Origin of the sequence: Paraburkholderia sp. LEh10 (genome assembly GCF_017814945.1) — a bacterium.
GTDB lineage: Bacteria > Pseudomonadota > Gammaproteobacteria > Burkholderiales > Burkholderiaceae > Paraburkholderia.
In genome coordinates, this window is record NZ_JAGIPX010000063.1 from 1 (window position 1) to 45,427 (window position 45,427).

The window sequence follows — 45,427 nt, forward strand, 5'->3', positions numbered from 1 at the left end:
CTTTGCGGCGGCAAAGAAAGTAAGTGCCGCCCCGCACAGGGGCGACGCCCGCGCCGCGAGGCGCTATCGCGGATGCCAGCGACAGCGGCAAAACACAAGCCGCATCGCGGATGCCAGCGATAGCGGCAAATCGAACCGCCAGCGACAGCGGCAAAACAAACCGCATCGCGCCCCCGGAAGGTCCTCTTTAAGGGTTAAACATATGTTGCAATTAATTTTTTCATGGCAACATCTGTGTACACGCTCAGGACCACGCGTAACGCGCAGGCTCACTCAAAGGGGACACGTAATGAACCGACCGACTTCGCTTGCACTCGCCTTGTGCGTCGCGGCGTCATGCTTCACGTCGATGGCCAGCGCCGTCGCGCAGGAGTCACAGCCGACGCTCGCCAAGATCGAAGCGGCCAACCTGATCGCCATCGGCCATCGCGAAACGTCGGTGCCGTTCTCGTACGTCGATTCGAACAATCAGGTGATCGGCTTCTCGCAGGACCTGTGCAACAGGATCATCGACGCGGTGAAGGTCGCGACGCACAAACCGAACCTGCAGGTGCGCTACGTTCCCGTCACGTCCCAGAACCGCATTCCGCTGGTGCAGAACGGCACCGTCGATCTGGAATGCGGTGTCACGACGAACCTGACGTCACGGCAGAATCAGGTTGCATTCGGCGATACGTTCTTTGTTGCGACCACGCGGCTGCTCACGCGCAAGGATTCGGGCATCAAGGACTTTCCCGACCTCGCCGGCAAGACGGTCGTGACGAACCAGGGGACGACGTCCGAACGCATTCTGCGCAAGATGAATGAAGACAAGAAGATGAACATGCAGATCATCAGCGCGAAGGACTACGGCGAAGGCCGCATGACGCTCGAGACGGGCCGCGCCGTCGCGTACATGATGGACGACGTGCTGCTCGCGGGCACGCGTACGCTCACCGCGAAGCCGTCGGACTGGGTGATCGTCGGCACGCCGCAGTCGTCGGAAGCGTACGGCTTCATGCTGCGCAAGGGCGACCCGGCATTCCTCAAAGTAGTCGACGACACGCTCGCGCAGGTGATGAAGAGCGGCCAGATCGACGCGATGTACGACAAATGGTTCATGAAGCCCGTGCCGCCGAAGAACATGAACTTCGATTTCCCGATGAGCGAGAACCTGCGCACGCTCTACAAGAATCCGAACGACAAGGCGTTCGAGTAACCCGCTCTACCTATATGGGCGGCCGCGCGACCGTGTAGCAGCCCTTGCAGATCGCTTTCGGACCCACTCGCCGCGCGACGGAGATCGAGCCGCGTGTTGAGCCGCGGATCGAGCCGCGCATGGAGCCGATCCCACGCTGCCGGAGTAGAATCGAACGAATGAAAACCCGTGACGATCTGCTTTCGGAGCTGCAATGAATACGCCTTCGCCAAAAGAGGAACGAAAGCGCTGGCGGCCATCGCCGACGATGCTGAACGTGCTGACCGCGCTCATCGGCATCGCTACGTTGTGCGCGGGAATTGGCTGGCTCGTCTATAGCTGGTTCGTCGATCTCGAAGTGCCTTACTTCGCCATCCCGCTCGTGATGTGCGTGCCCGTCATCGTGGCCGTTGCGTTCAGGAACATGTTCGACTGACGCTGTTCGAACACCTTGCTGGCTATGTCGGCGGGGCTTGCGCTCAAGCCGCCTTCACGGCGGCCATGCCTTCATCGAGCTCGCCGCCGAGCGCATCGATCACCCCTTCCAGCATCTTCGCCAGCTCACCCGTCATCAACGTGAAGTCGGAGTCGAACTGCTCGTCGTCGTTCACTGCGGTCGGATCGGACGCTTCCTTGATCACGTCGAGCGGCGTCACGCGCTTGATCGTCAGCGACGGCGTCAGCACGAACGACACACGGTCATTCCATGTCATCGCAAGACGCATGCACTGCTTGCCCGCTTCGATATGACGACGCATGTCGTCGGCTTCGAGTGCGTGCCCGACATAGCGCACCGTCGCGTTGCCTTCGGCGGGCGAGCGCAGCTCGGTATCCTGGTCGAGCGTGAAATTGACGGGGCCTTCGCCTGCGAGCAGCCAGTTCGTCATCGCGGCAACGGGCGCCTGCGCGACGCGCACGCCCGAGATCGGCAAGCGATCGACGGATTTGACGAGCAGCCCGAGCACATCGTCGCCGAGCGCCTGCGACGCGGCATCGATCACGAGCCAGCCGTTGACGGTGTCGATCCACACACGCGTATCGCGCTGGATGCTGAATGCGCGCGGCAGCAGTTCGTCGGTGACCTGCTCCTTCAGATCGCGCATCTGCTTGCGGCCCGGCTTGAACCCTTGCTGCTCTTCGAGTTCCAGCGCGCGCGCCTTCGTCACCTGCGTCACCACGGATGCGGGCAGCAATTTCTTTTCCGCGCGGAACGTGAGCAGCATCTGCTTGTTGATCGAGTAGACGAGCGGGCCGTCGTTGCGCGGCGACGCCCAACCCTGGCGCTGCGTCTCGACGCTATTGGCGGGCTCGAACGCATGCGGCGAGAGCCATTTTTCCATTTGCTCGACGCTCACATTCCACGGAGCGGGAAGACGGTGAAGCTGTAGATTCTTGAACCACATGGCGGGGACGGGCAAAGCGCGTCATTTTATATGACGGCGGCGACATCGCGGAAATTCGCGTCGCCGCCGTCGCAAACGGCAAGCGCTTGCTCAAGGCATCACTTGACCGCCGTTGACTTCGATGATTTGCCCCGTCACATAGCTGCTCGCTTCGTCACTCGCGAGAAACAGAAACGCGCCCGTGCATTCTTCAGCGGTGCCCAGGCGCCCCATCGGAATGGCCGCTGAAAAACGCTTGAGGATCTCCGGGCTGAAGTGTCCGTCGTGAAACGGCGTTTCGATCACGCCCGGCGCCACCGCATTGATGCGGATCTTTTCGCCGACCAGTTCTTTTGCCATCGTACGGGTAATCGTCGACACGAAGCCCTTGCATGCCGCGTAGAGCCCGGCGCCCGGACCGCCGCCTGTGCGCGCGGCCTGGGTCGTCACGTTGATGATGTTTCCGCCGCCCGCCGCGGCCATCAGCGCAATGACGCGCCGGCTCACCGCGACCACGGAGCGCGCGTTGAGCCGGAACACTTCGTCGATGTAGTCGTCGTCGGCTTCGACGATGGGCGCGCGTCGCACGAACCCGCCCGCGTTGTTCACCAGCACGTCGATGCGTCCATAGTGCGCGTGCACTTTCGCCACCATGTCATCGACCTGCGCGGACTGGGTGACGTCCGCCTGCACCGCAATCGCGTCGCCGCCCGCCTCCCTGATCTGCGACACGACCGACTGCGCCGCCGACGCGCCGCTTCGATAGTGCACGGCAACTTTCGATCCGCATGCACCGAACGCGCGGGCCAGCGCCGCGCCGATGCCAGAGCTTGCACCTGTAATCAACACCACCTTGTTCTTCAGATCTCGCATGGATGCTCCGGATAATCGGGTAATCAGACTTCGCGCAACGACAGTTCGACATGCTTCAGACGTCTGACCATGCGGTCGACGAACTGCAGCGTCACATGAGCCAGCGCGCGTTGATTCGGCGCAATGACGCCGACGGTCAACGCATTCACGTTCGCATCGTCGAACGGCCGCCACACCACCTCGCCGCGCGCCAGTTCGTCGAGGAAGGCCAGCTTGGAGAAAAACGAAATGCCTCGCCCCGATGCGATCAGGCGTTTGAGCAGCGTCGTCGAGTTGCATGTGACGCTCGGCTTCAGCGATTCCCAATACTCGTGAAAGTCGTTCGCGACGACGCCCTGAATCGGCGAGCGTCCTTCGAGCCTGAGAAACGCATGATTGCGGCATTCGTCGAAGCTGATGCGCTCTTTCTTGGCCAGCGGATGCGACGAGGCCATCACGACGCCGGGCGGCAGCGACACCTCCGTCACGACGTCGAGACCGGCGGGCAGCTTCGTGATGTACGAGATGCCGAGGTCATACTCGCCGCTCACGAGCCGCGCGGGGACATCGTGAGGCGGCACGGCCGCAATCGAATAGGTCACGGCCGGGTAAGAGTCGGAGAACTCCTCCACCGTGGCAGGCAGAAAATCGACGAACAGCGAGTCCATCGCCGCCACCGACACGTGCCCTTTGCGCTCGCCCTTCAACGCGTCGAGTTCGCTGCGCATCAGATGGAAATCGTTCAGCGTCGAACGGATATGCTGAAGGACACGCTCTCCCGCAGCGTTCAGGCGAATGCCGTTGGGCAGCCGGTCGAACAGTTCCGCGCCCATCTCCGACTCGAGCTTGAGGATCTGCCGGTTGACCGCGCTCGACGCGACATACAGGTTCTGCGCGGCCTTGCGGATCGATCCGCAACGCACCACTTCGACAAAGTACTTCAGGACATTCGCATGCATCGTGTCATCTCAGTTCGCTGCGCGCGCCGGCCACCCGGCAACCACGGGATGATCGCAGGGTATCCTGCCGACGTCGCATGCGCCACCAGGCGAACCCAGAGCGCTCACAGGGGCATCGAAGAAATCACGGTTCACACAGGTGAATTGAGCCTCTGCCTGCGGAACCTCGTCTTCATGAAAGATCGCTTCTGTCGGACATACGGACACGCACACGCCGCAACTGATGCATTCATCGGGATGAATGTAGAGCGTGCGCTCGCCTTCATAGATGCAATCGACAGGACAGCACTGCACGCAGGCGCCGTCCTTGACGTCGATGCACGGTGAGGTGATCACGTAGGCCATCAGCGTCCGCTCCAGCGCGGCTTGCGCTTCTCCTGGAAGGCGCGCACGCCTTCGTGCGCGTCTTCCGATTGCAGCGCCGCGACCAGCGCGGGCAGCCGCAGCGCCTGCGCCTCCGCCGCCGACAGCGTCGAGGTCCGCCGGACCACCTGCTTGATCGCCTGCAGCGACAGCGGCGCGCAGGCGAGCAAGGCTTCGACCAAGCGTTCGACGGCCTGATCCAGTTCCGCGCGCGGCACCACCTCGTTGACGAGGCCCATGTCGAGCGCTTCGCGCGCGGACACGCGGCGGCCCGTCAACAGCATCGCCATCGCTTGCCGATAAGGGATCTGACGCTGCAGCAGCGTCATGCCGCCGTCAAGCGGCATGCGTCCCACCAGCGCCTCGGGCAAACCGAAGCTGGCCTCCTCGCACGCGACGACAAGATCGCATCCGAGCACCATTTCAAAGCCGCCGCCGAGCGCGTAGCCGTTCACTCGCGCGATCACGGGGACGTTCAGCGTTTCGCGCAGCGCGATGCCGCCGAAGCCGCCCGGACGCGGCGCAGCCCAGTATTCGAGGCCGCTCATCGACGGGTTCTTCAGGTCGGCCCCGACACAGAACGCGCGCTCGCCCTCGCCCGTCAGCACGACGACGCGGATGTCGCGGTTGCGCTCCAGCTCGCTCCAGACGCGCTGCAGTTCGCTCTCGGTCTCGAGGTCCACGGCATTGAGCGCTTCCGGGCGCGCCAGCGTCACGGTGGCGACATGTTGATCGATCACCAGTCTCACGCTCATACGACCTCCTGGGCAACCGTGCCGCGCAACTGCTTGAGAATTTCGTCGGTATGCTGTCCGAGCCTCGGCGGTGCGCGCCGCAACTCGACGCGTGCGCGCGACAGCTCGATCGGGCTGCCGATGAAGCGCACCGGCTGGCCTTCGCCTTCCCCTTCGATGATGAGCTGGTTGTGCAGTGTCTGCGGATCGACGAGCGCTTCGCGCAGCTCGCGCACGGGCGCGCACAGCAGGTCCTGCTGTTCGAGGCGATCGAGCCAGAAGTCACGCGTGTTGCTCGCAAAGCGCTCGCGGAAGATCCGCTGCAACTCGCTCTTATGCTCGAACTGCTGGTTCAGATTGCAAAAGCGCGGATCGAGCGACAGGTCGTCGATCTGCAGCGCGGCGCAGATGTCGCGCAGCGGATTCGGCTTGAATGCGCCGACGAGCACGAGCGCACCGTCCTGAGTATCGAACACGCCCGACAGCGGCATCGCTGCCCAGTTCACTTCGGAGTCGGCCATCATGATCATCGCCGCTTCCTGCATCTGCATCGCGAGCATCGAGTTGTACAGCGATACGTTGACCTTCTGCCCCTCCCCCGTGCGCTCGCGATGCAACAACGCAAGCAGGATGCCCTGCACCAGATGCATGCCCGCCGAGTAATCGGCGAGGGCCGTCGGATACACGGAAACCGGCAGCGACTCGTCCGCGCGGCGCGCCATCACGCCGCTCATCGCCTGCGCGAGCACGTCCTGGCCGCCTTTGTGCGCGTACGGACCCGTTTCGCCAAAGCCCGTGCCCACCGCGAAGATGATTCTGGGGTTCAGGCTGCGGCACGCTTCGTAGCCGATCCCCATGCGATCCATCACGCCCGCGCGAAAGTTGCTGACGACCACGTCGGCATCGGCGATCAGCTTTTTCAGTGCGTCCATCTGCCCCGCGTCGCGCAGATCGAGTTCGAGGCTGCGCTTGTTGCGGTTGAGGCTGCAGAAGATCGGGTTGTCGGCGCCCGCGACGGGCTCGAACGTCGAGCGGCTCAAGTCACCCGCGCCGATCCGCTCGACCTTGATGACGTCCGCGCCGTAGTCGGCGAGCATCTGCGTGCAAACGGGGCCCATCATCACTTGCGTCAGATCGATCACGCGCACGCCTTCGAGCGGCAGCGTTTGCTTGTCCACTGCGTTGTAGCCGTTCTTCATGCTGCGGCCCTCGCATCGACGTGAACGGCAAGCGGCGGCACATCGGCGTTGCGGCCCGTCTGATCGCCCGGGTCCGCGCCCTGCGCGCGCAGCGTCTTCTGCAGGCTGCGCACGTCCACGTCGCGCACGCTTACACCCGCATTGAGCGCGAGCGCCGCGGCAACGCCGGCGGCTTCACCCATCGCCATGCACGGTGGGATTTCGCGCGACATCTTTTGCGCCTGCGACGTCGCCGAATAGTGACGTCCCGCGACGAGCAGATTGTCGATCTGCTTGGGCAGCAGCACGCGATACGGCATGTAGTAGTCACGTCCCCGCGCGATGCTGTCTTCGAAGCGGGTGCGTTGCGCGAGGTCGTCCTTGGTCATCACATATTCGCCTTCGAGCAGACGCGTCTGACGCACGCCCGTTTGCGGCGCGACATCGATCACGTGGCAGTTCTCGAACCCCGGCAGCTTTTCGCGCACGAAGTCGACGACGGCATGAATGTGCTTGCGGCCCTGCACTTCGGCGCGCGTCAGGTCTTCCGGCTTCAGGCCGTCGAGGCCCGCCATGTGCGGACAGTTGCACCACACGACGCCGGGCAGCGGCGTCTTCAGCCACCAGTAGCCCCACGAGCCGCCGAGAATGCGCTTGATCTGGCGGTCGATCTGCGCGAACGCCTCGGGCTCTTGCGCCTCGAAACGCTCGGCCGCGTCGGTATCGACGCCCGCCAGACGGAACACCGTGGTCGTGATGTACGTGCCGCCGACATGCGGCACGCCCGCCGACGCAGCCACGTCCAGGTCGCCCGTCGCGTCGATCACGACGTCGGCGAGAATCGCTTCGCGTCCGCCCTTCGTCTCGCAGATCACGCCCTTCACCTGGCCGTCTTCGACGAGGGTTTGGGAGAACCACGAATGCAGGCGCAGCTTGATGCGGAGTTCTTCGACCATTTCGAGCGCGACGCGCTTCATCGCATCGGGGTCGAACGCAGCCGCGAAGCACACGGGATGAGGCGTCTTCTGGCTGTGAAAGTCGAAGGTGCCCCACCGGCCCCACTGCCGATACGCCGCGGGATCTTCGCCCCATTCGTGCGAGCGCGGAAACATCGCCATCTTGCGCGCCGCCATGCGTTCGATGAACGTCATGCAGGTGCCGCGCACGGAGATTTCCTTCAGGTGGTTGTCCCACATGTCGTCGAGAACGAGCACCATGCCGCCCGATGCAAGCCCGCCGAGATGGTTGTAGCGCTCAAGCAGAATCACTTCCGCGCCGTTTCGCGCCGCGCCGATCGCCGCCGACAATCCGGCAGGGCCGCCGCCGACCACGACGACGTTAGCCTTTGCGACCACGCGCACATCGCGCGCGGGTTCCTGAATCCATTCGCTGATCATGTTCATTTCGTCTCCTTTCAGAATTGGCTGTGTCGCTCAGGCTCAATGTGCGTTCTCGGGCTGCCATTTGACGAGACAGCGCTCGAGTGCTGCGATGACCATAAAGAACGCGCCGGCCAGGATCGCGCTCATGATGATGGCGGTGTACAGCAGCGCGGAATCGAAGTTGTAAGTCGCCTGGATGATCATTGCGCCGATGCCTTGCGTCGCCCCGATCCATTCGCCCACGACGGCGCCGATCACCGACATCGATGCGGCGATGCGCAGTGCGGAGAACAGATACGGCAGCGATGAGAAGACGCGCAGCTTGAAGAAGATCTCGCGTTTGCTTGCCGACAGAATCTGCATCAGCTCCATCGCTTGCGGATTGACGGCGTTCAGTCCGCGCACCATGTTCACCAGCGTCGGAAAGAAGCAGACGATCGCGGCAATGGTGATCTTGGGTTCGAGCCCGTTGCCCATGATGAGCACGAGAATCGGCGCCTTCGCGACGACAGGAATCGAATTGATCAGCACGGCGACGGGATAGAAGATGTCCTGCAGCGTCTTGTTATGGACAAACACGGTCGCCAGCAAAATCGCCGCGAGGTTCCCCAGCACAAAGCCGAGCGACGCCTCGATCGCCGTCGGCAGCAGGTTTTGCAGCAGCACGTCGCTCTTGCTAACGAAGGTCTGCAGCACGAGCAGCGGCGAAGGCGCGATGAACGGCTTGACGTGAAAGCCGGCAACGACTGCCCACCAGGTGAAGAGAAGACCCGCGACGCCCAATGCCGGCAACATGCGCGCGCGCCACATCTGCTGGCGGCGGCGTGCGGCCCAGGCCTGTGCTTCGTCGTCGGCGGCCGGGGAGGACATATTCAGTTGAATTTCAGACGTAGCCATCAGCAGGTCTCCAATACACGTCGCAGATAGGCGGCGAGTTCGACGAATTCCCGCGTTTCGCGGATATCGAGGGTGCGATCTTCGGGCAGGCTGACGGGCACGATCTCCTTCACCCGGCCAGGGTTGGCCGCCAGCATCAGCACGCGCTGCCCGAGAAACGCCGCTTCGTAGATGCTGTGCGTGACGAACAGCGTCGTGAGCCCCATCTCTTTCCAGACGCGGCGCAATTCCTCGTTGAGCCGGTCACGCGTGATTTCGTCGAGCGCGCCGAATGGCTCGTCCATCAACAGCACTTTTGGATCGCTGACCAGCGCGCGGGCAATCGCGACCCGCTGGCGCATGCCGCCCGACATCTCATGCGGGAACGCGTCTTCACGCCCCTTGAGGCCGACCAGTTCGAGCAGTTCGCGCGGTGTCGCGCGGCCGGCGCGATTCTTCCCGTTGGCAACCTCCAGCGGCAGTTCGACGTTCTGAAGCGCGGTGCGCCAGGGCAACAGCGCCGCATCCTGAAACACGAAGCCGATATCGCGCCGCTCACGTGCAACATGGGGCGCGGAACCGAGCACGCTGATCTCGCCGCGGCTCGGCTTGACGAGATCGGCGACGACCCGCAGGAACGTCGACTTTCCACAGCCGGACGGTCCCAGCAGAGTGAGAAATTCACCCGCGGCGACATCCAGGCTCAGACCTTCGATCGCGGTGACGCTACGCCGGTCGGTGAAGAAGCGGACGTTGATGTTGCGGCAGCTGATCGACATGGCGCCGTCATGCGGCACCCCAATGGGCGAGTTGACCCGCTCCGCGCGCGGCGGAGTGGACGTGGCAGCATGCATGGGTTACACCAGGAGTCGAGAGGAACGGGTGGCGTTGAGCACGTCCATCGTCATGACGTCCTCCACCTTGGGTTGATGCGCCCTGAACTGGCCGAGCTGTCCATAGGTCGAGATCTGTTCTTCCCAGACCTTCGGGTCCATCGCGCCCCAGCCCTGCGTCTGCGTGGTCTGGTTGAACGCGTAGCTCATCAGCGAATCGATCGCGATGCGCTCGTCCGCGCGGTTCAGATTCGGGTATTCCTTGATCAGCAGATCGATGGCCTGATCGCGGTGCGCATTCGCGTAGATCCAGCCTCGCGCAGTCGCGCGCATGAAGCGCGTGACGGTGTCGGGATGTTCGTGCAGCGTCGCCGTGGTCGCGTAGTAAGGCAACGCATAGAGACGCACGCCCGTGTCCCACAGGCGCAGATCGACGCGGTCCGCACCGAGCGGCTTGAGCGCAGTGGTGTTGGTTTGCCAGCCCGTTACGGCATCGACCTGCCCGCTCAGAAGCGGCATCATGTCGGCGCCGATGGGGACGATGTTGACCTGGCTCTCGGCAATCTTGTTCTTCGCCAGCAATGCCTTGAGCAGCACCATCCCCGTCGCCTGAATGCCGATGCGCTTGCCGATCATGTCGTGTGGCGTGCGGATCGGGTTCTTCTTCAGCGAGAAGAAGGTGTACGGATGCTGCTGCAGCCCGGCTGCTATGCATTTGATGGGCAGGCCTTCGGAGACGGCCAGCATGATGGAAGGGCTCGATGAGATCTCACCCGTCTCGAAGCGCCCCGAGGCGACGATCGCCACCCCGTCGATATTCGGTCCGCCCGGCTGGATATGGAAATCGATCCCTTCCTGTTCGTAAAAGCCGAGTCGCTTGGCGACCACTTCTCCAACCTGGTTGCCGCCCGGAACCCACCCCAGCTGCATATTGACAGTGGTTTTTTCGCCTGCTAGCGCGCGCACCGAAAGCAGTGCGCCGGTTGCCGCCATGCCGCCCGCCGCTAGCGTCATCCGCAGCATACGTCTGCGCCCTGCGTTCTCGATTACTGACATCTTTTACTCCTCCGATGGGCATTCATGGATTGAAGGGGCCGGTCTTTTTTCGTCTCGCGGTGCTGCCGGTTAAGTGCATTCTCAGCAGCCAAAAGTGTCCCCGCAAGCATCAATTTTGAAGACGAGTGATGCCGAAATTAGCTCACCCCCTGCTGCGCACCGAAGCGGTGCGACGTCTGAGGCTGCGCACATGACGCACGCATTGCCCGATGAGGTGCTCTGAAAATTCGCTCACTGCTAGTCAAATTCGGTGCTAGGCGACGAGATTTTTGTTCCGCAAGAATCGGTCGCTGGTGAGGCACGGGAGATGGCCTCACTCACGCAGTCGGGTATCGGGTCCCACCATCGGCACGTCAAAGTCCGGCTACGCAAACCATCTGTTTTGCTTTCCTAACTAAATTGGGTTGCACTTCCTACTTCAACAATTTGCCCAGCACACTCAAGGAAATCATGATTCGACGCGCTATCGTAATTGCGGCAACCGCTCTCGCCTGTCAGTCGGCATTCGCGCAAAGCAGCGTAACGCTTTATGGCCTGATCTCCAGCGGCATCGTGTATGCGAACAACCAGAAGGGGGCCGACAAGCAGGGACATTCGACCTGGCAATTCGCGAGCGGACCGATGCAGACGCCGCGTTGGGGCATGAGAGGCGTCGAGGACCTCGGCGGAGGACTGAAGACGGTCTTTACACTGGAAGGCGGCTATAGCATAGGCACCGGCGCGCTGTCACAAGGCGGACGGCTGTTCGGACGGCAGGCTTTCGTGGGTCTGTCGTCGAACAGCCTGGGCACGGTCACGTTCGGCCGCCAGTATGACGAGGCGGTGACGCTGTGCATCTTCTCGTCCGCATGCCAGTTCGCCGCGTATGGCGCGCACATCGGCGACAGCGACAACGTGTTCGATACCTTCCGCATCAACAATGCGGTGCAGTACAAGAGCATCGACTACCACGGATTGCAGTTCGAAGGGCTCTATGGCTTCTCGAACAAGGCCGGCGCGTTCTCGGACAACAACGCGGTGAGCGCCGCCGTGCAGTATCGCCGGGGAGCGTTCTCGTTCGGCGCTGCGTACCTTCAGGTCAAGATGCCGAACGATCCCGCCAATCCGAACGGCGCGGTGGTCGGCGACTACGGTTTCACTTCGCCTTTCATCACCAATCCGGCGACCAATGCGGGCGTGAGCAAGCAGCGGATGTACGGTGCGGGCGGCGCGTACGCGTTCGGCAATGCGAATGTGTCGCTGCTCTACACGAATGCGCGCTTCGACTATCTCGATCAATCGAGGCTCACGCTGCAAAACGTCGAAGTCTCGCTGACGGACTACGTGCGCCCCGACCTGCTGCTCGGCGCGGCCTATGTCTTTACCACGGGGCAATACCGACCGCAGGATGCGAGCCCCAAATGGCATCAGGTGAACGCGGGCGCGATCTATTTTCTGAGCAAGCGCACGGACGTGTTCCTCGTCGGCATTTACCAGAAAGCCGCGGGCGACGCACAATTCGCGCAGATCTATACGTTGTCGCCATCCACGACGAAGACGCAGGTCTCGGCCGTCATCGGCTTGCGGCATCGCTGGTAAGAGCCGCCTGCCCATCAACGAAGGCGCCTGCGCGCGACGGCGCCTTCCCGCAGCGATCGATGCGCGCTCAGGCCGGTTCGGGCGCGGCGCGGTGCGCCGCCATGCCATGCCCGCTGCTGGCGGGATGCCGGCTGAACAGCGCCGCGAAATCCTCCGCCGCGAGGGGCCGCGAAAACAGGTAGCCCTGCCCGCTGTCGCATGACCACTCGCGCAGCAGGCTCGCCTGCTCCGGCGTTTCGATGCCTTCCGCCGTGACCGACAAGCCGAGCGACTGCGCGAGCGTGACGATGGCCCGCACGATCGCGTCGTCCTCGGTGTTCTGGCCGATGCCCTGGACGAAGGAACGGTCGATCTTGAGCACATCGAGCGGCAACCGGCGCAGATAGCTCAGCGATGAATAGCCGGTGCCGAAGTCGTCAATGGCGATCGTCACGCCGAATTCCTTCAGCCGGCGCAGCGTCTCGATGCTCTTTTCCGTGTTGCGCATGATCAACCCCTCGGTGACTTCGAGCTTCAGCGAAGCGGGGCCGATCGATGCCGCGCGCAATGCCGACGCCACATCATCGATGAGATGGGGGTCGTCGAACTGCCCCGGCGAAAGATTGACGCTGACCTGCAACGGCGGGTGAACCGGAAAATCCTTTTGCCATTTCGCGACCTGCTGACAGGACTGCTCGAGCACGTAGCGGCCCAACGGAATGATCAGCCCGCTTTCCTCTGCGATACCGATGAATTCGGCCGGCGGCAACAGCCCGCGCACGGGATGCTGCCAGCGCACCAGCGCCTCCATCTGATGAAAGCCCCCCGCCTGCAGATGCATGATCGGCTGGAAATGCACGCGCAACTCATGCCTGTCGATCGCATGGCGCAAGTCGGTTTCGATTTCGAGCCGCCGCACCGCTTCGGCATGCATGTTCTCCTCGAAGATCACATAGCGGCTCCTGCCGCTGTTCTTCGCGCGGTACATCGCGACGTCGGCGTCGCGCAGCAGCACATCCGTTTCGCCTTGCAGATCGTTCGCGTGCTCGAAAGCGAGTCCGAGACTCGCGCCGACCCTGTACTGCTTGCCGTCGAGATCGAACGGCTGATTGAGCTGCTCGAGAATCCGCTCCGCGACGGCGATACCCTCGTTCACCGCCTCCGAGCCGAGGTGTTCGAGCAGCATCACGAATTCGTCGCCGCCGAGCCGCGCGACGGTGTCGGTGGGACGCAGGCATTGCTGAAGCCGCTCGGACGCGGCGATCAGCAGCCGGTCGCCGGCATGATGGCCGAGGCTGTCGTTGACGCGCTTGAAGTGATCGAGATCGACGAAGATCAGGCCCACCATCGCGTTGCGCCGGCGCGCCCGCACGGCGGCCTGGCCGATCCGGTCGAGCAGCAACGCGCGGTTCGGCAGCCCCGTGAGCGAGTCATAGAACGCGCGCCTCGTCAGTTGCGCCTCGAAGTGCTTGCGCTCGGTGATGTCGCTCGCCGTCGCGACGATCGCGCCCACTGCGGGTTCGTCCAGCAGATTCGTGAGCGTCATTTCGACGTGGCGCCATGCGTCCCCTTCGCCCTGCGTACGGATCTCGATCGATTTGGTCGAACGCGGCGCGGACGAAACGGCACGCAGCACGCCTTGCAGGCTCGGACGATCGGCGGGATGAATGGGATCGGCGACGTTGGTCCCCGCGAGGCGTCCCATGTTCTTGCGCGGATCGGGCCGGCGCGTGGGCGCTTCGTATGTGACGACGCCGTCCGTATTGCACACGAGGATCGCATCCGTTGTGTTCGCAACCAGCGCCCGCAGGCGCTGCTCGCTCTTCTTCAGCACTTCCTGGGCGGCTGCATCGGCGCTGCGGCGGATGCGCCGCAGCATCTGCAGGAACAGCAGCGCGAGCGCCACGCCGATCAGCAGCACGACGGGCGTCGAGATCAGCACGATCCGCTGCACCTTCACGAGCCGGTCGAGCTGGATGGTCGCGTCGAGGCGGTGCTGCGCGGCGGCGGCGATCACTTTGTCGCCGATGTCGTCGAACAGCGGATCGGCGAGCTTCTCGTCGATCTCGTTGGCGAGCGCAATGTCGTGCTGGTCGACGGCCTCGAACATGTCGCGCGCGAACGCCCGATACTTCGCGTGCTTGTCGAGCAGGCCGCGCAACATCTGCGCGCTTTGCGGCTCGAGCGTGATGGCCTTCGTGAGCGCAGCGTCGAGCGCCTCGCCCGCCTCGACGTGCTGGCGGCGAACCTCGGGACGCGGATCGAGGAAGTACTTGCGCTCGGCGGACTCCTCCCAGGCGACGCTATAGCGCGCCTCTTCGAAAATCATGTCGGCCTCGTTTCCTGAACGGGCCGCCGAGCCCGCGCTCAGGCTCTCATACGCGCCCCAGAACGCGAGCAAAGGCACGCTCAGCAGCACGAGCGTCAGACCGGCAACGGCCGTGCGGCGGGCCGGCGGGACGTCGTGCGATGCCGCTCCGGCCTCGGATTGATAGAAGCGGCCGCGCCACAGCCGGCGCCTTTCGGGGTTGCCTCGCTGACTCGTCACAGTTGCTCCGCTAAAGGTGAACGCAGGACGCCTTGTTTACGACAGCGGATCGCAGCTACTTGAATTGGGGATAACGCCTGGTGCCGGGTTACAGCCCGGCTTATAGCCCGGCTTATAACCCGGCTTGCAGCCTCTGAAGCGCGACAGCGCGGCATCGCATACGATCGCGATGCCGCGCCGCCTTTCACGCCCTGCCGGGCGCGGCGGGATCAGCTCGTCAGGCCCGCCTGCACTTTCGCCGCGACATCGGCGGGCACCCACGTCTTCCACATCTCAGGATGCGTGCGCAGGAACTGCGCCGCCATCGTCTGTGCGTCGAGCTTCTTCACGCTCATGTCGAGGATGGTCGCGTTCAGGAAGTCCATCGGGAACTTGACCTTCGCGAACATCGTCATCAGTTGCGGCTCGGCGTTGTAGAACGGCGTCGATGTGCCCACCGTCACATGCGACACCATGTATGACGACGCGCACTGCTGCGTGCTGCTTTCGTTGCGCAGCGTCTGCCAGCAGCCATCGTTGAACGCGGGCATTTTCAGCTCGGTCAGCTTGTACTTCGCCATCAACGCGGCGGGGCCCCAGTAGTAGAACAGAATCGGCGCGCCGCGCGCATATGCCGACGCGATCGCGGCATCGAGCGCCGCCCCCGTGCCCGGACGGAAGTTCGTATACGACTGGTCGAGCTTCAGCACCTTGAGCAGGCGCGTATTCACGCGCTCGCAGTCCCAGCCGCTCGGGCAGTTCAGGAAACGGCCCTTGTTCGGTTCTTCGTCGTCGGTGAACACGTTCTTGTACTTCGGCAGATCCGCCACCGACGCGAGCCCAGGCGCCGAAGCCTTGATGCCGCGCGCGGGATCGCCCTTCACCACGTAGTCCGGCACGAACCAGCCTTCCTTCGTGCCGCCCGGCAGCGTATCGCCGACCAGCTTCACGCTGCCCGTTTCGACGGCCTTCGCGGTGATCTCGCTGCGGCCCGTCCACTGCTCGGCCCAGATCTGCACGTCGTTGTGCGCGAGCGCCGTTTCCGTCGCGGCCGTGCTGCCCGGCACGACGTCCGTCTTGCAGCCGTAGCCCTTTTCCAGAATCTGCCGCAGCACTTCTGTCGCGAACGCGCCGCTCTCCCATGTGATGCCCGCGAAGTGCACGGTCTTGCCGGTGCTGCACCAGCTTCCCGATTGCGCGGCGCCGCTGTCGGCAGCATGCGCGCTGCCCGCGCCGAGCAGGGTTGTGGCGGCCGTTGCGGCGGCAAGCATGGCCGCGCGCAGCTTGATGGATCGCTTCATCGAATGTCTCCAGTCCGAAGGTCTCGAATCTTGTAGTGATCGGTCGCGCGGATCGCGCTAACCGCCGGGCCATCGCAGGGCGTGACATGGCATCGCGATTGTGCGGCGCGTTTTTTCCGGCGATGAAGCGATGTTTCTTGATGCCGGGTATGAGTCGGGCTCAACTTCGGGTTTCTACGGTGGGGTTTGCGCGGAGCGAGCGCCGCGTGCGGCATTCAGCCCGGCGGATAGCAGAATGCGTAGTCTTCGCAGCCGGGGCAGCCCGGCGCGGGTGCGGGCGCGCGGCCCTCGGCGAACGCCAGCTCGCGCGCGAGGAATTTCTTCCAGCGCGTGCCGTCGACATTGCGCGCGACGAGTTGCGGATAGTGGCGCGTGAGGATCGCGGTGACGTCGTCGCGGCCATCGAGGCCGAGATCGCGCCACAGATGATCGGGCCGCAGACAGGCCGTCGCGATGATCGTCGCGAGGCACTGCGCGTCGGCGTCCTGCGCGGCGAGCGAGGTTTCGTCGCGCAGCAGGAAAGCGCGCAGCGCCTGAACGAACGGTTGGTGCGCCGCTGCGGCAATGTGTTCGGGCGCCGCATGCGGCGTGGCCGCGCTCGGGAAATGACGCGAGCGCAACGCGTCGAGCGCATCGCGCGTCAAGCCGAGATGCAGCAGTTCGCCGCTCGCGCATTTCGCGCCGATCAACCGCGCGAACATCACGGTATCAGCCGCGTCGCGGTGCGTGGCATGAGCGAGCAGGCGTGTGACTTCGGCGTTGCGGGCATCGGCGGCGCGTTCAAGACTGGACATGTCGTTCCTTTCGGCATGCAAGCACACGGCGCAGCGTGCCTGACGCGGTGGATACCGCGGTGGATACCGCCGTGCCTACCGCCGTGCCTACTCTACACCCGCTGCGCCGAACTTCTTCCGGTATGCGCCCGGACTCGTCGATGCAATGCGCCTGAAATGCCGCCGCAGCGACTCCTCCGAGCCGAAGCCCGCCAGTTCCGCGACGCGCGACATCGGCAGATGGGCGGGCGACTCCAGCAGATCGCGCGCAATCGCGACGCGCTCGCGAATCAGCCATTCGTATGGCGCCATGCCCGTCGCGTCGCGAAACTGCCGCTGCAGCGTGCGCGGACTCATCGCCGCCTGTCCAGCAAGCGACTTCAGCGTATGCGCATGCGCGGGGTTGGCCCGCACGTAGTCCATCAGGCGCGCGAGGCGGCCGCTGTCGTCGTGCGGCATCGGCCGCGGCACGAACTGCGCCTGCCCGCCTTCGCGATGCGGCGGCACGACGAGCCGCTGTGCGACGCGGTTCGCAATCGCGCTGCCGTAGTCGCGCCGCACGAGATGCAGCAGCATGTCGAGCCCCGCCGCCGATCCCGCCGACGTGATCACCTGCCCTTCGTCGACATAGAGCGCGTCGGGCTTCACGCACAGTTGAGGATAGCGCTGCTGAAGCTTGTCGGCGTAGCGCCAGTGCGTCGTGACCGTCTTGCCGTCGAGCACGCCCGCCGCAGCAAGCACGAAGACGCCCGAACAGATCGAGCAGACGCGCGCACCGCGCGCCACAGCCGCGCGAATCTTTTTCAGCAGCGGCTCGGGCGGCCGCTCGTCGGGATCGCGCCAGCCGGGCACGACGATGGTCGCCGCCCGGTCGAGCATCTTCAGCGTGTATGGCGCGGCCATCTTGATGCCGCCTGCCGCCCGGATCGGTCCCGGTTCGACGGAGCACACGGCGAAGCGATACCACTCGACGCCGAGTTCCGGTCGATCGAGTGCGAACAGCTCCGTCACGCAGCCGAATTCGAAGGTGCACAGGCGGTCGTAGACGAGCGCCGCAACGAGATGATCACGCATGGCGCGATGTTACCGGAGATTGACGATCGCGCCACTTACCATGTCGGCGTCCGCTGCCGATAATCGACGCACACCCACTCTTCGAACGAGTATCCACATGGCCTCGATCGCCCCTTCATCCGTCAGCGCCGTGCCCGCCGCCGACAGCGCGAGCGCGCTCGCTCACTTCCAGTCATCGCTGCGCTTCGAGACCGATTGCTGGGACGTCTCGGACAGTCTCGCTTCAGGCAACGCCGACTTCGTGCTGCTCGACGTGCGCAGCCCGGCGCTGTTCGCGCGCGGCCACGTGCCAGGCGCCGTCAACCTGCCGCACGGCAAGATCGTCGCGTCGAAGCTCGCTGGATACCCGCCCGGCACGCTCTTCATCACCTATTGCGCGGGCCCGCATTGCAATGGCGCGACGCGCGGCGCGATTCGGCTCGCGCAGCTTGGCCGCCCCGTGAAGGTGATGATCGGCGGCGTGACGGGCTGGCTCGACGAAGGTTTCGAACTCGCGACGAGCGATGCCGATGCCGATGCCGATGCCGATGCCGATGCCGATGCCGATGCCGATGCCAATGCCAATGCCAATGCCAATGCCAATGCCAATGCCGCAGATCCGCAGCCCGCGCGATAGGTTCGCCTTATGACGGCCACATGAAACTGGTATTTCCGCGCGGCACGGCGTTCACCTAGAGTCTTCGTACCGGAAACGAATGCGCTGGCCCAGCCGGCGACGGAGACAAGCATGAGCCAACCGATCAGTGAAGCCGGCGTGCGCACCGAGCACGCCGACGACATCCTCGCCGAAACGTCTGCCGCCGCCCTGAGCGCAACGCTCGACTACGAGAGCGCGCCTCGCGCCGGCGACGCGCTTCCTCACCTGTGGCACTGGATTTTCTTCCGCCCGACGGTTCCTCACCATCTGATCGCCGAGGACGGGCATCCGCGCAAAGGCGGCTTTCTGCCCGACCTCGGACTGCCGCGACGCATGTGGGCGGGCGGGCGCCTGCGCTTTCTGTCGCCGCTCATTGTCGGCAGCGCGATCAGCCGCGAATCGAAAGTCATGAACGTCAGCGAAAAACAAGGCCGAAGCGGCAAGCTCGGCTTCGTGACCGTCAGCCACCAGATCCGCTGCGCGGGCACGCTCGCCATCGACGAAGAACACGACATCGTGTACCGCGAGCCCGCCGTTCCCGGCGCACGGGCGCCCGCGCCCACCGCCGCGCCCGAAGGCGCGCAGTGGCAAAGGCAAATCGTCCCGGACGAGGTGCTGATGTTCCGCTACTCGGCGCTGACCTTCAATGCGCACCGCATCCATTACGACAAGCAGTACGTCACGCAGACGGAAGGCTATCCGAACCTCGTCGTGCACGGGCCGTTGATCGCCACGCTACTGATGGATCTCGTGCGCCGGCACCGGCCCGACGCGACGGTGCTGGCGTTTTCGTTCAAGGCGATACGTCCGTGCTTCATGGGCAATGCGCTCCATCTGTGCGGCAAGCCATCGCCCGATGGCAAGACGGTCGAGCTCTGGTCACACGACCACGAAGGATGGCTGACCATGTCCGCACGCGCAACTCTCGCCTGACCTACCGACGGAATTTTCCCCATGTTCAACACTACGAGCGATTCACATCAGGACATCCGCGAAGCCGTGCGCGATCTGTGCGAACAGTTTTCGGGCGAGTACTTCCGCAAGATCGACGAGGAGCGCGGCTACCCAGAGGCGTTCGTCAACGCATTGACGCAGGCGGGCTGGCTCGCGGCGCTCATTCCACAGGAGTACGGCGGCTCGGGGCTCGGCCTGACGGAAGCGTCCGTCATCATGGAGGAGATCAATCGCTGCGGCGGCAACTCGGGCGCGTGCCACGGGCAGATGTACAACATGGGCACGCTGCTGCGTCATGGTTCTGCGCAGCAGAAGAAGCGCTACCTGCCGAGTATCGCGTCGGGCGAATTGCGATTGCAGTCGATGGGCGTGACGGAACCGACCACGGGCACCGATACGACAAAGATCAAGACGACGGCCGAGCGCAAGGGCGACCGGTATGTGATCAACGGTCAAAAGGTCTGGATTTCCCGTGTCCAGCACTCGGACCTGATGATCCTGCTCGCCCGCACGACGCCCCTATGCGACGTGAAGAAGAAGAGCGAAGGGATGTCCATCTTCATGGTCGATCTGCGCGAAGCGATCGGCCACGGCATGACGGTTCGCCCGATTCCGAACATGGTGAACCACGAGACCAACGAACTCTTCTTCGACAACCTCGAAATCCCCGCCGAAAACCTGATTGGCGAAGAAGGCATGGGCTTCACGTACATTCTCGACGGCCTGAATGCCGAGCGCACGCTGATTGCGGCGGAATGTATCGGCGATGGCTACTGGTTCATCGACAAGGTCTCGCAATACGTAAAGGACCGCGTCGTGTTCGGCCGCCCGATCGGCCAGAACCAGGGCGTGCAGTTTCCGATCGCGCGCGCCTTCGTCAATCTCGAAGCGGCGAACCTGATGCGCTACAAGGCATGCGCGTTGTTCGACGCGAACAGGCACTGCGGCGCGCAGGCGAACATGGCCAAGCTGCTCGCAGCGGATGCATCGTGGGAAGCGGCCAATGCATGCCTTCAGTTTCACGGCGGCTTCGGATTCGCAGCGGAATACGACGTCGAGCGCAAGTTCCGCGAGACGCGCCTTTACCAGGTGGCGCCCATCTCGACCAACCTGATCCTTTCGTATGTCGCCGAGCACATCCTCGGCCTGCCCCGCTCCTTCTGACGGGCCGCCGATCATGCGTCCGCTTCAAGGCATCAAGGTCGTCACGTTCGAGCACGCGATCGCCGCGCCGTTCTGCACCCGCCAGCTCGCCGATCTCGGCGCACGCGTGATCAAGGTGGAGCGTCCTGGCACGGGCGACTTCGCGCGCAATTACGACGAGCGCGTGTCGGGCCTTGCGTCACACTTCGTATGGACCAACCGCTCGAAGGAAAGCATCACGCTCGACGTCAAGCAGCCGCAAGCACTCGACATCGTGCACAAGCTGCTCGCCGACGCCGACGTGTTCGTGCAAAACCTCGCCCCCGGCGCGACGCAGCGGCTCGGCCTCGATTACGGATCGCTCAGCGGGAAGTATCCACGGCTGATCGTTTGCGACATTTCCGGCTATGGTCTCGACGGCCCGTTTCGCGACAAGAAGGCCTATGACCTGTTGATCCAGAGCGAATCCGGCTTTCTCAGCATCACCGGCTCGGAAGGCCAACCCGCAAAGGCCGGCTGTTCGATCGCCGACATCGCGGCGGGCATGTACGGCTACACCAACATCCTCGCGGCGCTGATCGAACGCGGCAAGACGGGACGCGGCAAGCACATCGACGTATCGATGCTCGAAAGCATGGCCGAGTGGATGAGCTATCCGCTCTACTACTCGATCGACGGACAGACCGCGCCTTCGCAGGCGGGCGCGTCGCACGCGACCATCTTCCCGTATGGACCGTTCATCGCGGGCGACGGCAAGACAGTCATGCTGGGCCTGCAGAACGAGCGCGAATGGAAGAGCTTCTGCGAAACCGTTTTATGCCAGCCCGCGCTCGCCGCCGACGACCGGTTCAGTTCGAACAGCCGGCGGGTCGCGAGCCGCGACGCACTCACGCGCATCATCGTCGATACGTTTTCCACGCTGACGGCGGCTCAGGTGATCGAGCGGCTCGAACGGGCGAGCATTGCAAACGCACGAATGAACGATATGCATGACGTGTGGCGCCATGAACAGCTCGCGGCACGCCATCGATGGACCTCGGTGCGCACGTCGGCGGGAGAGGTTCCGGCGCTGTACCCGCCCGGCCAGACAGCCGCCGACGAGCCCCGCATGGACGCAGTTCCCGCGTTGGGCGAAAACACCGGCGCGATCTTGCGCGAGCTCGGCTTCGACGCGTCCGCCATCGACGCGATGCGAGCGTCGACCATGATCTAGAGGCATCAATTCATAACTACAAACACAACCTACATCGGCGACCGGCTTGGGCGGCGCTACTCGTACCAGCTCAATCTCGGCATCTTCGGTCTTGCTTCGATTGCCGCATGCTTTGCACCGAACATCGAATGGCTCATCGTGCTGCGCTTCATCATGGGCGTCGGGCTCGGCGCCGAACTCGTGGTGGCCGCGGGCACGCTCGCCGAATTCGTGCCGCCCGCGACGCGAGGCAAGTGGGTATCGCTGCTCGCCATCATCATCAACAGCGGTTTATTCGCGGCGCTCGCGGCGGGCTACTGGATCATCCCGAACCTCGGCTGGCGCTATATGTTCGCGATCGCGGGCGTCGGTGCGCTGGTCGTCTGGTTCCTGCGTCACCGGATGCCGGAATCGCCGCGCTGGCTCGAATCGACGGGCAAACTGGAAGAAGCGGAAGCGACGCTTTCGGCCATCGAGCGCGAAGTGCAAGCGCGTGTGGGCTCGTTGCCCGCCGTGCAGCGCGTCGTCGATCTGAACGTCGGCAACGTGCCGCTGCGCACGCTTTTCGCGCCCGGCATGCGCGGCCGCACGTGCGTCGCGGCGTTGACGGCCATCGGTGTCAACATCGGCCTGTATGGGTTCATCGCGTGGCTGCCGACGTTCTTCGTCAGCGAAGGGCTGTCGATCGTCAAGTCGCTCGGCTTCGTTCTCTTGATGTCGATCGGCTCGCCCGTCGGCGGGCTGGTCGGGTATCTGATCGCGGACCGCGTCGGGCGCGCGAAAGGCATCGTGTACGCGGCGCTCATCAGCATCGTGCTCGGCTGGATCTATGTGACGCTGCGTGATCCTGTGCATATCGTGATCGTCGGCTTCTGCCTCGTCACCTCGATCTACACAATCACGACACTCGGCCTTTTCGGCTACATTCCGGAGCTTTTCCCGACGGAAGTCCGCTTGCGCGGAACGGGAGTCGCGGGAACCTGCGGACGCGCCGCCTCCATCGCGACACCTTATCTCGCGCTGGTGCTCTATCAGCATGTCGGCGTATCGGGCGTGATTGCGATGGTCAGCGTCGTGTTCGCGCTGTTGTGCGTGGCTATTCTGATTCTGCGCGTCGAAACGAGCCGCCATGCTCTCGAAGACGTCGCGCCCGGCACGAGCGACATCGCGGCGCTGGGCGAGACGATACACACGACGAAGCAACCGGCGCAAAGCGCTTGAGCGAGGGCTTTCAGTGCGACGCCGCGCGCAGCGAAGGGTTCAGGTATCGCTCTTACGTTCGCGCAGCGTCACGCCCTTCCACGTGTCCTGCCGCACCTGTTCCTCGATCAGCCCGAGCAGCGTGTCCCGCACGGCGACGGTCGCCGAATGAACGGGTGCGTCGTTCGGCCAGCAGATGCTCGCAGGACGCCTGATCACGGGATCGACGATCTTGCGCATTCTCGGCAGCCGAGCCGGGTCCCATTGGGCGACGGCTGAGCCGGGCAAAATCGTGCAGGCTCTTCCCGAATGCGCGATCAACAGCAGCGACGGCAGCGAGTCGATATCGGCGACGATGTTGAGATCGACCTTCTCGCTGAGAAACGTGCGTTCGAGCAGAAGACGCAGACCGTTCGATGCGCCGGGCGCAACCAGCCTGACTCCGCCGAGCTTGGCCAGCGAGCACGTCGATGCGCGCGGCGAGATGTCGCCGCCGGGCTCGCCGAGCAGATAGAGCGTCTCGTCGAGCACGGGTATTGCCGTGATTCCCGGCGTATCCGACTCGCGAAAGAGAATGCCGAGATCCAGCCGCCCATTGGCCAGCAGTTCGTTCAGGTATCCGCTCATCGTCTCGAAGAATTGCAGCCGGATTCCGGGGTACCTGTCCTGCACCCGCTCGAATAGCGGCACCGCGAGCACGGAAGCCATGGTGGTCGGCAGCCCGACGGCGACGGTGCCGGACTCGGCCCCAGCGCCTTTGGTGACCTCCTGCTTCAACTGCTCCATCTGCCGCAGAACCATGCGCGCATGCCGATAAAGGGCATCGCCCTCGGCCGTCGGCGTCACGCCGTGATTGCTTCGCAAGAGCAGCGACACGCCCAGCTCTTCTTCGAGCCGCGCCATTTGCTGACTGAGAGACGGCTGCGCGACGAAGAGTTTCTCCGCGGCCTTACCAAGACTGCCGTAATCAACGATGCTGACGAAGTAGCGGAGCTGGCGAACGTCCATGAGAGGTCGAATGACGCGTTGATGTGTTGCGGCGCGGATTGCATCGTCGATACGGCCATGCAGCGCTGCATGAGGCGACGATCCATTCTATACCGCGACGGCAGGCTCGAAACGCGATGGCTTGCCGTGCGATCCGATGCAAGCTGTGATCGCGATTACGTACGCGCAGCATCCACGATGCTCTGCGCCCTGCTGACCACAGGCCGGTCGACCATCTTTCCATCGACTGCCACTGCCGCCCCGTTCGCGTTTGCGAATGCAACGAGCACGCGCCTCGCCCACGCCAATTCCGTGTCGCTCGGCGCATAGCAGCCGTTGACGGTCGCAACCTGTCTCGGGTGTATGCAAAGCTTTCCAGCAAATCCCCATCGTTTTCCTTTTATGGTCTCGGCCTTCAACAGAGCTTCGTCATCGATTGACGGGGTGACGCCATCGATGGGCGCGCGGATGCCCGCGACCCTCGATATCATCGTCAGGCGGCCCCGGAACGGATTCAGTTCCTCACCATCGGGCTCCATCCCCATGTCGGCGCAAAAGTCCAACGTGCCGAACATCAGTTGATGCACGGACGGCGCGCTCGCAATGTCGAGTGCGTTCCACATGCCCTTCGCGGTTTCGATCAGCGGATAGACAGGCATCCCGCTCTTCGTGCGCGAAACGAGATCGCTCACGTCAGCGGCACTCCCGGCCTTCGGCAGCACGATCCCCGCCACGCCGCGCAGTGTTCCCAGTTGCGCGTCCTGCTCGTACCACGGCGTTCCGGCGGCGTTCACGCGGACGAGGACGGGGCGTTGCGGCGAAAGCCACGCTGCAATGGCCTGCCTTGCCGCGTCCTTGTCTTCGGGAGCGACGGCGTCCTCCAGATCGAGGATGACGGCATCGGCGCCGCTGCTCATGGCTTTGTCGAACCGCTCCCGCCGATTGCCGGGAACGAACAGGTACGATCGGAGCGGTTTATTCGCGATGTCGGACATTTCAGGCTCTCAGGTGCCAATGCAGGTCGATCACTATGCAACTGAACATACGGCCACGATCTTGAACAGAACCGAGGCTTCGTGCAGCCCCTATTTGAAGGCCAGTCCGACAGCGGCGCAAATACGAGTTGGCTCTGCCCGCCATAGGCATTGCCTAGGACCGCGGCTACATGCGGCCACATGCGGCAAAAAATTGGACAAGAACCCTGCAATGCATCAACTGGTTTTACAGAACCGATTTGATGCCGTTAAGGCTTAAAGAAAAGGGTTCAATAAACGCCTTCAAAATCAAGCCGATAATTTTTCTGAATCTTTTAAATTAACGCTCAATGATTTAAAAAGTCTGCCGCTTCCGCGAAAGAACTGACATGCAGAGCACTTACAACCTGGGGCCGGTCGCCGTGTCGCTCGCCGTCGCCACGCTTGCGTCGTATACGGCGCTCGATCTGGCCGGGCGCATCTCGACGATGGCGTCGGCATCCCGACCGCCGAGCGCTCCGGGCAAATCGTGCAGATCGGCCATTCGAGCCTCGCGTATCTGCAGCGCTTCCGCGTGAAGCAGCTGAAGATCGACCGGTTCTTCACGAACGGTCTCGATGCCGATGGCCATGAAGGCAGCGCGATCGTGCAGACGATCATCGCGCTCGCACATTCGCTCGAAATGGACGCGGTCACGGAAGGCGTGGAAACGGCCTCGCAACTCGACAAGCTGAAAGACCTGCAATGCGACGAGATGCAGGGCTTCCTGCTCGGCAAGCCGCTTACGGCCGATGCGTTCAGCGAACTGCTTCAGCACCGCATGACGGCCGCGTGAGCGCGCCTCACTGATCGGCCTCGCGCAGCTCGTCCCGTGCTTGAGGCGCGCAGGCCGCCGGCTCGACAGGCGGGCTCGCGACGGCGGGCGTCACTTCGCGGCGCGTGAGCTTGCCGTCCACCGACGCGCCCACATCCATCCGCAGTTGCTGGTAATGGATGTTCCCCGTGACACGCGCGTTCTCCTGCAACTCGACGAAATGATCGGCGATCACATCGCCTGTGATCGTGCCGTTGACGATCACGTCGTAGCCATACACGTTGCCCGTGATCGAGCCGCGATCGCTCAGCACAAGTAGCGTCTCGCAGCCCGGCTTGCCCGTGACGTTTGCTTTCACATGACCGTCCAGCCGCAGGCCGTCGCTGAATTCGAGGTCGCCCGCGATGTACACGTCATGCGCAACGAGCGTCGCCAGCTTGTTCTGGAAGACGACGCCGGGCGACTTCTTCTTGCTGAACATAATCGATACCGGGTTGGAATTGAAAACGTGCCGTGCGCCGCCTCTCAACGGCGCGAGCGGCTCTGGCCCTGCAGGAACAACACTTGCGTCTGAAGCCGCGTGACTTCGACGGTCAGCGCGTCGGCGGATTTCTGCACCGTCGCGCGCGATGCGGCTTCCTGCTTCAGCGCGAGTTGCGCGCGCGCCAGCGCGTCCTGCAAGTCGTCGTGGGCGGCAGGCACTGCGCACGAATCACGCGCCGCCACCGCGCGCGTGCCGTAGCCATGCATCGCCGCCGCGCCCGCCGTCGCGCACGCGATGCCCGCGAGCAGCCACGTTGCGATGCTCGCGGCCCGCGAGCGCACGGGCCGCGGCGCATACGCGCGCCGCGCGATCGCGCGGCCGCTTTGCCGGTTTGCCGAACCACGGCGATCAGCCATGAGACGATCCCATGAAAAGTGCGAGATAGTCGGTCGGATCGACGGGCGCGTCGTTGACGAGCACTTCGAAGTGCAGGTGCGGCCCCGTCGAGCGGCCCGTCGAGCCAATGTCGGCGATATGCTGGCGCGGCAGCACGAGATCGCCTTCCCGCACGACGATCCGCGATGCGTGGCCGTAGCGCGTGATGAGCCCGTTGCCGTGATCGATTTCGACGGTATTGCCGTAGCCGTCCTCCCATCCCGCGCGGATCACGCGGCCGCCCGCTGCGGCGAGAATCGGCGTGCCCGTCATCGCGACGAGATCGACGCCCGGATGGAAGCTGAGGCGATGCGTGATTGGATCGATGCGATTGCCGAACGGCGAGCCGAAGCGCGCGCCGTCGGCGGGCATGCGGCCGGGAAACGACTCCCAGTTCGCGGCGTGCAGCATGGTTTCCTGTTCGAGTGCGGTGAGCGTCGCGGCAACACAGGCGATCTGCTCGTGAATCGCGACGGCGTCGCGCGCGCGACGCACGTCGTCGCAGCGGCGCGGCGGCAGCGACGGGCCGCCCTCGCCGCCTTCGCTGCTTGATGGTAAGGATGACGCTGCGGATGAAGCGGCGGATGAAGCGGCGGAATCGTTGGCCTTGTCCGTGGTTTGACCGGCTGGCTGGCCGAATGACCCGTGAACGCGGGTCTGAGGCTCGGCATCGTGTCCGTCGGCGGCTCGCGCGCCGCCTTTCGCCGACGGCTCGCCCGTCGAGGACTTGTTTTCCGCGCGCTCGACGACATCGTCGCCGGCGTCGCCGCCGCGCACGTCGCTCGCCGACAGCACAGGCGGCGCAAACACGGGGCGCGGCAAGGTTTCGATCGACTTCAGACGCGTTTCGAAATCATGCAGTGTCGCGACCTGCGCGGCGAGCCGTGTCAGGCGCGGCTCCATCTGCTCGACAGCCGCGCTCAGCTTGCCGAGCTCCGCGATCGTGTAGTCGCGCGTCACGCGGCTGTCGCCCGCCGCCGCGGCACGCATCGGATGATCGCGTCCGATCATGATGCCCGCCGTCAGCGCCAGCGCAAAGCTGCCGCACGCGACCAGCGCGCCGATCGTGAACGCCGTGCGCCGCGTGACGAAGCGCACCGCGCCACTCGTCAGATTCTTGCGCGCGCCCCAGATGAACGGCATCAGCAGGCGCCCTTCGTCGTGTCCGAGCGCCAGCGCGGCGCGCGGGCGCGCAACGATGTCGATGCCAGCAACGCAAGCGCCGTGAATGGAGCAGTGAAACGATGAACCAGCATACGCAGGATGTCGAAACGATCTGAGCGGTGACGAAAACGTGGCGCGAATTATCACGCCACCCGCAAGACCCGCATCTCAAATTCGACGACACCGGATTCGTCGCATGCTCACGCGACGCGTGCCGAGTATCCGGCTAGAACCGCGCTGCGGCCCATCGAACGGCCATCACCCGGCGAGCATAGGCCGCAAGCGTTCGCGCAACGATTCGCTCGCACGCGTCATCGGCGCGCGCAAAACGTCTTCGAGCAGGCCTTGCGCGGCGAGCGCCGCCTTCACGGGCGCGGGGTTCGGCTCGGAGGTCAGCGCGCGGATCAACGGCAAGAGCGCATGAAAGAGCGCGCGCCCTTCGTCGAGACGCCCCGCCTTCAGCGCGCGATCGAGCGCGACGAAACGCTCTGGCCACAGATGTGCCGATGCGGCGATCGCGCCGCTGCCGCCGATGCAAAGCGTGTCGAAGATACGGACGTCGTCGCCGGCGAGCACCTGCAGACGGCCGTCGAGTATCAGCGTGTGCGTGGTGTCGAGCGAGCCCGCGCAATCCTTGATCGCCTGAATGCGCGGATGCGCGGCGAGCGCGAGCAGCGTATCGGGCTCGATGCGCACACCCGTGCGCGCGGGAATGTCGTACAGCACGACGGGATGCTCGCTGGCGTCGGCGAGCATCGTGAAATGCGCGGCGATGCCTGCCTGCGACGGCCGCACGTAGTACGGCGCCGAAATCAGCAGACCCGCGAGCGGCAGCGCGTTCAGGCGCGACACGCGCTCGCGCATGCTGCGGGCATGGTTGCCCGACACGCCGGCGATCACGGGCAGCGCGCCGTGCGCGGCATCGAGCGTCGCCGCGAGCACGGCTTCCTGCTCGTCGGCCTCGAGCGACGATGGCTCGCCCGTCGTGCCGAGCGCGACGACACCCGCGACGCCGGCGTCGGCATAGCGCTTCACGAGACGGCGCAGCGCATCGTGATCGACGGCGCCATCTGCGGAAAACGGCGTGACAAGGGGAATCCAGATACCCGAAAAGTTGGACATGACTATCCTCGAACGCGACCGTATCGGAACCGTTCAGCGGCGAGGAAGCAGTATCGGAAGCAGGAGGTTCGAGAACCGGGCTGGACAAGGCTGTTCCGTCGCGCATCTGACGGAACAGCAGCTCCGGTCAGATGAGCGGCTGTTTTTTGGCTTTGGAGACGACGCATGCGTGCGCGATCGCCACGCGTGCAAGCGCGGCACGCCATTGCGCGCCCGTTTCCACACGATCACGAAGCATTGAGCCGTTTTCCATGTCCGGCAGTGTAACCGCAATCGAGCTGAGCGCGCGCGTGAATCCGCCAGCCCGGCGCATTCCCCCCTGCGAATTTTTCTTGACTTCGCCGCGCAGCGAATTAATATACGCACCGCGTATATCCATGATTCACCTGACGAAACAAGAGGATCCTTCATGAGCGTCCCGCAACAAGCTTTTCTCCGTGACGCGATGCGGCGTCTGAACCTCACCCGCGACGGCTTCGCGACCCGTATCGGCGTGTCGAAGCGCGCGCTGGATACGTGGCTGCTGCCCGACGACTCGCAGGAATCGCGCGCGATGCCCGAGATCGTCGAGCGTTTCGTGTCGGAGATCGTCGTCAATGGCGTGCCCACGGAAAAATATACGCAAAGCGTAGAGTCACACGCGCTCAGCAGCCAGATCCTGTTCGAAGGCAAGCCGCAACTGCTTTCCGTCGACCAGTTCTCGCGCGACGCCGTCGAGGCCCTGTTCCGCGTCGCCGACATCATGCAGCCGATCGCGCGCCGCCGGAAAATCTCGCGCGTGCTCGAAGGCGCGGTGCTCGGCAACCTGTTCTTCGAAGCGAGCACGCGTACCCGCGTGAGCTTCGGCGCGGCGTTCTGCCGTCTGGGCGGCTCGGTGTGCGACACGACGGGCTTCACGTTTTCGTCGATGGCCAAGGGCGAGTCGATCTACGACACGAGCCGCGTGATGGCCGGTTATGTCGATGCCCTCGTGATCCGCCATCCGGAGCAAGGCTCCGTCGCGGAATTCGCGCGCGCGACCAACATTCCCGTGATCAACGGCGGCGACGGCCCCGGCGAGCACCCGAGCCAGGCGCTGCTCGACCTGTACACGATCCAGCGCGAGTTCTCGCGCCTTGGCAAGATCGTCGACGGCGCGCATATCGCGCTCGTCGGCGACCTGAAGTACGGGCGCACCGTGCATTCGCTCGTCAAGCTGCTCGCGCTGTATCGCGGCATCAAGTTCACGCTGATCTCGCCGCCCACGTTGGAAATGCCCGCGTACATCGTCGATCAGATCTCGCGCAACGGCCACGTGGTCGAGCAGACGCACGATCTCGCCAATGGCCTGCGCGGCGCGGACGTCGTCTACGCGACGCGCATCCAGAAAGAGCGCTTCGCCGACGAATCGTTCGAAGGCTATACGCCCGACTTCCAGATCAACCAGGCGCTCGTCGATACCGTGTGCGGCCCGGACACGTTGATCATGCATCCGCTCCCGCGCGACAGCCGCCCAGGCGCGAACGATCTGAGCACCGACCTGAACCACGATTCGCGCCTCGCGATCTTCCGGCAGACGGACAACGGCATTCCCGTGCGGATGGCGATTTTCGCGGTGCTGCTCGGCGTCGAGAAGCTCGTCCAGCATTCGATGCGTGACGCAGCATGGCGTCCGCCCGCCTATCTCGGACCCGACGACGCGGTGTTTCACGGGATCGACTGACTGCAAAGACGGATCGATCCGCCCGTTAGTTCGCTGTGAGTTCATCCAACACGCGCCTTGAGATTCAAGGCGCGTTTTGTTTTTGCGCCGCCGTATCGCATGCGCGGATGCAGGCGTCGCAATAGGCACCTGACACCGGCGACAGCGCCGCGCCATGTTCGCGCCATCAATCCGTCACGGCTGCGCCTGGCATTCTGTGCCACGATGAAGATTCGCTTTCGACGCTGCAATGACGCTGCGCAGCCACTTACTTTGCGCTTCGTCAGGTGCAACGTGAAGTCGTGACACGTCGCGCATGCCGTCGGCCGTCGCAAGGCGGCGCGTGTCATCGCTCGTGGAAGCCGGCGCCGCTTTTGCGCATCGTCGCGTCATGTTCTGCGCGAGCGGCATCGAAATTGCTCATTGTCATGGCTTGCCATGCACCGGCCGCAGGCTTCGGGTTCGATGCGGCGCAAGCCTGCATCGAACTCATACGGAGCAAGCAGAACATCATGTCCCGAAACATCGACTGTCAGGGTTCGTGCTCGCATCACGATGCGAACACGCCCCATCATGACGACCACGACGCCTCGCCTTCCAGCACTTCTCGCCGCCGCTTCCTGCAATCGGCGGCGGCCGCGGCCGCGGCAGGCAGCGCGCCCTACGTCCACGCGCAGGCGCAAACACCGCCCGCGCACGCGTCCGTTGCACGCGCAACGGTGCCGCCGCGCGCCGTGAAGCTCGACATCAACGGACGCGCCTACACGCTGCAGATCGAACCGCGTGTGACGCTGCTCGACGCGCTGCGTGAGTACGCGGGCCTCATGGGCACCAAGAAAGGCTGCGGCCGCGGGCAATGCGGCGCGTGCACGGTGCTCGCGAACGGACGCCGCATCAACTCGTGTCTGACGCTTGCCGTGATGCACGAAGGCGACGCGATCACGACGATCGAAGGCCTCGCGAGCAACGGCACGCTGAGCCCCGTGCAACGCGCGTTCATCGAACAGGACGCGTTCCAGTGCGGCTACTGTACGCCGGGGCAAATCTGTTCGGCGACAGCCTTGCTCACGGAATTCGACGCCGGCGCGGCCAGCACGGTCACGGCGGATGTGCGGCGCCGCCCGCCGCAACTGACGCAAGAAGAGATTCGCGAGCGCATGAGCGGCAACATCTGCCGCTGCGGCGCGTACGTGAATATCGTCGCGGCCGTGCAGTCCGTGCATCGCGGCACCGTGGGCAGCGGCACGGGCGACACGTACACCACGTTCGTCATCAAGACGAGCGATGTCGCGTAACGGAGGCCATCATGGATGCGATCTCGTACGAACGCGCAACGGATATATCGAGCGCCGTGCGCGCCGCGCAGCAGCCGGGCACGATGTTCATCGGCGGCGGCACCAATCTGCTCGATCTGATGAAGGGCGGCGTGACGCGCCCGGTCAAACTCGTCGACATCACGCGCATACAGGGACTCGATACCGTCTCGACGCTGCCTGACGGCGGCTTGCGCATCGGCGCGCTCGTGCGCAACAGCGACGCCGCGAATCATGCGCTCGTGCGCGAGCGCTATCCGCTGCTGTCGCAAGCGCTGCTCGCGGGCGCGTCGGCGCAATTGCGCAATATGGCAACCGTCGGCGGCAACCTGATGCAGCGCACGCGCTGCCCATACTTTTACGACACCGCGTTCACCGCCTGCAACAAGCGCGAGCCGGGCAGCGGCTGTGCCGCGATAAACGGCCACAACCGCACGCACGCGATCCTCGGCGCGAGCACGCAATGCATCGCCGTGAATCCGTCGGATATGAGCGTCGCGCTCGCCGCGCTCGACGCGAACGTGCGCGTGAGCGGCCCGCAAGGCGAACGCGTGATCCCGTTCGGCGACTTCCACCGGCTGCCGGGCGAGCGGCCGGATCTCGACACGACGCTGCGCTCCGGCGAGCTGATCACGGCCGTCGAGCTGCCGCCGCCCATCTACAGCGAGCATGCGCACTACCTGAAGGTGCGCGACCGCGCGAGCTATGCGTTCGCGCTCGTGTCCGTCGCCGCCGCGCTGCAGATGGACGGCGGCACGGTGCGCAGCGCGCGCATCGCGCTGGGCGGCGTCGCGCACAAGCCGTGGCGCGCAAACGCTGCCGAACAGATGCTCGCAGGCCATCCGCTCGATAAGGCGACGCTCGACGCCGCGGCCTCCGCTGCGCTCAGCGAAGCCAGGCCGCAACGCGACAACGCGTTCAAGGTGCGGCTCGCGCAGAACGCGATCGTGCGGGCGGTGAACGAGGCAGCGGGACGCACGGGAGGTGTCGCATGAACACGATAATCGGCCACCCACTGGACCGCACCGACGGTCTGTTGAAAGTCACGGGCGAAGCGCGCTATGCGGCTGAGTTTCCGCAGGCGCGTCTCGCGCATGGCGTGCTCGTCACGAGCACGGTTGCGCGCGGCACCATCGCATCGATCGATACGAGCCGCGCGTCGTCGCTGCCCGGCGTGCTGCTCGTGATGACATACCAGAACGCGCCGCGCCTGCCGAACGGCGGCCGCCCGTCGCTCGCGCCGCCGGCGGGGCGGCATCTATCGCTCTTGCAGGACAACGAGGTCCATTACAGCAACGAGCCGATTGCCGTCGTCGTCGCCGATACGCTCGAACATGCAACCGACGCCGCGCGCCAGTTGCGCATCACGTACGCGGCGCAGCCGGCGACGCTCGATTTCGCGCAGGCAAAACCCAATGCGCACGCGCCCGTCAAACCCCAGGGGCGGCAGACGGACACGTCGCGTGGCGACTACGACGCGGGGCTCGCCGCGGGTGCCGTGCGCGTCGACGCCGTCTACACGACGCCGATGGAGCATCACAATCCGATGGAGCCGCACGCGACGATGGCCGTGTGGGACGGCCCGCAGCTGACGCTCTACGATGCGACGCAAGGCGTGACGGGCACGAAAACGGCTGTCGCGCGAACGCTCGGCATCTCGCCCGACGACGTGCACGTGATCTCGCCGTTCGTCGGCGGCGGCTTTGGCTGCAAGGGCTCGGCGTGGTCGCATGTGGTGCTGTGCGCGATGGCCGCGAAGCAGACGGGACGGCCCGTGCGGCTCGCGCTGGAGCGTCCGCAGATGTTCGGCCCCGTCGGCGGACGGCCGTTCACCGAGCAGCGCATGGTGATCGCCGCGAAACATGACGGCACGCTGACGGCGATGCGGCATGACAGCTTTTCGAACACGTCGATGATCGAAGACTGGACGGAGACCTGCTGCATGGTCTCGCGCATGATGTATGCGGTGCCGAACCAGCAAACCACGCATCGCCTCGTGCCGCTGAACGTCGGCACGCCGACCTTCATGCGCGCGCCGGGCGAAACGACGGGCTCGTGGGCGCTCGAAACGGCGATGGACGAGCTGTCGTATCAACTGAAGATGGACCCTGTCGCGCTGCGCCTGAAGAACTATGCGGAAGTCGATCCACAGGAAAACAGGCCGTGGTCGAGCAAGGTCTTGCGCGAGTGCTACAGCGTCGGCGCGCAGCGCTTCGGCTGGTCGCGCCGCAAGCCGCAGCCGCGTTCGATGCGCGACGGCAACACGCTGATCGGCCTTGGGATGGGCACCGCGACGTATCCCGCGAATCGCAGCGAAGCGTCGGCGCTCGCGCGCATCCTGCCTGACGGCACGGCGATGGTCGTGTCCGGCACGCAGGACCTTGGCACGGGCACGTACACGGTGATGACGCAGGTCGCGTCCGACGCGCTCGGCATCGCGCCCGAAAACATCCGCTTCGGGCTCGGTGATTCTTCGCTGCCGAAGGCGCCCGTATCGGGTGGCTCGCAGTCGGTCGCGAGCGTGTCGCCTGCCGTGCGCGACGCGTGCGAAGCGGCGCGCGGCAAGCTCGTTTCGATGGCGCTCGCGGATCAGGGCTCGCCGCTTTTCGGCGTGCCCGAAAGCGACGTGACCGTGCAGAATGGCTGGCTGATGAGCAAATCGGCCCCGACCAGGCGCGATCCCATCGCGGCCGTTCTCGCGCGCGCGGGCGGCCAGCCGCTCGAAGCCGTCTCCGATGCGAAGCCCGGCGATGAGAAGCAGCGCTACTCGTTCCATTCGTGGGGGGCCGTGTTCGCGGAGATGCACGTCGACGCTGACCTCGGCACTGTCCGCGTCGCGAAGATCACGGCGGTGTACAACGTCGGGCGGATGCTGAACGTGAAGACGGCGCGCAGCCAACTGATGGGCGGCCTCGTGTGGGGCATCGGCGCGGCGATTGAAGAGGAGACTGCACTCGATGTGCAATATGGCCGCTTCATCAATGCGAATCTTGCCGAGTATCACGTGCCGGTGAATGCGGATGTGGGGACGCTCGATGTTGTCGTGCTCGACGTGCCCGATCCACATATCAATTCGCTCGGCTCGCGGGGAATTGGGGAGATCGGCATTACGGGTGTAGTGGCTGCGATTGGCAATGCCGTGTATCACGCGACGGGCGTGCGCGTGAGGGATTTGCCGATTACTTTGGATAAAGTGATGAGGGTGTGATTGGTTGTCTGCGACGCCTGGGGGTGGAAACTGGTGTGGGTTTGGGCCTTCGTGAAACCTTTGTCGGGTAAGGCTCAGGGTCCGCCCCGCGTTTCAAGCAGATTTCGCCTCTTTTGCCGGATACCCACGAGACACCTTTTGAGAATGGCGATTACCTTCAGCAGCCCGCCGCGTGCGGGCTTTTTTACGCACGCTTGATGTATTCAGGTTATCTGACGGGTGCTGCTTTCGCCGTTTAATGATATGCGGCGGCGCTGGATGCCGCCTGGATCGAAGGTCGGTTATGACTGTCACGGTCCTTGTCGACGGTCACTTTCACGCCCCCACCCGGGCTGGCTCCTTTCTGAGCTGCAACGATTCCTCGTTTCATCAGCCCAACCAGCCGGCATATTCTTCGATCCTTCAGTCGATTATCGACCTAATCTGATATTAAGCATTGCGAAGATATGTGCAAAATGTCCTGCTTGAAAGCTCGAATTTGCTTTCACATTACTTGGCATGTCGAAGCAAATATGAACAGGGGCTACGAAGTGGAGAACTCGTCATGTTGACATTTCATACAGCGCGGACGTTGACAGTCAGCGGCCCTGCGCTGCCAACTTTGCCTGATGGACAGGTGGCGCTGCAACTGAGCGCGATCAGGGGAGAAGAAACGCTCTCGTCCCTCTACGGCTATGAACTCTTTCTCACCACGCCGCTGGACATGCCCGAGGCAGTCGCCGCATCGATTGATGTCAAGGCATTGCTCGGCACGGAACTGACGGTCGCCATTCAGCTCGACGGCATGGGCACGTTCGTGGCGGGCGCTGCCGGGCTGGGAGGCACGGCGAACATAGGCGCGGGCACGCGCGAGATCAGCGGCCTCGTGATGGAAGCGGGTTTCGTCGAGCAGTTGAACCGGCAGAGCCGCTACCGCGTGCTGCTGCAACCCTGGACAGCCCTGATGGAGCTGCGTTCAGACTTTCGCATTTTCCAGCGCAAGACCGTTGTGGAAATACTTGAAGAGGTATTCGGCAACTACCTGTACTCGTATGACGTGCGCGTGAGCGGCACGTATCCGGTGCTCGACTATCAGGTGCAGTATGGAGAAACGGACTTTCATTTTATCCAGCGCCTGATGGCCGAGCACGGCATCTACTGGTTTATCGAGCATTCCAGCAGTTTTCACCGGATGGTGCTGGTCGATCACGTGGGTGCACACAAACCCGTCGAAAGCGCCGCCTATCAGACACTGTGGTACTACCCGCCCGGACATAAGATCGACCGCGAGAACGTCGATCACTTCGATACGACCGGACGCATCCGGACAGGCATCTGGACCACGAACGACTATCACTTCAAGAAGCCGAAGGCGCAGCTTCAGGCGCAGAACGAACTGCCGCAGGACACCGCGCACAACCAGCTGGAACGCTACGAGTGGCCCGGCGACTATACGGAACAGGACGACGGCGACCAGCTCGCGCGGGTGCGCATGGAAGAGCTTTACGCGCAAGGCGAGCGCGCATCGGGCAGTGGTAACGTGCGCGATATCGTGTGCGGCACAACCTTCACACTTAGCGGTCATCCGCAGGCGGATGCGAACCGTGAATACCTGGTGCTACGCGCAAGCTTCGACGCCGAAGAGATCGGCGAGGTCAGCGGCGGCGCAGCGCAATACCGCATCAACACCACGTTCGACGTGCAGCCCGCCACAACCGTTTTCCGGCCGTCGCGTGAGCGCTACCCGAAGCCGCGCACTACCGGCCCGCAGACGGCAATCGTGACGGGCGCACCAGGCAGCGAAATCTGGACCGACCAGTACGGGCGTGTAAAGCTCGCCTTCCACTGGGACCGCCGCGGTCCGAAAGATCACAGGTCGTCGTGCTGGGTCCGGGTGTCGTACCCGTGGGCGGGCAGCAACTTCGGCGGCATCCACATTCCGCGTGTCGGCACCGAAGTCATCGTGGATTTCGAGAACGGAGACCCGGACCGGCCCATCGTGACCCGACGCGTCTACAACGCGATGACGATGCCGCCGTGGGAACTGCCGGGCAATGCGACGCAAAGTGGCATTCTCACGCGCTCATCGAAGGACGGCGGCTATGGCAACGCGAACGCGATCCGCTTCGAGGACAAGAAAGGCGCGGAAGAACTATGGTTGCAAGCTGAACGCGACATGCGCACAGAGGTCGAGAACGACGAGTCACATGCGGTCCGGCACGACCGTATGAAGACCGTCGAGAACGACGAGAGCACCACCATTGGGCATGACCGTTCAGAGACAGTTGGTAACGACGAAAAGGTGAAGATTGGCCACGACCGGAGCTTTTCTTGACGATGTGGGACGTCAGCAGTTCTGGACCGAGGCACAGGTAAAGAAGGATGGCGTGACTGGTCCAGCCTTGACCCCACTCACTGCACTGACGAATGCGAAGAACTGGCATTTTCATCCGCTCGGGTTTCTGGCACAGATGCGCGAGTGCCTTACCACTGACGTACATCTCTCGGAAGAGGCATTCGAACAGGAAATCTTGACGAGCTGGAATACTGGACTGAAGCTGATCGAAAAGCGCCTGAAACAGCTTGATCCATGGAAGGACGCCACAGCTGTCTTGCCGTCCGCGCCGACGCCAGTACCCGTCGTTGTCCGCGAGTACGCAACGACGCACGACATTCACAATATCCAGCACACTACTTTCTGGGAAAACTTCATCTACTGGTTTGGCGTAGATCCCAATACCATCACTGCGCCCGAAACGCTTCACGGGACACTTGCCCCAGCACCTGCCGGTCACCATGTCTATCTGTACATGAAGGGCATGAAAACCTACTTCCGGCACATTTCGATGCAGCGTGTCATAAAGGGGGCGCTTGGTTTCGAAGCGGGGGCGTGGGTGCATCCGGCTTGCTATCCGGCCCAGCCGCTTCGGCCTGCGCAGGCCGGTTTCCAGATGGAGTACGTCAATATCGGCTGCCAGTACGGACTGTTCTTTCGTCTGTTCCGCAAGACCGACCCCGTGGACCAGAACCGGATGGAGGTCCAGTTGCATGAAGTGGCGCATCTGCAAAACACTGCGCATGCAAAAGACCAGATTATCGCGCTACCGGCTGCGACCAGCGATCCACGCAAATTCAACGGCCGTACGGCCTACGGTTCCGAAGCGGCGCGAGTTCTGGCTGAATTCTCGGCGAACCGTGCGCTTGCCAATGCCGAGAACATCGCTTTCTTTATCGAGAGTGCAAAAGATGAACCAGAACTTGTCGCGTAAGTTTCAACGCGTTCCGTACGCGGTCGCGATATGGGCTACCGCGACCCTGACCGCGTGTTCGCCAATTGCAACGCAACCTTCGACCGCAAAAAACACTATCGGAATAGTCGCCATGAACAGTAACCAGTCTCCTAGTAGCGCCAACCAGACGGGGATTCCTGATAACCGGATTAACTGGGTGAAAAATCCACTAGTTACACAGATCAAGTTTGCAGGGGCATCTGTATATGACGAAGCTGTCGAGGTGCGTTATAACATTTTGGTCAGCAATCCAACTGACAAAGACGTTCGGGCGACCGGCAAACCAACGCCGGACAACGCATTTGAGCGACTCTATTCCGAAGGGAAAGAGATAGAGCCGCATTCTTCACGCGAAGATAACAGCATTATGGCGATCAAGGCGGCGCCACGGGACGAAGATGTCAAGTTCTATCGTTACAACATCAAAGCACACGACAGTTGGAAAAGTCCCATACCTGCCGAGTTTGTGATTATGAGCAGCCAATTGATTTTCGGCACCCATTTCTACGAACTAGTCTACTGGCAAAGCCAGCTTGACTGGATCGACGTGCGCGAAGTCCTTCAGCGGACTGATGCGCAAGGCAAGGGCCGCATGCGTTACCCGATCACCGATAACGCGCCATCGAACCGCCTGTACTTCAAGGTTTATAAACCCACTGATGAGGAAGCGGCCAAGGGTCGCAAGATCGAGTTCCTCGGCGAGGTCGATGCCCGGACGCAGGTGCCTGCGTTTCCTTTTGCACGCCCCGGCGATTTCTCACCACGCTCCGGATACTGGCAGGCGGTAGGCGAAACCATCGACATGATCGGCGGCTACCATGAGGCGTTCGTCAAGGAAGGCGAACAGATGCCGAACCTGCCGGGCGATGTGGGCGTCGATCCGTTCAGCTTCCAGTGGAAGTACGTCGGAGAGCAGTCGAACGCTCAGGCACGATAACAGCGGAGGCTTTCACGTATGCAAAGGACCAGGTTATCGCGCTACCGGCTACAACCAGCGATCCAAAGAACTTCAATGGCCGCACCCCTTATGGTGCACTGGCAGCGCGGGTGCTGGCTGAATTTTCGCCGAACTGGGCACTAGCCAATGCCGAGAGCATCGCTTTTTTTATCCAGAGTGCAAAAGATGAACCAGAAGTTTCTGCGTGAGCGGCGACGCATCCGGCATGCGGTCGCGCTATGGAGTGTCGTGACCCTGACAGCGTGTTCGCCCGTAGCGATGCAACCTTCAATCAACAAGACCAGTTCCATGAATAGTAACCAGACCTCCAGCAGAGCCAACCGGACCGGGATTCCTGACAACCGGATAAACTGGATGAAGAATTCACTGATTACACGGATTGAGTTCGTGGACGGAGTAGTACGTGAAGATAGCGTAAAGATCCGGTACAACCTGTCATTCACTAACCCGACAGGTTCTGACATTAAGGCAACCGGCAAGCCGACACCGGATGGTCCGCTGGTACGGCTCTATTCCGAAGGGAAAGAGATAGAGCCGCGGGCACGGCGTGAAGACAACAGCATCATGGCAATCAAAGCGGCGCCACGTGACGATGAAATCAAGCGGCACAGTTACGTGTTTCATGCAAAGCAGCGGATTGACGGTGGGATCCCCGATGAATTTGTGATCGAGAGCAGCCAGTTCCTTACCGGCACGCATATTTACGAAATGGTCTACTGGCAAAGCCAGCTTGACTGGATCGACGTGCGCGAAGTCCTTCAGCGGACTGATGCGCAAGGCAAGGGCCGCATGCGTTACCCGATCACCGATAACGCGCCATCGAACCGCCTGTACTTCAAGGTTTATAAACCCACTGATGAGGAAGCGGCCAAGGGTCGCAAGATCGAGTTCCTCGGCGAGGTCGATGCCCGGACGCAGGTGCCTGCGTTTCCTTTTGCACGCCCCGGCGATTTCTCACCACGCTCCGGATACTGGCAGGCGGTGGGCGAAACCATCGACATGATCGGCGGCTACCATGAGGCGTTCGTCAAGGAAGGCGAACAGATGCCGAACCTGCCAGGCGACGTGGGCGTCGACCCGTTCAGCTTCCAGTGGAAGTACGTCGGAGAGCAGTCGAACGCTCTGGCACGATAACAGCGGAGGTTTTCATGCGCCCGGTTGTACTTGTGGGTCATCGTCACATGTGTCCAATGCACGGCGTAGGTACTGTAACGACTGGAATAAGCGGAGTGACCGTCAACGGTCGCGCTGTTGCACGCATTGGTGACCTGACGAGTTGCGGCGCCACCATCGTCACCGGCTCGACATCCGCATTCGAAGGCGCTGGCGTTGCCCGAAAAGGCGATCTGACGAGTCACGGTGGGACGCTAGATGAAGGCGACAACGGATGGCTATTTGACTGATCGGCGTGTCGTAGTGCAGAGCGCCTTGATGGTGTTGTTCGCTACGCCGTAGATCGCGAGGGCCACGCACGGCGCTCGCGTTCGCCGCGTGGAAGCGGTCGAACAGCCCGTTTTCCTCGCCGTACCTGCGTTCGGCCCCGAGCTTTTGAAATGCCCCGCACAGGGACAACGCCCGCGCCGCGTGGCGCATCACGGATGCCCAGCGACAGCGGCAAAGCAAACCCCATTCGCGGATTCCAGCGATAGAGCAAAACAAACCACATCGCAAATACTCGCAACAGCAGCAAACCAAACGGCCCCGCGTAGGGAATAATCCATCTTTTCCGCCCGCACGCTTTCGATGGAAACCCTCATCGTTCTGCTCGTCCTGTTCTCCGCGATGCTCCACGCGAGCTGGAACGCATTCCTGCGTCTCGCAGAAGACCGCATCTGGCTGCTCGGCATGATGTCGATTCCGTATATCGCCGTCAGCGCAATCGGCGTCGTCGCGCTGCCGCTGCCCGCGCCAGCCGCGTGGCCCTACATCGCCGCCTCCGTCGTGCTCGAATTCGCCTACTGCCTCGCGCTGATCCGCGCGTATCGCAGCGGCGACTTCGGCCAGATCTATCCGATTGCGCGCGGACTCTCGCCGCTGCTGGTGTTCGCAGGCGCGCTCGTGTTCGCGCATGAGACGCTAAAGCCGCTCGCGGCAACGGGCGTCGCGCTGGTGTCGATCGGCATCGTGTCGCTCGCGTTTCGCCGCAACATGCGCTTTTCCGGCGAAAGCGTGCCCTACGCGCTGCTCACAGGGTTCTTCATCTCAGCCTATTCCATCGTCGACGGAATCGGCGCGCGCGTCGCAGGCAATGGGCTCAGCTACATCATGTGGGTCTATCTGCTGTGGAACGTGCCGCAGTTTCTGCTCGTGTGGCACTGGCGCGGCGGCGCGAAAGGACTTTTCACGTCGCGCGAGACGATGGCCAAAGGCATGCTCTCGGGCGTCATCGCGTTGAGCGCGTACTGCCTGATCATCGAGGCCTATCGCTATCTGCCCATCGCAATGGTCTCCGCGCTGCGCGAACTCAGCTCGATCTTCGCGGTGCTGATCGGCTTCTCGTTCATGCACGAGAAGCTGACCGCGCGGCGCATCTTCGCGTGCACGCTCGTCACGCTCGGCGCGGTGCTGATCCGTCTGTAGCCGCCGCGCCGCCCGCGCCATTCAGGCGAAGAGCGGCAAGGTGGTGTCGATCGCGTCCGCAAGCGTGTCGAACGCGGGCGCGATCTCCTCGTCGGGCACGCACGCATAGCCGATCAACAGCCCCGACTGCGCGCGCGACGGTTGCGCATAGTAGCCGGACAACGGTCGCACGACGATGTTGCGTTCGAGCGCCGCCGCGGCAACGGCACGGTCGTCGGTGCCTTCGGGCAGTTGCATCACCAGATGCAGGCCCGCATCGCCGCCCACTGCGGGAAGCGCATCGCCATAACGCCGCGCGGCGACCTCGAGCAGCGTCGAGCGGCGCTGTCCGTACAGCGTGCGCATCTTGCGGATATGCGACGTGAAATGCCCTTCGGCGATGAACTCCGCGAGCATCGCCTGCTGCAGTAACTGCCCTTCGCGATAGAGCTCGGCGCTCGCCGTCGCGAAACTCTCCGCCAGCGCCTCGGGCACGACGAGGTAACCGATCCGCAAGCCCGGAAACAGCGTCTTGCCGAAGCTGCCGACGTAAATCACCTGCCCCGCCGTATCGAGCCCCTGCAACGATGCGAGCGGCCGGCTGCCGTAGCGGTATTCGCTGTCGTAATCGTCCTCGATGATCCAGCACTGGTTCTGCCGCGCGTATTCGAGCAGCATCCGGCGGCGCGCAAGGCTCATGACCATGCCGAGCGGATATTGGTGCGATGGCGTCACGAGAATCAACTTCGGCGGATGCGCGAGGTCGTCGGGCGACGGGTTGATGCCTTCGTCGTCGACGGCAATCGGGCGCGACTTCAGGCCGGATACGTGCATCACGCTGCGCACGCCCCAATAACAGGGGTCTTCCGTCCAGATCACGTCGCCGGGATCGGAGAGCAGACGCACGGCGAGATCGACCGACTGGTGAATGCCCGTCGTGATGATGATCTGCTCGGGCGTGCAGCGCACCGAGCGCGACGTGCGCAAATAGTCGGCAAGCGCGTGACGCAGCAGCGACAGGCCGCCGCCCGGCGCATAGGTCAGCAGATCGGGCCGCAGGCGCCGCCAGTACTTGTTGTGCAGGCGGCTCCATACGCGCGCCGGAAAACGGGTGACGTCCGGCACGCCCGGCATGAACGCGCCCCACTGACGCTTCGACACCCCCGCGCCCGCGATCAGCCGCGCGCCGCGCTGCGACAGCGCGCGCGCGGCGTGCTGCGGAGCGTTGGGCTGCGAAGGCGGCGGCGCCTGCCGCAACTGCCGCAACGCGGCGGCGGACGGCAGCCAGGAAGCCTGCGCCTCGGGCGAGCCGACGATTTCATCCGGCGACGTATCGGCGACGAACGTGCCGCGCCCCGTCGCCGACGAAACGTAGCCCTCCAGCGCGAGCTGCTCGTAGACTTGCGTGACGGTGTTGCGCGCGATGCCGAGCTCGTTGGCGAGCAGCCGCGACGACGGCACCTTGGTGCCCGGCGGCAACTCGCGCGTCAGAATGGCCTGCTGCAGCAGCCGATGAAGCTGCCGGTAGATCGGCTGCCCATTGCCGCGATCCAGACGCTGGGCCAGCCAGTCGGACAAGACGCTCGCGCGCATAAATTGGCTCCTGTTTTTTTACTGAAATGGCTCTGAAACCTAGAGCCAAATTTAATTATAGTCGCAGCATGTGCCGCGATGAACGCGAGCGCCTGAACGAACCCCAAACAGGAGATCTCCGTGAAGAATGCTGAACTGAAGAGCCGCAAGGACGCCGCCACGCCGCGCGGCGTGGGCGTGATGTGCGATTTCTACGCTGCGCGCGCTGAGAATGCGGAGCTGTGGGACGTCGAGGGCCGCCGCTTCATCGATTTCGCGGCGGGCATCGCGGTGTGCAACACGGGGCATCGTCATCCGAAGATCGTCGAGGCCGTGCGCGCGCAACTGGACAACTTCACGCACACCGCCTATCAGATCGTGCCGTACGCGTCGTATGTCGAACTGGCGGAGAAGATCAACCAGCGCGCCCCGGGTGATTATCCGAAGAAGACGGCGTTCTTCACGACGGGCGCCGAGGCTGTCGAAAACGCGATCAAGATCGCGCGCGCGGCGACGGGCCGGTCGGGTGTGATCGCGTTCACGGGCGGCTTCCATGGCCGCACGATGATGGGCATGGCGCTGACGGGGAAGGTCGCGCCGTACAAGCTGAACTTCGGTCCGTTCCCGGCCGACGTGTTCCATGCGCCGTTCCCGAACCCACTGCATGGCGTGACGACGGCGGATTCGCTGAAGGCGATCGACTATCTGTTCAAGGCCGATATCGATCCGAAGCGCGTCGCGGCGATCATTTTCGAGCCGGTGCAAGGGGAAGGCGGCTTCTATCCGGCGCCCGCCGAGTTCGTGCGCGCGCTGCGCAAGCTGTGCAACGAGCACGGCATTCTGCTGATCGCAGATGAAGTGCAAACGGGTTTTGCGCGCACGGGCAAGCTGTTTGCGATGAACCACTATGACGTCGTGCCCGATCTGATGACGATGGCGAAGAGCCTGGCGGGCGGCATGCCGCTGTCGGGTGTGGTCGGGCGCGCCGACGTGATGGATGCGGCGGCGCCGGGCGGGCTGGGCGGCACGTATGCCGGCAATCCTCTCGCGGTTGCTTCGGCGCATGCCGTGCTCGACATCATCGACGAAGAGAACCTTTGTGAGCGGGCGGTGACGCTGGGCGACCGCTTGAAGGGACGGCTGACCGCGCTGCAGTCGGAAGTGCCGCAGATCGCGGATGTGCGCGGGCCGGGAGGCATGGTGGCCGTCGAGTTCTGCAAGCCGGGCACGTCGGAGCCGGACGCGGATTTCACGAAGCGCGTGCAGACGCGGGCGCTCGAGCGCGGGCTGTTGCTGCTGGTGTGCGGGGTTTATTCGAACGTCGTTCGATTCCTGTTCCCGCTGACGATTCAGGATTCTGTATTTGATGAGGCTCTTTCTATTCTTGAAGACGTAGTGAAAGAGACTGTCGGCGTGGCTGCCTAAGTTTTTTTGCCTGCGGCGGCTTTTTGTAGTCGCCGTTTTTTTTGGTTTATTTGTCTGCGACGCCGCTGTTTGGTTTGCTTTGCCCTGCGCGGGCATTCGCGATGCGATTTGTTTTGCCACTATCGCTGGCATCCGCGATGCAGTTTGTTTTGCCTTTGCGCTGGCATCCGCGATGCGTTTTGTTTTGCCGCTATCGCTGGCATCCGCGATTGCGGTCTGTTCTGCCGCTATCGCTGGCATCCGCGATAGCGCCTCGCGGCGCTGGCGTTGCCCCTGTGCGGGGCGGCACTTACTTTCTTTGCCGCCGCAAAG

At 63.4% G+C, this 45,427-nt stretch carries 39 protein-coding genes and 3 pseudogenes; 21 read left to right on the top strand and 21 right to left on the bottom strand.

The genetic code is table 11. From position 1 onward, the window contains the following. Positions 1-289 precede the first annotated feature (289 nt). Both J8I87_RS34695 and J8I87_RS34700 read left to right on the top strand, forming a co-directional pair. Positions 290-1,198, top strand: a complete 909-nt coding sequence (locus J8I87_RS34695) for a glutamate/aspartate ABC transporter substrate-binding protein (RefSeq protein WP_209936803.1) — start codon at positions 290-292, stop codon at positions 1,196-1,198. A 193-nt stretch (positions 1,199-1,391) separates the two neighbouring features. Continuing rightward, complete coding sequence (locus J8I87_RS34700) at positions 1,392-1,613, top strand: hypothetical protein (protein WP_209936804.1); 222 nt, start codon at positions 1,392-1,394, stop codon at positions 1,611-1,613. Positions 1,614-1,656: 43 nt separating this feature from the next. Here the strand turns inward: J8I87_RS34700 and J8I87_RS34705 are convergent, their stop codons facing one another. From J8I87_RS34705 to J8I87_RS34750, 10 genes are all read right to left on the bottom strand, one after another. Continuing rightward, positions 1,657-2,580 carry a recombination-associated protein RdgC gene (locus tag J8I87_RS34705; RefSeq protein WP_209936805.1) on the bottom strand — a complete coding sequence of 308 codons (924 nt, stop codon included), beginning with the start codon at positions 2,578-2,580 and terminating at the stop codon, positions 1,657-1,659. Positions 2,581-2,670: 90 nt separating this feature from the next. After that, the gene (locus J8I87_RS34710) at positions 2,671-3,432 is read right to left on the bottom strand and encodes an SDR family NAD(P)-dependent oxidoreductase (protein ID WP_209936806.1); all 762 of its coding nucleotides are present in this window, start codon (positions 3,430-3,432) and stop codon (positions 2,671-2,673) included. A gap of 23 nt (positions 3,433-3,455) precedes the next feature. After that, complete coding sequence (locus J8I87_RS34715) at positions 3,456-4,370, bottom strand: LysR family transcriptional regulator (RefSeq protein WP_209936807.1); 915 nt, start codon at positions 4,368-4,370, stop codon at positions 3,456-3,458. 9 nt (positions 4,371-4,379) lie between these two features. After that, positions 4,380-4,715 carry a ferredoxin gene (fdxA, locus tag J8I87_RS34720; RefSeq protein WP_209936808.1) on the bottom strand — a complete coding sequence of 112 codons (336 nt, stop codon included), beginning with the start codon at positions 4,713-4,715 and terminating at the stop codon, positions 4,380-4,382. Beyond that, positions 4,715-5,488: an enoyl-CoA hydratase-related protein gene (locus J8I87_RS34725; RefSeq protein ID WP_209936810.1), complete on the bottom strand. Its 774-nt coding sequence runs from the start codon at positions 5,486-5,488 to the stop codon at positions 4,715-4,717. The genes fdxA and J8I87_RS34725 overlap by 1 nt, the downstream gene beginning before the upstream one ends. Beyond that, a complete protein-coding gene (locus tag J8I87_RS34730) occupies positions 5,485-6,666 on the bottom strand; it encodes a CaiB/BaiF CoA transferase family protein (protein WP_209936811.1) in 1,182 nt (393 codons plus the stop codon). The genes J8I87_RS34725 and J8I87_RS34730 overlap by 4 nt, the downstream gene beginning before the upstream one ends. Next, on the bottom strand, positions 6,663-8,048 hold the full coding sequence (locus tag J8I87_RS34735; protein WP_209936812.1) for an FAD-dependent oxidoreductase: 1,386 nt from the start codon (positions 8,046-8,048) through the stop codon (positions 6,663-6,665). Before J8I87_RS34735 ends, J8I87_RS34730 begins: the two co-directional genes overlap by 4 nt. Positions 8,049-8,084: 36 nt before the next feature. Further along, positions 8,085-8,924, bottom strand: a complete 840-nt coding sequence (locus J8I87_RS34740) for an ABC transporter permease (protein ID WP_209936813.1) — start codon at positions 8,922-8,924, stop codon at positions 8,085-8,087. Then, positions 8,924-9,757: an ABC transporter ATP-binding protein gene (locus tag J8I87_RS34745; RefSeq protein WP_209936814.1), complete on the bottom strand. Its 834-nt coding sequence runs from the start codon at positions 9,755-9,757 to the stop codon at positions 8,924-8,926. The genes J8I87_RS34740 and J8I87_RS34745 overlap by 1 nt, the downstream gene beginning before the upstream one ends. A gap of 3 nt (positions 9,758-9,760) precedes the next feature. Then, positions 9,761-10,792, bottom strand: coding sequence for an ABC transporter substrate-binding protein (locus tag J8I87_RS34750; RefSeq protein WP_209936815.1), 1,032 nt, complete (start codon positions 10,790-10,792; stop codon positions 9,761-9,763). Positions 10,793-11,242: 450 nt separating this feature from the next. On the opposite strand from J8I87_RS34750, the gene J8I87_RS34755 reads away from it, so the two are divergent. Next, positions 11,243-12,370, top strand: a complete 1,128-nt coding sequence (locus J8I87_RS34755) for a porin (RefSeq protein ID WP_209936816.1) — start codon at positions 11,243-11,245, stop codon at positions 12,368-12,370. A 67-nt stretch (positions 12,371-12,437) separates the two neighbouring features. Here the strand turns inward: J8I87_RS34755 and J8I87_RS34760 are convergent, their stop codons facing one another. The 4 genes from J8I87_RS34760 to ftrA all read right to left on the bottom strand — a co-directional run bounded on the left by J8I87_RS34760 (position 12,438) and on the right by ftrA (position 18,024). Then, complete coding sequence (locus J8I87_RS34760; RefSeq protein ID WP_209936817.1) at positions 12,438-14,897, bottom strand: putative bifunctional diguanylate cyclase/phosphodiesterase; 2,460 nt, start codon at positions 14,895-14,897, stop codon at positions 12,438-12,440. Between the two features lie 209 nt (positions 14,898-15,106). Continuing rightward, on the bottom strand, positions 15,107-16,177 hold the full coding sequence (locus J8I87_RS34765) for an ABC transporter substrate-binding protein (protein ID WP_209936819.1): 1,071 nt from the start codon (positions 16,175-16,177) through the stop codon (positions 15,107-15,109). A gap of 215 nt (positions 16,178-16,392) precedes the next feature. Then, positions 16,393-16,971: a nitrogen fixation protein NifQ gene (locus tag J8I87_RS34770; protein WP_209936820.1), complete on the bottom strand. Its 579-nt coding sequence runs from the start codon at positions 16,969-16,971 to the stop codon at positions 16,393-16,395. A gap of 87 nt (positions 16,972-17,058) precedes the next feature. Continuing rightward, a complete protein-coding gene (ftrA, locus tag J8I87_RS34775) occupies positions 17,059-18,024 on the bottom strand; it encodes a transcriptional regulator FtrA (protein ID WP_209936821.1) in 966 nt (321 codons plus the stop codon). 97 nt (positions 18,025-18,121) lie between these two features. On the opposite strand from ftrA, the gene J8I87_RS34780 reads away from it, so the two are divergent. From J8I87_RS34780 to J8I87_RS34800, 5 genes and pseudogenes are all read left to right on the top strand, one after another. Continuing rightward, on the top strand, positions 18,122-18,640 hold the full coding sequence (locus J8I87_RS34780) for a rhodanese-like domain-containing protein (protein WP_245254370.1): 519 nt from the start codon (positions 18,122-18,124) through the stop codon (positions 18,638-18,640). Positions 18,641-18,751: 111 nt separating this feature from the next. After that, complete coding sequence (locus J8I87_RS34785) at positions 18,752-19,594, top strand: MaoC family dehydratase N-terminal domain-containing protein (protein WP_209936823.1); 843 nt, start codon at positions 18,752-18,754, stop codon at positions 19,592-19,594. Between the two features lie 21 nt (positions 19,595-19,615). Continuing rightward, positions 19,616-20,779, top strand: a complete 1,164-nt coding sequence (locus J8I87_RS34790; RefSeq protein WP_209936824.1) for an acyl-CoA dehydrogenase family protein — start codon at positions 19,616-19,618, stop codon at positions 20,777-20,779. A gap of 13 nt (positions 20,780-20,792) precedes the next feature. Next, positions 20,793-21,971, top strand: coding sequence for a CaiB/BaiF CoA transferase family protein (locus tag J8I87_RS34795; protein ID WP_209936826.1), 1,179 nt, complete (start codon positions 20,793-20,795; stop codon positions 21,969-21,971). 30 nt (positions 21,972-22,001) lie between these two features. Further along, positions 22,002-23,171, top strand: a pseudogene (locus J8I87_RS34800) (MFS transporter); the annotation flags it as partial. Between the two features lie 39 nt (positions 23,172-23,210). Here J8I87_RS34800 and J8I87_RS34805 read toward each other — a convergent pair. Together J8I87_RS34805 and J8I87_RS34810 are read right to left on the bottom strand one after the other, a co-directional pair. Continuing rightward, positions 23,211-24,158: a LysR substrate-binding domain-containing protein gene (locus J8I87_RS34805; RefSeq protein WP_209936827.1), complete on the bottom strand. Its 948-nt coding sequence runs from the start codon at positions 24,156-24,158 to the stop codon at positions 23,211-23,213. 155 nt (positions 24,159-24,313) lie between these two features. Continuing rightward, on the bottom strand, positions 24,314-25,132 hold the full coding sequence (locus tag J8I87_RS34810; RefSeq protein ID WP_209936828.1) for an HpcH/HpaI aldolase/citrate lyase family protein: 819 nt from the start codon (positions 25,130-25,132) through the stop codon (positions 24,314-24,316). 368 nt (positions 25,133-25,500) lie between these two features. On the opposite strand from J8I87_RS34810, the gene J8I87_RS46430 reads away from it, so the two are divergent. Both J8I87_RS46430 and J8I87_RS34815 read left to right on the top strand, forming a co-directional pair. After that, positions 25,501-25,689 carry a hypothetical protein gene (locus tag J8I87_RS46430; RefSeq protein WP_409518862.1) on the top strand — a complete coding sequence of 63 codons (189 nt, stop codon included), beginning with the start codon at positions 25,501-25,503 and terminating at the stop codon, positions 25,687-25,689. Then, positions 25,650-25,946: pseudogene (locus J8I87_RS34815) on the top strand (EAL domain-containing protein); the annotation flags it as partial. The gene J8I87_RS46430 and the pseudogene J8I87_RS34815, both read left to right, overlap by 40 nt. Positions 25,947-25,953: 7 nt before the next feature. Here J8I87_RS34815 and J8I87_RS34820 read toward each other — a convergent pair. The 4 genes from J8I87_RS34820 to dapA form a co-directional block, all read right to left on the bottom strand. Beyond that, the gene (locus J8I87_RS34820) at positions 25,954-26,406 is read right to left on the bottom strand and encodes a polymer-forming cytoskeletal protein (protein WP_209936829.1); all 453 of its coding nucleotides are present in this window, start codon (positions 26,404-26,406) and stop codon (positions 25,954-25,956) included. Positions 26,407-26,450: 44 nt separating this feature from the next. After that, positions 26,451-26,825, bottom strand: a complete 375-nt coding sequence (locus J8I87_RS34825; RefSeq protein WP_209936830.1) for a hypothetical protein — start codon at positions 26,823-26,825, stop codon at positions 26,451-26,453. Then, positions 26,818-27,987 (bottom strand): M23 family metallopeptidase, encoded by a 1,170-nt coding sequence (locus J8I87_RS34830; protein ID WP_209936832.1) that lies wholly within the window; start codon positions 27,985-27,987, stop codon positions 26,818-26,820. The genes J8I87_RS34825 and J8I87_RS34830 overlap by 8 nt, the downstream gene beginning before the upstream one ends. A gap of 279 nt (positions 27,988-28,266) precedes the next feature. Beyond that, complete coding sequence (dapA, locus tag J8I87_RS34835) at positions 28,267-29,130, bottom strand: 4-hydroxy-tetrahydrodipicolinate synthase (RefSeq protein ID WP_209936833.1); 864 nt, start codon at positions 29,128-29,130, stop codon at positions 28,267-28,269. A 409-nt stretch (positions 29,131-29,539) separates the two neighbouring features. Here dapA and J8I87_RS34840 point away from each other — a divergent pair, with 409 nt between their 5' ends. From J8I87_RS34840 to J8I87_RS34885, 10 genes and pseudogenes are all read left to right on the top strand, one after another. Next, positions 29,540-30,832, top strand: a complete 1,293-nt coding sequence (locus J8I87_RS34840) for an aspartate carbamoyltransferase (protein ID WP_209936834.1) — start codon at positions 29,540-29,542, stop codon at positions 30,830-30,832. A gap of 491 nt (positions 30,833-31,323) precedes the next feature. After that, positions 31,324-32,106: a (2Fe-2S)-binding protein gene (locus tag J8I87_RS34845; protein WP_209936835.1), complete on the top strand. Its 783-nt coding sequence runs from the start codon at positions 31,324-31,326 to the stop codon at positions 32,104-32,106. A gap of 11 nt (positions 32,107-32,117) precedes the next feature. Then, entirely contained in the window at positions 32,118-33,119 is a 1,002-nt protein-coding gene (locus tag J8I87_RS34850; RefSeq protein ID WP_209936836.1) for a xanthine dehydrogenase family protein subunit M, read from the top strand. Further along, a complete protein-coding gene (locus J8I87_RS34855) occupies positions 33,116-35,332 on the top strand; it encodes a xanthine dehydrogenase family protein molybdopterin-binding subunit (protein ID WP_209936838.1) in 2,217 nt (738 codons plus the stop codon). Before J8I87_RS34850 ends, J8I87_RS34855 begins: the two co-directional genes overlap by 4 nt. A 544-nt stretch (positions 35,333-35,876) precedes the next feature. Further along, positions 35,877-37,601, top strand: a pseudogene (locus tag J8I87_RS34860) (type VI secretion system Vgr family protein); the annotation flags it as partial. A 19-nt stretch (positions 37,602-37,620) separates the two neighbouring features. Next, entirely contained in the window at positions 37,621-38,580 is a 960-nt protein-coding gene (locus J8I87_RS34865; RefSeq protein ID WP_209936841.1) for a hypothetical protein, read from the top strand. 112 nt (positions 38,581-38,692) lie between these two features. Next, positions 38,693-39,538 (top strand): hypothetical protein, encoded by an 846-nt coding sequence (locus tag J8I87_RS34870; RefSeq protein WP_209936843.1) that lies wholly within the window; start codon positions 38,693-38,695, stop codon positions 39,536-39,538. Between the two features lie 186 nt (positions 39,539-39,724). Further along, on the top strand, positions 39,725-40,693 hold the full coding sequence (locus J8I87_RS34875; protein WP_209936845.1) for a hypothetical protein: 969 nt from the start codon (positions 39,725-39,727) through the stop codon (positions 40,691-40,693). A gap of 56 nt (positions 40,694-40,749) precedes the next feature. Continuing rightward, the gene (locus J8I87_RS34880) at positions 40,750-40,962 is read left to right on the top strand and encodes a PAAR domain-containing protein (RefSeq protein WP_245254372.1); all 213 of its coding nucleotides are present in this window, start codon (positions 40,750-40,752) and stop codon (positions 40,960-40,962) included. A gap of 340 nt (positions 40,963-41,302) precedes the next feature. Then, positions 41,303-42,139, top strand: a complete 837-nt coding sequence (locus J8I87_RS34885) for a DMT family transporter (protein ID WP_209936848.1) — start codon at positions 41,303-41,305, stop codon at positions 42,137-42,139. A gap of 21 nt (positions 42,140-42,160) precedes the next feature. On the opposite strand, the gene J8I87_RS34890 is transcribed toward J8I87_RS34885, so the two are convergent. After that, positions 42,161-43,711, bottom strand: a complete 1,551-nt coding sequence (locus J8I87_RS34890; RefSeq protein WP_209936849.1) for a PLP-dependent aminotransferase family protein — start codon at positions 43,709-43,711, stop codon at positions 42,161-42,163. 120 nt (positions 43,712-43,831) lie between these two features. Between J8I87_RS34890 and J8I87_RS34895 the strand changes: the two genes are divergently transcribed. Next, the gene (locus tag J8I87_RS34895) at positions 43,832-45,115 is read left to right on the top strand and encodes a 4-aminobutyrate--2-oxoglutarate transaminase (RefSeq protein WP_209936851.1); all 1,284 of its coding nucleotides are present in this window, start codon (positions 43,832-43,834) and stop codon (positions 45,113-45,115) included. Positions 45,116-45,427 lie beyond the last annotated feature (312 nt).

Bases quoted from the DNA above. Each gene is read 5' to 3' on its own strand.
- J8I87_RS34875 (WP_209936845.1), top strand. From the start codon at position 39,725: ATGAACCAGAAGTTTCTGCGTGAGCGGCGACGCATCCGGCATGCGGTC.
- J8I87_RS34805 (WP_209936827.1), bottom strand. From the start codon at position 24,158: ATGGACGTTCGCCAGCTCCGCTACTTCGTCAGCATCGTTGATTACGGC.
- J8I87_RS34810 (WP_209936828.1), bottom strand. From the start codon at position 25,132: ATGTCCGACATCGCGAATAAACCGCTCCGATCGTACCTGTTCGTTCCC.
- J8I87_RS34740 (WP_209936813.1), bottom strand. From the start codon at position 8,924: ATGGCTACGTCTGAAATTCAACTGAATATGTCCTCCCCGGCCGCCGAC.
- J8I87_RS34715 (WP_209936807.1), bottom strand. From the start codon at position 4,370: ATGCATGCGAATGTCCTGAAGTACTTTGTCGAAGTGGTGCGTTGCGGA.
- J8I87_RS34780 (WP_245254370.1), top strand. From the start codon at position 18,122: ATGGCCTCGATCGCCCCTTCATCCGTCAGCGCCGTGCCCGCCGCCGAC.
- J8I87_RS34885 (WP_209936848.1), top strand. From the start codon at position 41,303: ATGGAAACCCTCATCGTTCTGCTCGTCCTGTTCTCCGCGATGCTCCAC.
- J8I87_RS34695 (WP_209936803.1), top strand. From the start codon at position 290: ATGAACCGACCGACTTCGCTTGCACTCGCCTTGTGCGTCGCGGCGTCA.
- J8I87_RS46430 (WP_409518862.1), top strand. From the start codon at position 25,501: ATGCAGAGCACTTACAACCTGGGGCCGGTCGCCGTGTCGCTCGCCGTC.
- J8I87_RS34795 (WP_209936826.1), top strand. From the start codon at position 20,793: ATGCGTCCGCTTCAAGGCATCAAGGTCGTCACGTTCGAGCACGCGATC.
- J8I87_RS34825 (WP_209936830.1), bottom strand. From the start codon at position 26,825: ATGGCTGATCGCCGTGGTTCGGCAAACCGGCAAAGCGGCCGCGCGATC.
- J8I87_RS34845 (WP_209936835.1), top strand. From the start codon at position 31,324: ATGTCCCGAAACATCGACTGTCAGGGTTCGTGCTCGCATCACGATGCG.
- J8I87_RS34880 (WP_245254372.1), top strand. From the start codon at position 40,750: ATGCACGGCGTAGGTACTGTAACGACTGGAATAAGCGGAGTGACCGTC.
- J8I87_RS34730 (WP_209936811.1), bottom strand. From the start codon at position 6,666: ATGAAGAACGGCTACAACGCAGTGGACAAGCAAACGCTGCCGCTCGAA.
- J8I87_RS34770 (WP_209936820.1), bottom strand. From the start codon at position 16,971: ATGTCCAGTCTTGAACGCGCCGCCGATGCCCGCAACGCCGAAGTCACA.
- J8I87_RS34755 (WP_209936816.1), top strand. From the start codon at position 11,243: ATGATTCGACGCGCTATCGTAATTGCGGCAACCGCTCTCGCCTGTCAG.
- fdxA (WP_209936808.1), bottom strand. From the start codon at position 4,715: ATGGCCTACGTGATCACCTCACCGTGCATCGACGTCAAGGACGGCGCC.
- J8I87_RS34840 (WP_209936834.1), top strand. From the start codon at position 29,540: ATGAGCGTCCCGCAACAAGCTTTTCTCCGTGACGCGATGCGGCGTCTG.
- J8I87_RS34710 (WP_209936806.1), bottom strand. From the start codon at position 3,432: ATGCGAGATCTGAAGAACAAGGTGGTGTTGATTACAGGTGCAAGCTCT.
- J8I87_RS34855 (WP_209936838.1), top strand. From the start codon at position 33,116: ATGAACACGATAATCGGCCACCCACTGGACCGCACCGACGGTCTGTTG.
- J8I87_RS34830 (WP_209936832.1), bottom strand. From the start codon at position 27,987: ATGCCGTTCATCTGGGGCGCGCGCAAGAATCTGACGAGTGGCGCGGTG.
- J8I87_RS34765 (WP_209936819.1), bottom strand. From the start codon at position 16,177: ATGAAGCGATCCATCAAGCTGCGCGCGGCCATGCTTGCCGCCGCAACG.
- J8I87_RS34725 (WP_209936810.1), bottom strand. From the start codon at position 5,488: ATGAGCGTGAGACTGGTGATCGATCAACATGTCGCCACCGTGACGCTG.
- J8I87_RS34870 (WP_209936843.1), top strand. From the start codon at position 38,693: ATGAACAGTAACCAGTCTCCTAGTAGCGCCAACCAGACGGGGATTCCT.
- J8I87_RS34705 (WP_209936805.1), bottom strand. From the start codon at position 2,580: ATGTGGTTCAAGAATCTACAGCTTCACCGTCTTCCCGCTCCGTGGAAT.
- ftrA (WP_209936821.1), bottom strand. From the start codon at position 18,024: ATGCGTGATCATCTCGTTGCGGCGCTCGTCTACGACCGCCTGTGCACC.
- J8I87_RS34735 (WP_209936812.1), bottom strand. From the start codon at position 8,048: ATGAACATGATCAGCGAATGGATTCAGGAACCCGCGCGCGATGTGCGC.
- J8I87_RS34890 (WP_209936849.1), bottom strand. From the start codon at position 43,711: ATGCGCGCGAGCGTCTTGTCCGACTGGCTGGCCCAGCGTCTGGATCGC.
- J8I87_RS34700 (WP_209936804.1), top strand. From the start codon at position 1,392: ATGAATACGCCTTCGCCAAAAGAGGAACGAAAGCGCTGGCGGCCATCG.
- J8I87_RS34790 (WP_209936824.1), top strand. From the start codon at position 19,616: ATGTTCAACACTACGAGCGATTCACATCAGGACATCCGCGAAGCCGTG.
- J8I87_RS34850 (WP_209936836.1), top strand. From the start codon at position 32,118: ATGGATGCGATCTCGTACGAACGCGCAACGGATATATCGAGCGCCGTG.
- J8I87_RS34820 (WP_209936829.1), bottom strand. From the start codon at position 26,406: ATGTTCAGCAAGAAGAAGTCGCCCGGCGTCGTCTTCCAGAACAAGCTG.
- J8I87_RS34785 (WP_209936823.1), top strand. From the start codon at position 18,752: ATGAGCCAACCGATCAGTGAAGCCGGCGTGCGCACCGAGCACGCCGAC.
- J8I87_RS34745 (WP_209936814.1), bottom strand. From the start codon at position 9,757: ATGCATGCTGCCACGTCCACTCCGCCGCGCGCGGAGCGGGTCAACTCG.
- dapA (WP_209936833.1), bottom strand. From the start codon at position 29,130: ATGTCCAACTTTTCGGGTATCTGGATTCCCCTTGTCACGCCGTTTTCC.
- J8I87_RS34750 (WP_209936815.1), bottom strand. From the start codon at position 10,792: ATGTCAGTAATCGAGAACGCAGGGCGCAGACGTATGCTGCGGATGACG.